The sequence below is a fragment of the Vibrio halioticoli NBRC 102217 genome (assembly GCF_000496695.1).
Lineage (GTDB): Bacteria > Pseudomonadota > Gammaproteobacteria > Enterobacterales > Vibrionaceae > Vibrio > Vibrio halioticoli.
The window spans coordinates 1-46,227 of record NZ_BAUJ01000043.1 but is presented as its reverse complement, the minus strand read 5'-3'; the positions used below and the strand labels follow the sequence as shown (position 1 = coordinate 46,227).

The window sequence follows — 46,227 nt, the reverse complement described above, 5'->3', positions numbered from 1 at the left end:
CATTTCATTAATACCATTCTAGGTAATACCAATTCCGTTAATTAACTTATCAAGTTTAACCAGTCTCTAAAGCAGAGTGAGATGACTCTGCTTTTATCTTCACAAAACCGATTCCACGCTCTACGATTCCACGCTCTACATAGTGTCTCTACAATATCGTCATAATTTTCGAAGCACCTATTTGCTACTTCATTTTGACGCAGCCAACTCCATACCTGTTCTATAGGGTTAAGTTCGGGAGAATAGGGTGGGATATGAATGATGGTGAGGTTCTCAAACTCATCTGCAAGATAGCTCTGGTGCCAACTCGCTTGATCCATGATCACAACAGCATGCTTGCCAGCGGGTGTGGCTTGAGAAATTAATCTGAGTTGCTCTTTCATTGCTTCCATATTGCTCAGGGGAGCCACTATTGCTTCGGCTTCTCCTCTCGTGGCACATACTGCTCCGAAAAGGTATGCATACTCAAACTGCTGTTGTTGTACTACTCTAGGGCGCGTACCTTTCTCTGCCCATATTCGCGTTGTTGTATTGCGTTGACCAAATCTAGCTTCGTCTTGAAACCATATTTGAACATCTTTTAAGGCGACATGACCTGGGATCTTAAGGATCGTTTCGATTGGGAATTTTTTTAAAAGCTTCTTGAGCTTCAATTGACTGCTTAGGATGTTCGGAACGAGTAGTAATCCAACTCAAACCTATGTCATGTAATAACTGATAGAGCGCCGACTTTTTATATGATGTACTGAAATTGCTTTCTATATAGAGCCCAATGTCTTTTGCTTGAAGGCGACCGCCACTCTCATTTACGGCATGTTCGATAACATACTCTTTGAGTTGTGATTTTTGCTCGTCTGTTAGGCGATGAGGTCTACCAGTGTGTGGTTTCTCTTGAAGTCCTTCAAGACCATTGTTGAGATATGCTTTAACCCATTTATTGACGCTTACTCTGCTAACTTTAAGGTACTTAGCTATTTGAGTGCGACTTTTACCGTCAACAAAATGAGAAACGGCTAAATAACGCATTCTAAGTCGAGCGTTGGATGTGGAATTAATCAGACTCGGAAAATCATGCTTCATAAGGACTCCTTTAAGAGCCCATTATTAGATCATAAAATTAACGGAATTGGTATAAAGAGCAATTTCTTGATGTGACAAGTCGATGTCGGCTACGACTTGAGATGCGAGTTAATGGAGAGTGTGTTGTTGGTCCAAACAGCGAGCAGTGGCTTGAAGTTAAAGATACAGTTATAGGTTAATAGAGTTTAAATAGCCTAAACACTGCGTTGTATCAAAGCTGAGACTAAGCACTAAATCAGTACTTAGCCTCTATATTACTTACTCAGCCACACGCTTAATTCGGGAATGAATAAACAGCGCCAGCAGAATGATTGCGCCGCCTACCACTAAGCGGGTCATGTCTACATCGCGGTTCCAGATAGTAACGTTAACTATAAGTCCGGCAGGGATCAGGGCGTTATTCATTATGGCTAGATAGCCGGGGTCGACTTGGCTTGCGCCTCTGTTCCATAGAAAATAGCCTAAACCTGATGCGCCAATGCCAAGCCAAATTAATACGCCAATTTGTACTGGATCGGTCGGTAGCTCGGCTTTGCCCCATAGTAACCAAGCAATACTAACCACCACTAATGCGCCAATATAGAACCAACCAAAAATGTCTTTTTGTGGCATGTCTTCGCGGCTTTCTTTGAAGTATTTGTAGGCGACCTGTCCAAAGGCAAAACAGAGGTTAGAGCACTGCACCACAAAGAAGCCGATCACGTAGTCTTCGGTTAGGTTATCAAAACGGATTACCAAGGCACCGAGTACCGCTACAAGGGCGCTTAAAAGGTATAGAGGGTTGAATTGCTTCTTTAATGCGTCATATATCAAGGTGACGTAAATCGGCGTGAATACGGTGAACACTAATACTTCGGGTACGGTGAGGAGCAAGAAAGATTGGTAGTAAAAAATGTACATTAAGCCAAGCTGTACACCGCCAATGCCCATTAGTTGTAGTGCTTCTTTTTTCTTAACCGCTTTAAGGCGAATAAAAGGTAAAAATACGATAGCGGCTAACGCAATACGTATCCATACCGATACATAAGCATCTACGTGTCCTGCTAAGTAAACGCCAATTAAGCTAAATGATAACGACCAGATGATCGTGGTAACGATTAGATATATCAAAACTACCTCGTATATCGATAATGTAAATTTTCTTGTTTGCGTGGGCCGGTGATGGTCCAACTAAATTCAACTGCCTCGTCTTGCCATTGCACTGTGCCACTATAAAGATCGTCAGCGCAGACATGGGCGGCGTCACTGATCCATTGTTGGGTTTGTGCATGGTAGCTGAGGACAAACAGCTCAACCGCATTGTTGCGACCAAAGCGACTGTGCAGCAGTTTTATTTGATGTTCATTTAAGCGCTGCCAAATAAACTCATTTTGGGTATCGACGGTATAGCCATTTTGCTGAAGGGTAAATTGGCCTGCTTCTTTAAAATAGAGTGTCTGCTGATCTTCAAGCTCACAAGTTACATCACCACTACCTGCACCCGCCCAACCCATAACGGAATTAGCTCCCGGTTGTGATTGATAGTGGTAGTGATTAATTTTTTGCAGCTCTTGCCAAAGATCAAACATCTTGATTACTCATAATTAAAATCAGTTACTTACGTTCTATCTCAGTCTAAAAGACATAACTCATCGATTGAGTTTATTTTTGCTTGCCATAAATCGCTGTCCATAAAAAATCCGATAATCATGACTGAATATCGGATTTAAAGTAGATCAACTATTAGGTCTAAGCGATACCTTGGATAATGACGAATTTCTCTAGTAATTCGTCTTCCGTTTCGACTCGTAGTGGGTCGGTAATTATACACTTAGTAATAGGGCAAACAGACTGACACGTGGGAGTATCATAGTGACCTTTGCACTCAGTACATAGGTCAGGATCTATTTCATAGATTGAGTCGCCCATACTAATTGCGCTATTAGGGCACTCAGGCTCGCACATATCGCAATTAATGCATGTATCTTGTATCAGTAGTGCCATCGATTACTTACCTGATGGGTTACGAGTATCTTGACCTGGGTTTAGGTTACGCATCAATAGAGCGAACTCTAGATCCATATCTTCAGGTACAGGAATAAACACAAAGTGACCGTTACCTTTCGCATCATCAATGCTTTCTGATTTACGGTTTTCCATCACTTCTAGGTTAAATACTACGTTACCTTGTGGAGTCATTAGCTCTAAGCTGTCACCCACCATGAATTTGTTTTTTACTTCAACTTCAACAAGGTCGCCGCGACGTTTACCTGTGAATTCCCCCACAAATTGCTGAGAATCAGAAACAGAGTAACCGTATTCGTAGTTTTGGTAAGCATCGTGAGTGTGACGACGTAGGAAACCTTCTGTGTAACCACGGTGAGCAAGACTCTCTAGAGTGCCGAGTAGGTTTGGATCAAATGGCTTGCCTTCTACTGCATCGTCGATGGCTTTACGGTAAACCTGAGCGGTACGTGCACAGTAATAGAAAGACTTAGTACGGCCTTCAATTTTCAGTGAATGTACACCCATTTTAGTGAGGCGTTCTACGTGTTGAACAGCACGTAAATCTTTAGAGTTCATGATGTAAGTACCATGCTCATCTTCAAACGCTGCCATTTTTTCTTCTGGGCGATGAGATTCTGATAGCAAGATCACTTCATCCGTTGGTTTGCCAAGACCTAGCGTGTTGTCTGGACGCTCTTGGTTTTCGCTAGTTACCGCTTCTTGAATTTCTACGATTTGACCGGCATCGTCTTCAGTGGCTTTTTCTGCTTTGTATTCCCAACGACAAGCATTAGTACAAGTGCCTTGGTTAGGATCACGTTTATTCATGTAACCAGACAGTAAGCAGCGACCTGAGTACGCCATGCACAATGCGCCGTGAACAAAGATTTCGAGTTCAGTTTCTGGGCAGTGCTCGCGGATCTCTTCAATTTCTTCCAGTGAAAGCTCACGAGAAAGAATCACACGTTCAACGCCTTGAGTTGACCAGAATTTCACGGTCGCCCAGTTTACGGCGTTGGCTTGTACTGATAGGTGGATAGCAATATCAGGGAAAGCTTCGCGAACCATCATGATCAGACCAGGATCTGACATGATCAATGCGTCAGGGCCCATTTCTACAACCGGTTTAAGATCGCGAATAAAGGTTTTTAGCTTAGAGTTATGAGGCTGAATGTTACAAACTACATACAGTTTCTTGCCTTGGGCGTGAGCTTCGTCGATACCGATTTGTAGATTTTCGTGGTTGAATTCGTTGTTACGAACACGAAGGCTGTAGCGTGGTTGGCCTGCGTAAACCGCATCTGCACCATAGGCAAAGGCGTAACGCATGTTTTTAAGGCTACCGGCAGGAGAAAGTAATTCTGGTTTGAACATGTTTTTATACTCTATTCTGATTTCAAGTCAGGATCTCGCCACCATGTGTCGAGATATAAGGAGGGCGAATTTTACGGGATTGCCGTAATAATCGCCACTAAAAAAGTATCTATGTCACAAATTGTAGTGCCAAATGCACTTAATTTTTCTCTAAACCACCTAATTCGGTGTGCAGATTACCCACTAATGCTAATAATTCTCCGCTCATTAAAGAGAAATCCGCATCAAAACGAGCGGCTTTATCTTCGCGTGGAATATCTTCATTTTGGTCTTTTAGCTCTTCACCAAATTTTAGACGTTTTAAGCTTGCGTCATCAGCCAGTACAAATTCGATGCGATCTTGCCAGTTTAGCGCCAGCTTAGTGACAAATTTATTGGCTTCGATGTGATTTAAAATCTCTTCGCTTTGCAAGTCTTGTTGCTTACAACGAATGATGCCACCTTCTTCTAAAGGCGATTTTAGTTCGGCTTCATCTAAGATTTCAAAGCCTGTCGGTTGGCTTTCACCTTTAATCCACTCGGTTAAGGTTTGCTCAACAGCTTTTTCTGGAAGTGCAGGAACAACAGGTAAGCTACCGATAGTTTTTCTCAATAGCGCTAATGCATCTTCAGCTTTCTTAGAGCTAGCGGCATCTACAATGACCACGCCATCTTCAACAGAAACAAGCAAATAGGTCAACTGGCTACGAGTGAAAGCGCGTGGCAGTAAGTCCATTAATACTTCATCTTTAATGGTATCGCGCTCGGTTTTTTTCAGGCGACGATTTTCTTGTTGCTCAAGTAGATCCACTTTGTTGGCCACAGCGTCATTAATCACTGAGGCAGGTAGTAGCTTCTCTTCTTTTTTCGCACACAGCAAAATGCGATTTTGCGCGACGTGGCTCAGCAGTTGATCTTGACCAGGCATAGCGAATGACCAACCAAACTTTTGTTTATCTTGGCTACCACAAGGTTTGAATTGAAACTCTTGAAGTTGTTTTTCTAATGTTTCCGTTTCTATCTCTACTTCACGATTGAAGCGGTAGACTAGACAGTTCTTAAACCACATGTTGTGTCCCTGAATTGCGATGGGGAAAACCTAATGATAAATGAAGCCTTGTAATAGTGCCTAGTACAAATTTCGTGTTGTTCAATGAATTTATTATGATTTTTTGTTTTCAATCGCCACAAAACTGTCATAATTTAACTGGATAATATGCGGAGTTTACAAACAGTTGAGGTTATAAAACAAGATGTCTAAAAGAATCCTAGTAGTAGAGGATGAAGCTCCGATCCGTGAAATGCTTTGTTTTGTGCTGGAGCAAAAAGGTTATACGACAGTTGAAGCCGAAGACTATGACACCGCTGTCAGTATGCTTAAAGAACCTTTTCCAGATCTTATTCTTTTAGATTGGATGCTGCCCGGCGGTACCGGTATTAATTTCATCAAACATCTCAAACGTGATGAAATGACTCGCAATATACCGGTGGTTATGTTGACCGCTCGTGGTGAAGAAGAAGACAAAGTTAAAGGCCTTGAAGTAGGCGCTGATGATTACATCACTAAGCCGTTTTCACCGAAAGAGTTAATCGCTCGTCTTAAAGCTGTTATCCGTCGTGCATCTCCTACGTCAACGGAAGAAGCAATTGATGTACGTGGCTTACGCTTAGACCCTGTATCACACCGTGTTACCGCTAATGACCAACCCCTAGATATGGGGCCAACCGAATTTAAAATGTTGCATTTTTTCATGACTCACCAAGAGCGTGTGTACAGTCGTGAGCAGCTATTGAATCATGTTTGGGGTACAAACGTTTATGTAGAAGACAGAACAGTAGATGTTCATATTCGTCGCTTACGTAAAGCCCTAGAAGCAACTGAGCATCATAAACTAGTTCAAACTGTACGTGGTGCAGGTTACCGATTCTCGACTAAAGCCTAACCAGCAGGCTTATCGAACTCTGGAGTTTGCCGTTAGATGGTAGAAAAACTGACATGGAGAAGGCTGGCTTTAGAGCTGGCTTTTTTTTATACCCCTTGGGTATTACTAGGATGGTTTGTAGGTTACATGCCATGGATGCTTTTGATTGCAACTTTGTTGCAGTTAGGATGGCACCTGCATAATCAGATCCGATTCTCGCAATGGTTGTGGAACGACAAACGTCTTTCGCCACCATCAAGCTCTGGTAATTGGGAGCCGCTGTTCAACGGTATGTACCGATTGCAACAGCGCCAGCGTCGTAAGAGAAAAGAACTCACAGGCCTTATTCGCCGTTTTAGAAACGGTGCTGAATCACTGCCGGATGCGGTAGTGGTCTTTCGTGATGAAGGCAATATTGTTTGGTGTAACCGATTGGCTCAGCAATTGTTGGGCTTTCGTTGGCCTGAAGATAGTGAACTGCCAATTACTAATTTATTGCGCACTCCTGACTTTATAAAGTATCTCAACAGAAATGACTTCTCTGAGCCGTTAGAAATTCGTTCCCCGCTAAATGTCGAGCGTATTTTAGAGCTGCGTATTGTGCCGTATACCGATGGTGAACACCTGATGGTCGTCCGTGATGTTTCGCAGCTTAAAACTCTAGAAGGTATGCGTCGTAACTTCTTTGCCAACGTATCTCATGAGTTACGTACACCTATGACGGTGCTACAAGGCTACCTAGAAATGACGGCCGATCCCGATATGCTAATCGGACCTATGTGGCCACGAGCGCATGGCGTGATGACGGAACAACTTAACCGCATGAACAGTCTCGTTGATCAGCTACTGACTTTATCTAAGATTGAAGCGGCTCCTATGGGGGCGGGCGATGATATTGTTGATGTGCCGAAGATGCTACAAATCTTAGAAAAAGAAGCGCAAGCATTAAGTGGTAAGAATGAACATCAATTAGCCTTTGATGTCGATAGCTCACTTAAGATCATTGGTGATGAAGATCAAATGCGCAGCGCAATTTCCAACTTGGTTTATAACGCAGTCAAATACACACCAGCAGGTTCACATATTAATGTCACTTGGGCTGAGACGGCTCTAGGTGCGTCCTTGCAAGTTTCAGATACTGGTGATGGCATTGAGCCTCAACATCTACATAGGCTAACAGAGCGCTTCTACCGTGTTGATAAAGCCCGTTCTAGAGAAACCGGTGGCAGTGGGTTAGGCCTAGCAATCGTCAAACACACTTTGAGCCACCATGATTCACAATTGGAGATCCAAAGTGAGGTAGGTAAGGGAAGTCGATTCTCCTTCGTACTCCCTAAGCGCCTTATTTCTAGGGAGTTAATTGAACAGTGATAGCATCACGACTCGTTGTATTTGCCATGCTTGTGCTGTCGTGGACGGCGCAAGCTGTTCAATTGCCAGACTATCGTCATGTACAAGGGATTTCTGGTAACTTATCTTCTGCGGGCTCAGATTCTTTAGCGGGCATAGTAACAGCGTGGGCGGAAGAGTTTTCAGCGTTGTACCCGAGTGTGAATGTGCAAGTACAAGCGTCGGGCAGTTCGACTGCGGTGCCAGCTTTGACTGAAGGCACAGCTCAGTTTGGACCCATGAGTCGTGAAATGCAGCCCAGTGAAGTGGCCGCATTTGAACGCAACTATGGTTATTCTCCTACTGAGTTAGTCGTAGCTTTGGATGCACTAGGCGTGTTTGTTCATCAAGACAACCCGATTCAAGGGCTTAACTTTGTTGAATTGGATGCGATTTTTTCTGTGACTTATTTCTGTGGTACTAATCGGCATATCGAAACTTGGAGTGACCTTGGCATTTTGCAACCTTGGGGCAAGTTGAAGATCCAAAAATTTGGGCGTAACCCAGTTTCTGGAACCTATGGTGTATTTAAAAGTACCGTATTGTGTGGTGGTGACTTTGATAACTCAGTAAATGAAATGCTCGGCGGCACGTCAGTGGTGCAGGCTGTGGCATCGTCAGTCTCATCAATTGGTTATTCTGGTGTTGCCTCTAAAGCTATGGGCACTCGATTAGTCCCTATCGCTAAATATGACGAGGATTATGTACAACCGACGTCACAGAATATTATTTCAGGCAAATACCCTCTAAGTCGCAAGCTGTATGTGTATGTGAATAAGCAACCCAATAAACCCTTACCGATTAAACAGCGTGAATTTATACGGTTTATTTATTCTAAGCAGGGGCAACATGCCGTTGCTCGTGAAGGTTATATCCCAATTTCTGCGACATTTGCCAAGAAAGAGTTAGCCAAAGTTGGCTTAACGCTTAAATAGTGTTGGATTAGCTTGATGTATTTTTCATCACTTACCGAATGCCGCTTAGGTTAAGTGCTTGACTATGATTGCGGTAAGACTCAAAAGGTGTAGCATCTATCGTCGCTCAACTATCAAATGTGAATTTGATATTGGTATCACCAAGATAGCTGATACTTTAGCTACAGTCTCAAGATCAAAGAAGATCATATGAAATGAATAAGGCTACATCATTGTTAAGAGAGACCAATAGAACTCGTCTGCTCAAAGATAAACTGATTGCGGGATTAGTAAAAGCCAGTGGTTTAGGCATGTTGGTCGGTCTGCTCGGTATTCTTATCTACTTTTTCACCGAAACCATTCCAATTTTTAGCACGTCTAGTTACCAGCAAACTGAGTATCAACTACCCATTGATGGCCGCTCTTTTATCGATACTAAAATTGATAACACGGGTAATAACGGTATTGCGATCAATGACAAAGGTGAGGTGGTCTACTTCTCTTTAAATGATCAGTTTACCGTTCTTAATCAAGCTTTAATCCAGAAAGATCCGGTGGCGATTGCCACTAATACCCCGCGTCCTTGGGTTGCTATGATTGATGCTGGTGGTGATATCGAAGTAGCAATGCCTGAATATATCATTTCGCATTCCAAGAAAAACACAGTGTATACGCCTAACTTAAGAGTGAATGAAGAGCTGTCGGCTTTAGAGTTTGCTGATTCAGGTTTTAAGACCAAATATTTAGGCTTTACGGTAATACAAGAAGGGGCTGTGATTGCTAGGGCAAGTGACAGTAAAGTGGAAGTGCTTGATTATGTTGTTGGACCCAAAGAAGCGACCCACAGCATAAAATCACTGCCCGCAACCTTCGAGCATATCTCTGGCGTATTTGTAGCGAAAAATGGCTTATATATCGTGGTATTGGATGACGATGCTGTGTCTATTTTTTCCCGCCGCACACGAAGTGAGCCTTTTAGCTTATTCTCGCAAAATAAAGATAGGCTGAGAAATGGCTTTCATCGTGCATTTAGTTTCTTAAATGGCGATAAAGGAGCGATTGTTTCTAACTCACGTAATGAGCTCGAGTTTTGGTTCGTCACTTTCCAAAATGAGCGTCGTTTAAGATCGGCTCGAAAATACACCAGTAGCGGTGAGGTTGTTTCTGTTATTCCAGAGCATACGACCAAAGGTTTTTGGACGGTCGGCAAAGATGGCATGTACAGCTTATTTTACGCAACTAGACCAGCGGCAATTTTAAATATTGAAGGTAAAGCACCGCCGCTATTAAGCACTTTATCGCGTAACGATAAATACTTAGTCAATGTCTATAAAGATAAGATCACAAAGTTTGAGATTGAAGCAAGGCACCCTGAAATCTCACTCAAAGAACTGACGCAAAAGGTTCAATATGAGGGATATTCAACCCCTGATTATGTTTGGCAAACCTCATCAACTGAAGAGGATGTAGAGCCTAAATTTAGCTTAATTCCATTGGTATTTGGTACCTTAAAAGCCGCACTGTATGCGATGTTCTTTTCTATCCCAATTGCGGTGTTAGGCGCGGTGTATACCGCCTACTTTATGTCCACTAGAATGCGTAACACCATTAAGCCTGCGATTGAGTTAATGGAAGCTTTACCCACCTTGGTCATCGGTTTTGTCGCCGCGGTTTGGCTAGCACCTATTATGGAAAGGAACTTACTCGCCTTTATGTTGAGTATTCTAGTGATTCCATTTACGGCATTAGGCTGTGGAGGTGCTTGGGCATTGTTGCCTAATCGAGTGAAGTCGCAAGTACCAAAGGGGTTACACCTAGTGACCTTGTTGCCTGTTATTATTCTGGTGTGGGCAGGTTTATTTTATTTTGCGCCTTATCTAGAAAAAATCCTGTTTGAGCATGGGCTCATTTATTTCCTTGCGGATAAAGGCTGGGATTATCAGCAGCGCAATACCTTGGTGGTGGGCATTGCGATGGGGTTTGCGGTTATCCCGACGATTTTTACTATCTCAGAAGATGCGATTTATTCAGTGCCGAAACACCTCTCCAACGGTGCGTTGGCACTTGGTGCAACCGAATGGCAAACCCTAACACGAGTGGTGCTATTAACCGCTAGCCCAGGGATTATCTCCGCCATTATGTTGGGTTTAGGGCGAGCGATGGGCGAAACCATGATAGTGCTGACCGTAACCGGTAATACGCCAATTACTGACTGGAATGTCTTTGAAGGCCTGCGTTCATTAACGGCCACCATTGCCACCGAGTTGCCTGAATCTAAGGTTGGAAGTTCTCACTATCGCTTACTGTTTTTGTCAGCGTTAATTTTATTTTTGTTTACCTTTATTGTGAACAGTGTTGGCGAAAGTGTTCGCCAACGACTTCGCGATAAGTATCGATCTTTATAGGCAGGAATAATCGAGTGATTAATTGGTTCAGATCAGGAAAACCGTGGATTTGGCTAACATCAATGGCCGTAACGATCAGTATTTTATCTATGCTGGCGGTACTGCTGTTTATTGGTTGGAAAGGGATGGGGCATTTTTGGCCACACACGGTGTATGAGTGGAAGAATGAAACGGGCCAATCTTTAATTGGACAGGTGTATCAAAGGCAAGATGTGCCTTGGGAACAACTGTCGATTACTCAGCGTCAAGCGATTCCAAGCAAGTTACGCCAGCAGTTAGCGGAAGAAACCTTGCCTGAGCTTGAACGCTTAGTCATTAAAGTAGGCAATCGTGATGTGTATGGCCATGGGTTTGTTTCTCAATTTACTCACGCATGGTCTAAGCCTGTTGCTGAGCCAGATTTGTTGGTGATAGAAAGAAAACGCGGTGGGCAGTTTTTTGGGCGAGTTGTTGCCTCTGAAAGTGACGGGAAAACCGAAACGATTCAGTCATCACAACAGCTTGAACAATTGCTGAAACTCACCGAGTCTGAACATGAAAAGATTGAAACCCTGTTTGAGAATGCGGTGCAGCCTTTAACAAAAGGTATAGAAAGAAAGGAGTCGGTGCTAAATAGACTGTTGGAAGACGGGTCTAACGATCACCAGCGCATTGCCGAATTAGAATCAATAGAAGAGCAATTACGCGCCAATAGAACCCAAGCAGAATTGCACATAGAGCAGATCCGAGAGCATATTGAGCAGCATATGCTGGTGGTTAAAGATATGAATAATGATCTGCACCGCATTAGCTTTGGCACCATATTAGATGCTTGGTACCCTAATCAAATGACCTTAGTGGATAAGCTTGGACATTGGTTTAAACAAGGTGTGAATTTTCTGATTTCAGAGCCGAGAGAGTCTAACTCTGAGGGTGGAGTTTTTCCTGCCATATTTGGCACTATCTTATTAGTGATCTTAATGTCGGTAGCGGTAATGCCTTTGGGTGTTCTGGCAGGGTTGTATTTACATGAATACGCACATAAGCATTGGATAACCCGCTTAATGCGTATTACGGTGCAAAACTTGGCGGGTGTGCCGTCTATTGTGTATGGGGTATTTGGGCTAGGTTTCTTTGTTTATACCTTAGGTGGCAGTATTGATGAGATCTTTTACTCGGATAATTTGCCTGCGCCGACCTTTGGTACGCCCGGTTTATTATGGGCTTCTTTGACTTTAGCTATGCTGACGCTGCCTGTGGTGGTGGTGACCATCGAAGATGGCTTATCTCGCATACCAAAATCGGTCAGAGATGGTGCCTTTGCACTTGGCGCGACGAAATCGGAAACCATTTTTAAAGTCGTGTTGCCTATGGCAATGCCTGCGGTGTTAACCGCTTTGATTTTAGCGGTAGCACGAGCGGCCGGTGAAGTTGCGCCATTGATGCTGGTTGGGGTGGTGAAACTGGCTCCAAACTTACCCATTGATGGACAATTTCCTTATATGCACCTAGAGCGTAAGTTTATGCATTTAGGTTTTCATATTTATGATGCGGGTTTTCAGACAACCAATTTAGAAGGAGCAAAGTCGTTGGTGTACGCAACCTCTATGCTACTTGTGACCGTCATTGTCGGATTGAATTTAATCGCAATTCGCATCAGAAACTCTTTACGTAATAGCTACCGAAATTTAGGATTTGATGATCATGTATTCTAGCTCTGCAAACATAAATGTCTTGCGACCTCTTGATGTTGCTAACTTATCTGAAAAAAATACGGCAATAGAGATAGAAAATCTCAATCTTTATTATCGTAAAAAACAGGTATTGCATGATATTTCAATGCGCATACCAAAAGGTAAAGTAACGGCCTTCATTGGACCGTCGGGTTGTGGTAAATCCACCATTATGCGCTCAATCAATCGTATGAATGATTTGGTTGAGGGGTGTAAGGTTGAAGGGGCTATTCGACTATTAGGGCATGATATTTACGGTGAAGATGTGGATGTCTCAGCACTGAGACGACGCATTGGTATGGTGTTTCAAAAGCCAAATCCATTCCCTAAAACTGTGTATGAAAACGTTATTTTTGGGCTTAGGTTGCAAGGTATTCGCAACAGTCGAGTGCTTGATGATTGTTGTGAGCGAGCATTACGTGGTGCAGGATTATGGGACGAAGTAAAAAATCGTCTGCATGAAAGCGCGGTCAGTTTAGCCGCAGGTCAGCAGCAGCGTCTGGTGATTGCTAGAGCCATTGCCATTGAACCTGAAGTGCTACTGCTGGATGAACCGACTTCATCATTAGACCCGATTTCAACGTTAACCATTGAAGAGTTGATCAACGATTTAAAAACGAAATATACCGTGGTTATCGTGACACATAACATGCAACAGGCGGCAAGGGTCAGTGATTTTACCGCTTTTGTGCATATGGGGCGCATTGTCGAATATGCAGATACAGATACGGTATTTACTTCGCCAAAAGAGAAGAAAACGGAAGACTACATCACAGGTCGCATTGGTTAAGGCATTGGTTAAGGAGTATTAAGCTAAATGCACACAGGTCGCCATATATCAGGGCAATATAACGTAGAGCTTGAGGCTATTCGTAGTCATGTTTTAACCATGGGTGGTTTGGTTGAACAGCAATTAGCGTATGCGTTACGTTCTTTGGTTAAACAAGATTATCAATTGGCAAAGAAAGTGGTTGCCGAGGATCATAACGTAAATTCGATGGAAGTGGTCATTGATGAAGCTTGTACTCGAATTATTGCCAGACGTCAGCCGACGGCGGGTGATTTAAGGCTGGTTATGAGCATCATCAAAACCATTACCGAGCTCGAACGTATTGGCGATGTGGCTTCTCACCTTGCTCGCACCTCGTTAGAGAACAAAAGCTCTGATCCTCGTTATCAAAACTCATTAGAACCTCTGTGTCGCTTAGCGATAGGTATGTTGCATCAAGTGTTAGATGCCTTTGCTCGCCTCGATATTGACGCTGCTGCACACATCTATGATATGGATGATAGGGTGGATGAAGAGTATCAAAATATTATCCGCCAACTGACACAAAACATGATGGATGAACCGAACATGATCCCAACCATCTTACAAGTCATGTGGTCAGCACGAGCGATTGAACGAGTGGGAGACCGCTGTCAGAATATTTGTGAATACATTATTTACTGCGTCAAAGGGAAAGACGTTCGACACTCAGACAACCAAGAAATTGATAAATACAAAGGCAGTGAATCTGTTTAGCGAATATTGTCTAACGTCTGCTTCATGGCTTGAATGGCATTAAAATCCGTTACTGGGATCTGAAAATCATCGATAGTATTCGCGCCCATTTGCGCTTCATTTTGGATATGGAGCATGTGACTTGGGCGCACGCTTTTACCTGATAGGTGCAATTCATCAACGCCGCTTTGCTCAATAATGTACTGGGCATTGTGAGCATTAACGCCTGCGCCCGCCATGATGTTAATACGCCCTGCCGCTTGTTGATGCATGTTTGCTAGAGTAGCAACGCCTTGTTCTGCTGTGCTTTTTTGCCCTGAAGTTAGCACTCGCTCACATCCTAGCTTGATAACATCTTCCAGTGCCTGTGTGATGTTCTTACATTGGTCGATCGCTCGATGAAAGGTCACACCCATCCCCGTTGCCGCATCAACAAGTTTCTGACACGCTTCGTAATTCACCTCAGCTTGCGCCGTTAGAATGCCAATAACTACGCCATCTAGCTTGGCACGTTTAGCAGCTTTGATGTCTTCTAGCATGATTGCCACTTCGGCCTCAGAGAATAAGAAGTCTCCCTGACGCGGTCTAATCATGGCGTAAATAGGGATGCTAGCGTGTTGCTTGGCTTGTCGCATGAAGCCGTAGCTTGGGGTGAGTCCTCCCAAAGTTAAGGACGAGCATAGCTCGATACGAGTGGCTCCTGCTTTTATTGCAGTGCTGAGTGACTCAATGTTGTCGATACACACTTCAATTTGATACGGCATAAAAAAACCTGATTTATAGAGATCTAAAGTTATAGAAAAACAAAGGACTCCAAGAGTCCTTTGTGGTTTTACTTATTTATGTGGAAACGGAAGGGTTAATGTCCACCCTGCGTTTTTCCAATACAGCTGCTCTTGCTCTAAACCTAACAGAAGCAGGCTATTTTCAGTAAAGTATTCTGGCGCGGTGTGTGTCAAAATCCATTCGCCATCTTTAATGGTCAATTGCCATAAATTGGCTTTGGCATCGTTTCGAGACACATTGATGACAATGGCTAAGCGCAAAATCTTAATCAGGTCGAGAATGTTATTTTTCGCATACAGGCTAAACTCTTGCATCTCGTTCAGCTTTAACGCTTTACGTTGATAACGAGCTAAAGTGGCGATCAGTCGTTGTTGCTCACTATTAAAGCCCGGCATATTGGTGTGCTGTAATAGATAATGAGAGTGACGATGATAACCGCGATAACTCAAACTAAGGCCCACTTCATGTAGCAGTGCCGCCCAGTTAAGCAGTTTCACTAACTCACTGTTTTTCTCTAAATCGGTGTCGCTGATCACTTGTTTGAGGAAGTGCTTAGCATGCACTCTTACTCGGTTGGCTTGTTCAACATCGATTCGATGTTTTAGTGCCAGATTTTCTGCGGTGCGCATCCGAATATCAGAGTGAGTAAACTTTTTCTCCATTTCGTACATTACGCCCTCTCGCAAAGCGCCGGGAGAATAATGCAACTCATCAATATCTAGCGATTCTAATATCGCTTGTAAGATAGCAACGCCGGGAGCAAGAACAGACAATCGCTCTTCTAAAATCCCTTTTATAACAATCTTATCAACGCGTTTAAATTCACATAGGTGAGTGGTGAGTTTTTTAAGTCGTTTAGAGGTGATTATGCCATCTTCAAAACCAAGTGAAATCAGACATTCGCGGATAGCTTTCACTGTACCTGATGAGCCTAATGCTAGTTCCCAACCACGTTGTTTGTACTGCTTGGCTAAAAACTCAAGCTGACGTTGCGCGGCAAGGTTGGCCTCAGTAAAGTTGTTACTGGTGAGTTTGCCATCGCTAAAATAGCGATGAGCATAGCTAACACAGCCCATTTGTTGGCTGTTGACTAGTTCAGAGTCAAAGCCTTCACCAATGATGAGCTCGGTGCTTCCACCGCCGATATCGATAACTAATTTGTTCTTTGATACCGGCTGAGTATGCGCAACGCCAAGATAGATCAAACGTGCTTCTTCCTCCCCGGGAATCAATTCGATAGGGAAGGGAAGCACCTGCTGTGCTCGTTGAATAAACTGGTTGGCGTTTTTGGCAATACGTAAGGTATGGGTAGCAACCATTCGAACGTTATTGACTTTAAAGCCTTCCAGTCGTTCAGAAAACATAGCTAGGCAATCTAGCCCACGTTGCATGGATTCTTCAGATAAGAGGTTGTGCTCATCTAAGCCACTGGCGAGTTTCACTCGTTGCTTGTGGCGACTGACTATTTGTAAGTCTTGTCCAACAACCTTAGCAACTACCATATGGAAGCTGTTAGAGCCAAGGTCGATGGCGGCGATATCCTTTTCTAGAGCAGCTTCACTATTTTGTGTTGAGTTAGGCTGTTTCAATTGCTGGCTCACTCAGTTTTCTTACCTGTTTTTCGGTTTGCTTGATGTAATTGTAGGTCGCCACTTGAGATCTAACTTTACGGCGATTACCTCGTGCCACATAAGCATTCGACATCTCTTTATCGATCCATCGAGCTTTGACTGTGTCCGTGAATTGTAGCTCGATAATATCTTTAATTCTCTGTTTTAATTGAGGATCGTTAACTGGGGCTGCAACCTCAATGCGGTTTTCCATATTGCGAGTCATCCAGTCAGCAGAAGAGATATAGACTTTATTGTCACCATTATTTTCAGTAATAAGCACTCTTGGGTGCTCAAGGAATCGGTCAATCACACTGATAATTTGAATGTTGTCACTCACACCTTCAACCCCCGGCACTAGAGAACACATACCGCGGATAATCATACGCACAGGCACACCTGCAGTACTTGCTTGGTAGAGCTTGTTGATCAAACCTTTATCAACCAAGTTATTTACTTTTAAAGTAATGCCTGATTTACGGCCTTCGTTTGCGTGCTCAATTTCGCAGTCGATCAATTCGTACAGACGCTCACGAGAGTTTCTTGGTGACACAATCAGCTGTTTAAACTTCACTGGACGATAAGGGTTTTCAATGTAACCAAACACTTGGCGTACTTCATCGGTGATTTCTTGCTTAGCCGTTAGTAGTGAGAAATCGGTATAAATACGCGCGGTTTTTTCATGGAAGTTACCTGTACCAATATGCGCGTAACGTTTGATGGTTTCGCCTTCTCTACGGTTAATAAGCAATAACTTAGAGTGAATTTTAAGGCCCGGCGCGCCAAAAATAACGTGTACACCTGCGTCAGTAAGGCGTTTTGACCATAAGATATTGGCTTTTTCATCAAAGCGAGCTTGCAGTTCTACCACAACGGTGACGTTCTTACCGTTGTTGACAGCATCGATAAGCGAGTTCATCAGTCTTGAACCTTTCGCAACACGATAGATATTAATCTTTATGCTAATGACCTTAGGATCAAAAGAGGCTTCTCGAACAAGCTCAGAGATGTGATCAAAGGTGTGGTAAGGATAATGAAGAAGAATATCCTCGGCACGAATCGCATCAAAACTGTTACGATAGTTATCAAATACCGCTGCTTTTATTGGCGGAAGTGGTTTATTTTCTAAGTAATCACGCCCTACATTAGGGAAGCCAATAAAGTCTTTAAAGTTATGGTAACGACCACCCGGAATTAAACTGTCGTAGTTAGAGATTTCTAGTTTACGGCATAGAAACTCAAGCATTGCTGCTGGCATGGTTTTTTCATACACAAAACGTACCGGCATCGCAGAAAGACGTTGGCTAAGCCCTTCCGACATTTGTTCTAGTAGACTGTGCTCTACTTCGTAACTTAAGTCATATTCTGCATCACGAGTCATCTTCATTGAATAACAGTTGATTTCATCGTATTCAAAGAAATCACCAAAAATATCATCAAGACAGTGACGTATGACGTTGTCGAGAAGGATAATGGTTTTTCTGCGATTGCCTTTTTGCTCAGGAACCATCACAAATCGAGGTAAATGGTCGGTTGGGATTTCTAAAAGTGCATATTGAGAAACATTGTTCTTAACTAGGGAGACACAAAGGTAGGCACATTCATCTTTAAGGAAATCTAATACGTTGATTTCTTCGTGCATCACGATAGGTGTGATGTGAGGAAGCACCTCTTTGCGAAAGAACTTCTTGATCCATTGTTGCTGAGTTTGATCAATTTGAGATTCATTTACTAAGAAGATTCGACGGCGCGCCATTTCCAGAAGTAATTCGCCGTAAAGCTCATCAAACTTTTGATTAAGTTTCATGGCTTTACTTTGCATTTTACTGAGTAGACGTTTGGATTTGTCTTGGCGTTTGTGTTCTTGGTTGATCAAAATACGGCGTTTTACATCAGAGAAGCGCACTTTGTAGAACTCATCTAGGTTGTTTGAGAAGATACCTAGGAAGCGGATTCTTTCGATCAATGGAACTGATTTGTCAGCGGCTTCTTGCAGCACGCGCTCATTGAAAGAAAGCCAGCTAAGTTCTTTTTCTACATATAGTTTTTCTGTGCTCATCGCTATTCCGTTTTTCTAAATTACAATGCGGGGGAAATGTCAAACATTGGATGGCGAAAATATTATTACGGTAGGATTTCATTTGTGTGACAATTACCACATAAGCGGTAAAAAAATACGTATCACGGTGAAAAAGGAAGCGAGTGGAGTGAATAGCAAACAAAAAAAGCCGGTCAATACAAAGTATTGACCGGCTTAGAATTTTTATTGCTGTGGTAAGACTTAAATTATTTACCTAGGTCTTCAGCGTGCTCAGATAGGAATGCTGCAACGCCTGTTGGAGATGCGTCCATACCTGCTTTACCTTCTTCCCACTGTGCAGGACAAACTTCACCGTTCTTTTGGTGGAAGTTTAGAGCGTCAACCATGCGTAGCATTTCATCGATGTTACGGCCTAGTGGAAGGTCGTTAACTACTTGGTGGCGAACTAGGCCATCTTCGTCGATTAGGAAAGAACCACGGAAAGCAACGCCAGCTTCTGGATGCTCAACGTCGTATGCTTTGCAGATTTCATGTTTGATATCAGCAACTAGAGGATACTTAACTTGACCAATACCGCCATCATCGATAGCAGTGTTACGCCATGCGTTGTGAGAGAACTGAGAATCGATAGATACGCCGATTACTTCAACGCCTTTATCTTGGAAGTCTTGGAAACGGTTGTCGAACGCGATCAACTCTGAAGGACATACGAAAGTGAAGTCTAGTGGGTAGAAGAAAACTACCGCTTTCTTACCTTTAGTGAATTCTGCGAAGTTAAAGTTATCGACGATTTCACCGTTGCCTAGTACAGCTGATGCTGTGAAATCTGGTGCTTGACGGCCTACTAATACCATTTTGAGCTCCTAAATATGTAATTGTGCCTGAGTTTCAGGTCGGTTCCATGTTTTACGGGACAAACTATAATACAGAATATACTATTGAAAAAAGCGAATTAAATAGATTGAGTTAATCGATAAAAGCGATGTATCCAAATTGTTAACTTACTCTCAACGCAATGCTTCTAAATAGGTGATTTAAAATTTTTCATGAATAAATGGCCCAGCTTAAAACAACTGCACTATCTGATTACTTTGTATGAGACCCGTCACTTTGGTGAGGCTGCTCAGCGCTGTTTTGTCAGTCAATCCACGTTAAGTAAAGGTATTCAAAACCTTGAAAAACACTTTGGCTGTACCTTGTATGAGAAGCAAGATAAAAAAAGTGCCCTAGTGTTTACTCATGTGGGGGATTTGGTGGTCAAGCAAGGCCGCGAATTGCTGACCAAAAGCCAAGATCTCACAGCGCTTGGACAACTGGCTTGTGGCGGAGCAATGAAAGGGCAGTTACGACTAGGAGCCATTCCCACTATTGCGCCTTTTTTATTGAGTGGCTTGGTTCGAGAAGTGAATGAGAGTTTTCCTGATCTGACGCTTTTGCTACGAGAAGATACCACCGCTAATTTATTAACGGCCTTACAAAATGGTCAGTTAGATGTGTTGGTGTTAGCGCTTCCAGTAGACATTGGTAACTTAGCCAGCAAAGTGGTTGGTAGGGATCAATTTAAAATGGTGATCAGTGAGTCACAAGCAAACAGCATTAAGATACCGCTGCATTATAGTGATCTTCCGGATGAGTCAGTGTTTCTATTAGAGAGAGAGCACTGTTTGACCGATCATGCGGTATCAGCGTGTAATTTGACAGAAAAGAGCAAGATAAACCCTTTTACAGCCACCAGTTTGCACACTTTAGTACAGATGGTCGCAAATGGACTTGGCACAACCTTTATCCCTCAAATGGCGATAGATCATGGCTTGCTCGACAAGCATTCGTTGATAGTGATTGATCCTCCCGGGCGACAAGCTTATCGCGATATCGGTTTAGTTTGGCGACCAAGCAATACCCGCACCGAAACCTTTATGCAATTGGCTCAAGTGGTCAAAAAGCTGTTAGATAGGTAAATACTCGCACAATATCTAATGCTGATATCTCGGCTATTTTTCAGAAAGATCCACTATTTATTTGATCCTACAAAGTGTGTGGTCTTTACTGAAAAAGAGCAGTGGGGGGTTATCATGCAAAAACATCAGTTCGACCAATGGATTCATGCTGATATCGAGCGGCATATGGAAGTGCCAAAAGTGTTCGTTATTGGGTGTGCTGATCTGTCTACTTATCAACTGGCCGTTGAATTTAAACATAAACTTGAACCGATTCGTGAAGACGATAAACCTATGTCTTTCGCCTCATTAGAAGTGGTCAAAGAAGAGTTGATTAAGTTGGGATTAGACAGTGCTTATTTACGTTTGCACAACGCGTATGATGAGTTTGGCACTCTAGAGGGGCAACCTTACTATGATATTGAATTATCGCTAAAGAGTTACTGAACCTTGTTCTTTATTCACCCACGTTATTGAGCTCTAGCAATATAGAGTGGGTAAAGTTACTGCGAAGATAAAACCCTCTTGGTAGTGTTTTTATATGTTTACCGCTTGCTCCATAGGCATCGGTTAATGCACGGCTATTCGCCGCTTTAGGGCGGATTTGCATCACTTGTCCATGCTTGGCGCTTATCTCATTGATGCGACCCGTTGCGATCATTTCCATCAATTCTTCCCAATCTTCACGCAATAGATCTTCTTGAGTTGGCGTTGGTGTCCACAGTTTAGGAAAACCTACGTGGCGTTCACTCAGTGGCAGTTCTCTTTCTCCTTCCACAGGAACCCACAGTACCTTGCTTAGTTTTTGTCGAATATGGCTTTGTTGCCAAGTCAGGCCATGGATCCCGGTTAACGGAGCTACGCAAACAAAAGTGCTTTCTAGAGGTTTGCCTGTATAGCTAAGCGGGATGGTTTTTAGCTCAATACCAAGATGGGCAAAATCTTGCTCAGGGCGACTGCCTGCTTCTGCGCCAAGATGCCTTTCAATTAATTGTCCAACCCAGCCTTTATCACGACGAAGATCCTTTGGTACTGCAATACCCGCTTCTTCTGCCAGTTCTGAAAATGAGTATCCAGTCAGTGATTGTGCTCGATTGAGTAACTCTTGCTCGGTTTTAGGAGGTGCTATCTGCACAGGGCTCTCCTATTAATGAAAGATCTTAAAGTGGTAAAGATCATTTGAGGATATTGGAATGCGCAATTATAAACCAAATAGGGGCTTATTTAAAGGTTATCCACAGGCTGTGAAATAATATCTGTAATAACTCATTGTCATGTATAAATAAACAGGCTTTTAGGTCACGTTTTTTGCTTGTTTTAGCCTGTCAATTATGCGTGAATGCGTTGGTTGTGTGGATAAATGCATTTGTGGTTAATATTCACTCGATCTTCAAGGATCAAATAATGAACAGTTTTTTTAAATGTATTTTGAGAACGTTTGTTGCTTTTACTTGTTGTTTTTAAAGGGAATAATAAAAGTGTGACCTGTGTTGTTATCTTATCTATAAGATCGAAAAATAATCCAAATAGCGATTGTTTCAGTTTTTCTCACAAAGTTACTCACAGATATAGTGAATAAACTCAGTCTATTTCAATTGGTCTGTTGATAAACTCTGTTTTGATTGTATTTTATCCAAAGTAACTCCTCTGGCTTCATAGTTTCGCAACTTTTACTCAGGTTGCATTTGCTCAACTGGGGGATCTGTGGAAAAATCGACTCATATAAAATTTATCAGTAGAGGTTAGCCAGTGATCGATGGCGATGGTTACCGCTTAAATGTGGGAATCGTAATATGTAACAACCACGGTCAAGTGCTCTGGGCTAAACGATACGGACAACATTCATGGCAATTTCCACAAGGTGGAATAGACGACGGTGAAACCCCTGAACAGGCGATGTACCGAGAATTGTATGAAGAGGTCGGGTTAACCAAAGAAGATGTAAAAATTGTCACTACGAGTCGTCACTGGTTGCGTTATCGCTTGCCAAAACGATTAGTGCGTTGGGATTCCAAACCTGTCTGTATCGGACAAAAACAAAAATGGTTTCTATTGCAATTAACCTGCGATGAGTCGCAGATTAATATGCAAAGAGGACCAACTCCAGAATTTGATGGATGGCGCTGGGTAAGCTTTTGGTATCCAGTGAGACAAGTAGTCTCCTTTAAAAGAGATGTCTACCGTAGAGCAATGAAGGAATTTGCTTCATTTGCTATGCCGTTCAAAGATCGAAAGCAGAACCGAAAACGCAAAAACCGAAAAGGGTAGTAGGGCACTATAATGCTGAATCAACTAAGGGATATAGTTGAGCACGTATCTCGGGTCGAAGACATACATCAAGCACTTGAGGTGTTTGTTGAACGCACCTGTGATGCGATAAATAGCGAATGTTGCACTATCTATCTTTCTAATCATCAAAAGCAGCGCCTTGAGTTAATGGCAACCAAGGGGCTGACTTTTTCTGGTGAGCGCTTACATATTGGCTTTCAAGAAGGCTTAGTGGGCTTAGTTCATAGAACCGCTGAACCTTTAAATATTGCCAAAGCCTCACTGCATCCCGATTTTAAATATTTCCCTCAACTTGGCGAAGAGCTTTATCAAGCCTTTCTCGCGACACCAATTGTTCATCGCAAACGCATTTTAGGTGTTGTGGTGATTCAACAGAAGAAACCTCGTTTATTTAGTGATATCGAAGAATCTTTTTTAGTGACTCTTGCAGCGCAATTAGCGGTGTTGATTGTCAGTGAACAGCAACAAGGGAATTGGCTACTGCAAGAGCGCAGAGGTGCCGACAATATTGTGACTGGTTTATCGGCGTGTAATGGCATTGCGATTGGCCCGATTTGGCGAGGCAATGATGAGCCTTTGCTGAGCGACGTGTCACCGGCCTCTGCGGTGGATGTTGAAAAAGACAAAGAATGGCTATTAGTTGCGGTTGAAAGTGCTTTAAAGGAATTTCGTCGCCTCAGAAAACAGCTTGATAGCGATCTCAATAAAGATGCGTTGGCTATTTTTGATCTCTTTACTCACCTGCTAAATGATCCCAAATTAAGAGGGGATTTACTCTCTCAAATAGATAAAGGGGATACCGCAGACTGGGCACTGCGACAAGTGATTGAACGCTATTCAAATCATTTTGCTCGCATGAGTGATATCTACCTGCAGCAACGTTCGCAAGATGTGCGTGAGCTAGGTCAGCGTCTGTTGTACTTCCTCAATCACTCTCAGGTTCAGGAAATAAAACTAGAGAAGCCGGTGATCTTTGTGGTGAATGAACTCACTACAACTTTGCTCGCTTCTGTGCCACGAGAAATGTTATTAGGTGTGGTGTCGGTACAAGGTGGCGTGAACTCACATGCGGCCATTTTATCACGCGCATTAGGCATTCCCTCAGTCATCGGTCCAAACCTGAAAGGGATCGATGATGGCAAAGTGATTATCTTAGACGGATATAACGGTGAGGTGCTGATTCATCCGACCTATCAGGAGATGTCTGAGTACCAACAATTATTGAGCGAAGAGCAAGAAGTTCGTTCTATGGTTGAATCTGAAGTCTGTTTGCCAGCGATTACTTTAGATAAAGCGCCGATTACCATCTTGCTCAATACAGGATTAGGCGTTGATGTCAGTTATTTCTTAAATGATGTCATTGATGGTATTGGATTATACCGCACCGAAATCTCCTTCATTGTGAAACAAGCTTTCCCTTCTGAGGATGAGCAAGTGGAAACCTACCGAAAGGTACTGGCTTACTCACAAGATAAACCTGTGGTCATGCGTACCTTAGATGTCGGTGGTGATAAATCATTACCGTATTTTCCGATGGAAGAAGAAAATCCATTTTTAGGTTGGCGGGGAATTCGCTTTACCTTAGATCATCCTGATATCTTTTTAATCCAAGTACGAGCGATGATGAGAGCCAGTATTGGGCAGAAAAATGAAATGAATATTTTATTGCCTATGGTTTCGGGTGCGCCAGAATTAGATTCTTCTCTCTCTTTAATCGCGCAAGCCTATCATGAAGTTGCTTTGACTTATCCGCAGGTGAAAAAGCCTAAAGTAGGAATAATGCTCGAAGTACCGTCTATGATTTACCTATTACCGGCGATCGCGAAGCGAATTGACTTTGTTTCTGTTGGTACCAATGATCTCACTCAATACTTACTTGCTGTTGATCGTAATAATAGTCAGGTATCGGAACTGTACGAAGTGGTCCACCCTGCGGTGTTGCTCGCATTGAAGCAAATTCAAGTCGCGTGTGAAGATGCCAATCTACCAGTTTCAGTTTGTGGCGAATTAGCGGGGGACCCGATTGGGGTGCTGATGCTATTGGGATTAGGGTTTACAAAATTGAGTATGAGCTCTGCAAATGTCGCCAATATTAAATATGTTATTCGACAATCTAATTTAGAGGATCTAAAGGCCTTGGCTAATGTCGCGACCAGTCAATCTTACGCGTCAGAGGTACACAAGCTGGCCTTTGAATATCTTGAACATCGAGGCTTGGCCGGTTTTGTGCGTCCTGGAAAACATTAATGATTACCATTGAATTAATTGCAGTATTGGTGGTTATTGGTGCATTTGTTGGAGTATTAGCGGGTTTACTTGGTATCGGTGGCGGTTTAATTATCGTGCCTGCTTTACTTTTTTTACTGCCGATGTTTGGCATTAAAGCAGCCATTGCAATGCAAATGGCGTTGGCGACTTCTTTAGCCTGTATCATCCTTACCTCGGGCTCATCCGCCCTCAATCATTATCGGGCTAACAATGTCGATATGTTTGTAGCCAAATTTTTGATTCCCGGAGTCATTGTCGGTGGTTTTGGCGGCAGTTTTATTGCTGAGCGAGTGCCAAGTGATTACTTGCCCCCAATATTTGGCTGTATAGTTTTGTGTTTGTCGATTCGTATGTTTACATCTATCAAAGCCACGGCAGCTAAAGGCCACATTGGGGTGACAAATACCTTTATCTCTGGAGCTACGATCGGTACTATCTCAAGCCTTGCTGGTATTGGTGGCGGCTCGTTGTTGGTGCCATTTCTTAATCGGCGTGGGATAGAAATGCGTAAGGCGGTAGGCACGTCATCGTTTTGCAGTATGATATTGGCCGCTTCTGGAATGCTAGGTTTTGTCTTGCATGGTTCAGGCTCTGATGTACTGCCTGCGCACAGTGTAGGTTATGTTTATTTACCTGCGTTACTTGCTATTGCCTCTAGCTCAGTGCTAACCAGTAGGATTGGTGTTAGGTTAACCAATGTATTGCCAACACCAACACTCAAAAAAATATTTTCCGTATTGCTATTAGTGATAGCGATACGAATGCTTTTCTTTTAATGATTAACGCTAAGAAGACTTTATGAATCAAGGATTTCTCACTTACCCTCATATAGATCCTGTGCTACTTGCAATTGGTCCAATTTCAATTCGCTGGTATGGGTTGATGTACTTGATTGGCTTTGCTTTTGCTATGTGGTTGGCCAATCGTCGCGCTGACAAACCCAACAGTGGCTGGAATCGAGAACAAGTATCTGATTTATTATTCCTAGGTTTTCTTGGGGTAGTGGTAGGTGGACGTATCGGTTACGTCTTGTTCTACAACTTTGGTTTGTTCCTTGATAACCCACTATATCTATTTGAAGTGTGGACCGGAGGCATGTCCTTCCACGGTGGTCTGCTAGGCGTTATTTCTGCGATGGCTTATTACGCCTATCGCAACAAACGCACCTTCTTTGGTGTGGCTGATTTCATTGCGCCGCTGATCCCATTTGGTCTTGGGGTAGGTCGCATTGGTAACTTCATGAATGATGAGCTCTGGGGACGAGTAACCGACGTGCCATGGGCGGTGATGTTCCCATCCGGTGGATACCTACCAAGACACCCTTCTCAGCTTTATGAAGCCTTCCTAGAAGGCTTTGTATTACTGCTTATTTTGAACTTCTTTATCCGTAAACCTAGACCTGCCGGCGCAGTGTCAGGCTTATTCTTGATGGGGTACGGCACGTTCCGTTTCATTGTTGAATATTTCCGAGAACCTGATGCTCAGCTTGGATTGTTCGGTAACTGGATTTCTATGGGGCAGATTTTGTCATCGCCAATGATTCTTATTGGTGCGGCTATGATCTTCTGGGCATACAAATACAACGCTAAATCTTTGGATAACACCTCTGCTAACGTAGGTAAGGACAGTAAGTAATGAAACAATATCTAAACCTATGTCGTCGCATTGTTGATGAAGGCCATTGGATTGAAAATGAGCGTACGGGTAAACGTTGCCTTACGGTTATCAATGCTGATTTAACTTATGATGTTGCTAACAATGCATTTCCTTTAGTGACCACTCGCAAGAGTTTTTGGAAGGCGGCTGTTGCTGAATTAATTGGTTATATTCGTGGCTACGATAACGCAGAGCAGTTCCGCGCTATTGGCACTAAAACATGGGATGCCAACGCCAACCTTAACCAAGCTTGGTTAGACAATAAATACCGTAAAGGTGAAGACGACATGGGGCGCGTGTATGGCGTGCAAGGTCGTCAGTGGGCTAAACCTGATGGTGGACACATTGACCAATTACGTAAAATTGTTGATGACTTAACGAAAGGCGTGGACGACCGAGGAGAGATCCTTAACTTTTACAACCCAGGTGAATTCCACATGGGCTGTTTGCGTCCGTGCATGTACAGCCATCACTTTTCATTACTTGGTGATACTCTGTATTTAAACAGCACTCAGCGCTCTTGTGATGTCCCTCTAGGGCTGAACTTTAATATGGTTCAGGTGTATGCGTTTTTGGCTATCATGGCGCAAATCACGGGCAAGAAAGCCGGTGTGGCGTACCACAAAATAGTGAATGCGCATATTTATGAGGATCAACTGGAGTTGATGCGTGATGTACAATTGCATCGCGAACCTCTTAATGCACCTAAGTTCATCATTAACCCAGAGATCAAAACGTTAGAAGATTTAGAAACTTGGGTGACAATGGATGACTTCTCTGTAGAAGGGTATGAATCACATCCTGCCATCAAGTATCCATTCTCGGTGTAAAAAGAGCATAGATTTGATTTTATCTCTCTGAATTTAAAAAATTATTTCATATAGGGCTAATATTTAGGTATTAGCCCTTTTTTACGTCAATCACTCAGTGGATAGAGTTATTTGAATATGAAATATGGACGTTACATTCCTCTTGCTGTTAGTGCATTAGCTTGTTCTGAAACGGCACTCGCTAGCCTCATTGATCCAGATAAATACTTATCTGATATTTACTCAACGACCTTAGTCCTTACCGACAGTGAATTAATTACCATAGGTTTTGGCAATTTCGATCCCAATAAGATATTTGGCACCGATAATCCCGACTTTGGTGGCCAAGAAGCGATAGATACTCGTCGTAGAATCGCCGCGACCTCTCTACCCATTTCATTTTTATTTAAGGATGACAATAGCCTTTGGTTACATCGTTTAAAGCTACGTGCGGCCTATTTGGAGCTAAGTCGAGATATCTCCTATGAGCGATTCAGCGGGCTGGAGGATTGGGAGACGGATAAAAACAAGGATAAGGTGCTAGCAGGTTATGCTGAGTATTCGCTAGGTTATCAACTGTCTGAACAATGGCAGCTCTTTATGGGTTCAGGCTTGCACTTAATGCATTACAACAATGAGTTTACTGCAAATAGCCCTGCCAGTGAGTTTATCAGGGAAGAAGGTATTGCCTCGGTGATTAATGGCTCTTCCAATGTGTGGGTCGTTGAGCCACAGCTTGATGTTATTTATACCAAACAGCTTGGAGGGGGTGAGCTTCGTTTTAATAGTGAATACCATTATTTTTGGGGACGCAGCTTTGGTGGAAGCATAGGCACAGCCAATGCAACGCCTGAAGGCTGGCGCATTATGAACGGTTTACAATATAAATATCACCTCAGCCCGTGGGGAAACCGAAAGCAAGATCTGCTCTTTCGAGCTCGACGCATCGATGTTGGCGGAGATTTAAGAGATCCTTTAGATACCACACATTATGGGGAATACAGCGTGGGGTGGGTGATTGATACCAGTGACTATTCTTCATTGGTTTATAACGTAGGAATAGGGCTTAGCCTTAATTATGGCAGTTCTTTAAAAGGTGGCGCTTTAGTGTTTTTCTACAACGAGTAGTGGCCGTTGATACAAGTATAACCAAACAAAAAAACGGCTTACTTCTACTTAATATTAAGAGGAAGTAAGCCGTTTTTACTAGCTGAGTAATCTGCTGTTATGAAGTTAGTGCAATCACTGTACCTGGCATAAGAACAAACACTGCAATTAAGTATCCAGCAACAACCGCTTTATTCTTAATCGCCATTGTCGAAATCCAATCGGCACCTTTCAACGGTAGCTCGCGTAAGAATGGAATTCCGAAAATAAATACGGTTGCCGCAATGTTGAATAGTAAGTGCACTAATGCAATTTGCAGAGCAAATACTGCAAACTCACCTGTAACAGCTGTAGCGGCCAGCAGTGCGGTAATACACGTACCTATGTTAGCCCCTAGAGTAAACGGATAAACATCACGTACCTTTAATACGCCAGAGCCCACTAGAGGAACCATCAAACTGGTTGTTGTTGAAGAAGACTGAACCAGAACCGTCACTACAGAGCCAGAGAAAATACCGTGCAGTGGACCACGTCCAATTGCATTTTTAAGGATTTCACGAGCACGACCTACCATAAGGCTCTTCATCAGTTTACCCATGATGGTGATGGAGATAATGATGGTTGCGATACCCAAGATAATCATGCTTACGCCAGCAACAATCGGCCCAAAGGCTGTCAGAGGCTCTTGAATCATGCCTGTAAGAGGTTTAGTCAACGGCTTGATGAAGTTGAATGCACCCATGTTTAGGTCGCCTGTGCCCATTAGAGGCGCAACTAGCCAAGCCGAAAGCTTGCCGAAGATACCAAACATCATTTCAAGTGGTAAGAAGATAAGAACCGCGAGTAAGTTGAAGAAATCATGAACCGTGGCACTGGCAAATGCACGTTTGAATTCTTCTTTACAGCGTAGATGGCCAAGACTGACTAGAGTGTTGGTGACTGTGGTGCCGATATTCGCACCCATAACCATAGGGATTGCAATCCCTACAGGCAGTCCGCCGGCAACTAGACCAACAATGATCGAAGTTACTGTACTCGAAGATTGAATAAGAGCGGTAGCGACAAGGCCAATCATTAAACCTGCAACAGGGTGCGAGGCAAAATCAAATAGTGTCTTAGCATGTTCGCCAGAAGCCATTTTAAAGCCACTGCCAACCATAGAAACAGATACAAGAAGTAGGTACAGCATGAAAGCCAAGTTAGCCCAACGTAACCAGCGGGTTTTACCTACTGCTGTTGTTGAGATTGAAGATGCTTGGTTGTTCATTTGTTTTCTCCGAGCCTTTATCTAGGCTTTTAATCAACTGTTGGCGAGTTTAGATAACTTATATTTCAGTTATATTACAGTTCAGTAAAAAAACACTTTTTTGTATTTGTGTTCACGCAAGCGTTTGCGTAAGTGCGTTTTGCTTTTAAGTTGTTGTTTTTAATGTATTTTATTTTATTTTTAAATGGTGTAATAACATGTCTTTCAACAACTTTAGTGCTAAATATTGATCTGACCCAAATATTAATGTGACAAGATTGTCATCTTGCTTTAATTTTACTTCGGTATTATCGAAATTTAATGCTCTTTACCCTTAATTATTTAATGTAGATAAAGGATCGAATATGTCGCATCTCAATTACAATCATCTTTATTATTTTTGGATGGTCTGCAAACAAGGCTCGCTGACTAAAGCCGCTGATGCGCTATTTTTGACTCCGCAAACTGTTACTGGGCAAATAAAAGCATTAGAGCAACGTCTTAATGGCAAGTTAACGAAACGTAATGGTAGGAGTATTGAGCCAACCGAGTTGGGCCAGTTAGTGTTTAAGTATGCAGATAGAATGTATGACTTGAGTTATGAAATGCTCGATATCGTTAATTATAGTCAAAGAGCGAACTTGTTGTTTGAAGTGGGGGTAGCTGACGCCCTGTCAAAAAGCCTAGTCAGTCAAATTCTTTCCACAACGGTGCCTGAGGATGGCAACATCCACCTTAGATGTTACGAATCAACTCACGAAATGCTGTTAGAGCAGTTATCACAACACAAGCTGGATATGATTCTCTCTGATTGTCCAATCGATTCCTCACAAAACGCAGGCTTATACAGTAAAAAATTGGGTGAGTGTGGCATGAGCTTTTGTTCAGCAACTCCGCTAGATGAAGCCGAATTTTGGCCAAATTTGGAAAAATATCGCTTACTTATCCCCGGTTCAAGAACTTCTATGGGCCGAAAAGTGACCGAATGGTGTGATAGACAAGGCTTTCAACCGAGCATATTGGGCGAATTTGATGACTTTGCTTTAATGAAAGCGTTTGCTGAAACGCATCCAGAAACGGTATTCATTGCTCCAACTCGTTATCCATATAAAGGTAATCCGTCCGGAGTGCCTTTATTTCATCGCATCGCCGAAATTGAAGCATTAAAAGAAGAGTACTACGTCATATTTGCAGAGAGAATGATTCAGCATCCTGCAGTAAAAAGTGTCTGTGATGCTGATTTTTCTAAAATTTTTCATTAATTTCAAGAGTAGAGGTTTAACTTTGCTTTTGTCAGGCGTAGGCTTTATCTATTCGCTAAAATGTATGACTACAAATATCTTATGAATTTGAAAGCAATGGAAAAAAATTCTCCCAAAGCTGTGTTGCTGTTAAAAGCGATGGCGAATGAGAGACGTCTTTTTATTTTGTGTATGCTGCACGATAGAGAGTTGTCTGTAGGGGAGTTGTGCCAACAATTAGATCTTAGCCAGTCTGCATTATCTCAACATTTAGCGTGGCTAAGACGCGATGGCTTGGTGGCAACACGTAAAGAAGCACAAACAGTGTATTACTCGTTAAGCAGTACTGAAGTAAAACGTATGATTCATCTACTGCATGAGATGTATTGTTCTGAATAACCAGAGTCACTAGAGATAGTGAGGAGGGGTGTTTTTGACAAGCTCAAAAAAAAGAGACAAAAAAACCGGCAGAAGCCGGTTTTTTATTTCTGAATCGAAGTTCTAATTAAAGAGCTTTGATTGCAGCAGAGAAGCGTGCTTTATGACGTGCAGCTTTATTCTTATGAATAAGGCCTTTAGTCGCTGCGCGATCTAGGATCGGTGCAACAGCTGCTAGTTCAGCAGTTGCAGCTTCTTTATCACCAGCTTCGATAGCTGCGATAGTTTTTTTCATGTAAGTGCGCATCATAGAACGACGGCTAGCATTGTGCTGACGACGTTTCTCAGCCTGGATAGCGCGCTTCTTAGCAGATTTACTGTTTGCCAAGGGTCTAACTCCCAAAACTTGTTCGGTAACAATATAAGGTCGTGGAGAATGCCTTTTTGATAACCGAAAGTCAATTGATTTGTGCGAAAACTCATCTAAAACAATGTAATTTTGTTTAGATAGGTTAACACGGTTAAGATGGCGGGGATTCTAACAGCATTTTGATAGTAGATCTACACTCAACCTAAGTTACTTCAAGTAAACTGCTTTTATCAATGTGTTAGAGTCGATGTGTTAGAGTCTGATTCTGATAGGCTGTGCCTTTGCTAAGCGCACGCTAAAGACATAGTTTTATATAATTAAGGAATAAAAGTGAGTAAAGGCCTTCTCAAGTCAGGTGCTATTGTAAGCGCCATGACATTAGTTTCTCGTGTGTTGGGGTTGGTTCGGGACGTTGTTGTTGCCAACCTTATGGGGGCGGGAGCAAGTGCTGATGTGTTTTTCTTTGCCAACAAGATCCCTAATTTTTTAAGACGTTTATTTGCCGAAGGGGCATTTTCACAAGCCTTCGTTCCTGTACTTACCGAATATCACTCCAAAGGTGATATGGATGAAACTCGACAACTCATCGCCAAAGTATCCGGTACTTTAGGGGTTATCGTCAGCATAGTGACTGTGTGCGGTATCTTGGGCTCTGGTGTAGTGACGGCCATTTTTGGTACAGGTTGGTTTTTAGATTGGTTAAGGGGTGGTCCGTCGGCTGAAAAGTTTGAAATGGCCAGCCTGATGCTAAAAATCACTTTTCCTTATCTTTGGTTCATTACCTTTGTGGCACTGTCAGGTTCCATATTAAATACTTTAGGCAAGTTTGCGGTTTCGTCTTTTACGCCTGTATTTTTGAATGTGATGATCATTTTTGCCGCTACTATGATCGCGCCACGTTTAGCCAATCCAGAAATTGGTTTAGCCATCGGTGTTTTTCTGGGTGGTTTAGTGCAGTTCTTCTTCCAGTTACCTTTCTTAATTAAAGAAGGAGTATTGGTTAAGCCTAAATGGGGATGGCGAGATCCTGGTGTAGTCAGAATCCGCACTTTAATGATCCCTGCATTATTTGGGGTATCGGTCAGTCAAATAAACCTGTTATTAGATACCTTTATTGCCAGTTTCTTGCAAACCGGTTCTATCAGTTGGCTTTATTATTCGGATAGATTACTGGAATTCCCTCTAGGCTTGTTTGGCATTGCTATTGCTACAGTTATCTTGCCGGCTCTGTCACGCAAGCACGTTGATGCTCACAGCCAAGGTTTTGCCGCCACTATGGATTGGGGCATTCGTATGGTGTTATTGCTTGGGCTACCGGCCATGCTTGGCTTAATCGTGCTGGCAAAACCTATGTTGATGGTGCTCTTTATGCGCGGTGAGTTTGGCATTCATGAAGTATTGCAATCGTCATACTCTTTGATTGCTTACGCTTCTGGCTTATTGAACTTCATGTTGATTAAGGTACTGGCTCCGGGTTATTACTCTCGTCAAGATACCAAAACTCCTGTGCGCTACGGCATTATCGCAATGACCACCAATATGGTGTTTAACGTTATTTTTGCATGGCATTACGGTTATGTCGGTTTAGCAATGGCGACGGCGCTGTCTGCTCTTATTAATATGGGGCTGTTATATCGCGGTCTGCATAAAGCACAAGTGTATCGACTCACTCGTCAAACTGTGGTCTATATAGTGAAAGTGGCCTTGGCGGGTATCGCTATGGTGTTGGCGATCAGCTATCTACTCAAACCGATAGATGCTTGGCTGGCAATGTCTTTAACGCAAAGAGTGATTGAGTTGGTTAGTATGATTGGTGTCGGTGCATTAGCGTATTTAATCACCGCATTGGTGCTTGGAATACGTCTTAAACACTTGAAAGCCAACATGTAAAAGAATGCAAAATAAATCTACTCTTCGCGTTGCTAGCATATGTAAGAGTTTTCGGTATATAATTTGCCAGTTTAGGGATTTTAGACCCTGTAGACTAAGAAGGTTAGGTTTTAACGCGTTACATGCATCTTATCCGAGGTAGCCATAACATACGTCCCGAACATCAGGGATGTGTCTTGACCATAGGTAACTTTGATGGTGTCCATCTAGGGCATCAGACGGTCTTGAAGCAAGTACAACAAAAAGCTGAAGCGCTTGGTCTTCCGGCTGTGGTGATGACTTTTGAACCACAGCCTTTAGAGCTATTCTTGCAAAGCAAGGCGCCGGCTAGGCTGACTCGTTTGCGCGATAAATATGTGCAGTTGAGTAAGCTCAATCTTGAACGTCTTCTTTGTGTGAATTTTAGTCAACGCTTTGCGGGGCTTCCACCGGAGCAGTTTATTAAAGATCTGCTGGTGGATAAGCTTGGTGTTAAGTTTCTCGTGGTCGGTGATGACTTTCGCTTTGGACGTAAGCGACAAGGTGACTTTTCTATGCTGCAACAAGCAGGAAAAGAGTATGGATTTGAGGTTGTGAGTACTGAAAGTTTCTGTTTGAACACTGAAAGGGTCAGTAGCACAGCAATTCGTGAGGCTTTAGGGCAAGACGAACTAACACAAGCCAAATCCATGCTAGGGCGACATTACAGTATTAGTGGACGTGTTTCACACGGTCGTAAGCTAGGAAGAACCATAGGTTTTCCTACCGCTAACATCCCATTAAAACGAGCTGTGTCACCAGTCTCTGGCGTTTATGTCGTTGAAGCTAACATTGATGGAAAAATGGTTGGTGGCGTCGCCAATGTCGGTCAAAGACCTACGGTAAACGGCGTACGACAACAACTTGAAGTTCATTTTTTTGAACTAGCAAAAGATTTATACGGCAAACAATTAGAAGTTTGCTTATTACACAAGTTGCGAGAAGAAGTGAAGTTTCCTTCCTTCGAAGCACTTAAAACTCAAATAGAATTAGATGCTGAGGCAGCTCGGGTGTGGTTGCAGCAGCACAGGGAATCATTGACTTAACTACGGATGTTGCGTTTAACCGCGTAATAGAAAGTACGACAAGTGTATGTTTACCAAAATATCTAACTTCGCCCAATATTACGGAAATAAGAATCGATGACTGACTATAAAGATACCCTGAACCTCCCAGAAACAGGGTTTCCAATGCGCGGTAATCTGGCGAACCGTGAACCAGAAATGCTTAAGCGTTGGTATAAAGAAGATCTTTACGGTGCTATCCGTGAAGCTAAAAAAGGCAACAAGCCTTTTGTTTTGCACGATGGCCCTCCATACGCAAATGGTGACATCCACATTGGTCACGCGCTAAATAAGATTCTTAAAGACATTATTATTAAATCTAAGACCCTTTCTGGCTATGACGCGCCGTATATCCCTGGTTGGGATTGTCACGGTCTTCCAATCGAATTGATGGTTGAGAAGAAAAAAGGCAAGCCGGGTCATAAGATCTCTGCGGCTGAATTCCGTGAAGAGTGTCGTAAATACGCTGCCGGTCAAGTTGAAGGTCAAAAAGAGAGCTTCAAGCGTCTTGGTATTATGGGCGAGTGGGACAAACCTTATCGCACAATGGATTTTGGTACAGAAGCCAACATCATTCGTGCACTAGGCAAAATTGCTGATAAAGGCCACCTACTAAAAGGCTTTAAACCTGTTCACTGGTGTACTGACTGTGGAAGTGCATTGGCGGAAGCAGAAGTTGAATACAAAAACAAAGTTTCACCATCAATTGATGTGAAATTTAAAGCGGCTGACGAAGCTGCGGTATTGAGCAAATTCTCACTGACTGGCGACAACGCTGGTGAAGGTGATATCTCAGTAGTTATCTGGACAACAACTCCTTGGACACTGCCAGCAAACCGCGCGGTTTGTTTACGTGATGATCTAGAGTATGTTCTTGTTCAAATTGAAGGTGAGCAACCACAACGTTTGATCCTTGCCTCTGATCTTGCAAAAGAAGTGATGGATCGTGTTGGCGTTGAAAACTACCACAACCTTGGCTTCGCGACAGGTGCCGATTTAGAACTGCTTAACTTCCAACATCCGTTCTATGACTTTACTGTACCGGCTGTATTGGGCGACCACGTAACCACTGAGTCTGGTACTGGTATCGTTCACACCGCACCTGGTCACGGTCAAGAAGATTTCGTGGTAGGCCAAAAATACGACTTAGAAATTGCTAACCCAGTAGGTTCTAATGGTGTGTATCTACCTGATACTGAACTGTTTGCAGGTCAACATGTATTTAAAGCTAATGATGTAGTGGTAGAAACGCTAAAAGAAAAAGGCGCTCTATTACACCATCACGCTTATGAGCACAGCTACCCACATTGCTGGCGTCACAAAACACCGATTATTTTCCGCGCGACTCCACAGTGGTTTATCTCTATGGATCAAGCAGGTCTGCGTGCTAATGCATTGCAAGCAATTAAAGGTGTTGAGTGGATGCCTGAGTGGGGTCAAAGCCGCATTGAAGGTATGGTTGAAGGTCGCCCTGAGTGGTGTATCTCTCGTCAACGTACTTGGGGCGTGCCAATCACTTTGTTTGTACACAAAGAGACAGCTGAGCTGCACCCTAATACTCAAGAGATCATTGAAAAAGTTGCTAAGCTAGTTGAAGAAAAAGGCATTCAAGCATGGTGGGATGTTGATGCAGCTGAGCTACTAGGCGAAGAAGACGCGGCTAACTACGAGAAAACACTCGATACACTTGATGTATGGTTTGATTCTGGTGTAACGCACTACTCGGTTGTTGATGCTCGTGAAGAGTTCCACGGCGCAAGTGCTGATCTGTACCTAGAAGGTTCTGACCAACACCGTGGCTGGTTCCAATCATCGCTTATCTCATCCATTGCAATGAAAGATAAAGCACCGTACAAGCAAGTACTTACACACGGCTTCGTAGTCGATGGACAAGGCCGTAAAATGTCCAAGTCTATCGGTAACGTAGTGGCGCCTAAAGACGTGACTAATAAGCTGGGTGCTGACATCTTGCGTCTATGGGTATCTTCTACCGATTACACTGGCGAAGTTGCCGTATCGGATGAAATCCTAAAACGCAGTGCTGACGCATACCGTCGTATTCGTAACACCGCTCGTTTCTTCCTAGCAAACCTAAACGGCTTCAACCCAGAAACTGATTTAGTGCCTGCTGACGAAATGGTGGCATTGGATCGCTGGGCTGTAGGTCGTGCACAAGAAGCGCAACAAGAAATTGTGAAAGCATACGAAGAGTACAACACGCATGCGGTTACTCAGCGCTTAATGCAATTCTGTTCAATCGAAATGGGTTCTTTCTACTTAGACGTGATTAAAGATCGTCAGTACACAGCGAAGCAGGGCAGCCATGCTCAACGCAGCTGTCAAACTGCGCTTTACTACATCGTAGAAGGTCTGGTTCGTTGGATGGCACCTATCATGTCTTTCACCGCTGATGAAATCTGGAACCAAATGCCGGGTAAACGCGATACTTTCGTCTTTACTGGTGAATGGTTCGATGGTCTGTTTGGCCTAGCTGAAGGCGAAGAACTGAATAACGAATTCTGGAGTGAAATTCAGCATGTTCGTGCTTCAGTGAACAAACTGCTTGAAGAAGCTCGTAAAGAGAAGTTAATCGGTGGTGCACTACAAGCTGAAGTGACGCTTTATGCTGATGATGCTCTAGCAGCTAAGCTAAATAAACTGGGTGATGAGCTGCGTTTCATTATGCTGACTTCTCGCGCGGACGTGGTGGCTCTATCAGAGAAACCAGCCACAGCTCACGAGACTGAAATTGACGGTTTGTATGTTCAAGTTAACGCAACTGAGCTAGAAAAATGTGACCGTTGTTGGCACCACACTGCAGATGTAGGCACTATTGAAGGCCATGAAACTATCTGCGGTCGTTGTGTGTCTAACGTAGAAGGCGAAGGCGAGGTTCGTAAGTTTGCCTAATATGAATCTGTTCAAGCAGACTGGGTTACGCTGGCTATGGCTAGCGGCCCTAATTTTTATTGTTGATATAGCAATAAAATTAGTGGTCATGAACAGCATGGGGTATGGCTGGGCAAACCGTATTGAGGTTTTGCCTTTCTTTAACTTGCTCTATGTACATAACTACGGTGCAGCGTTTAGCTTCCTTGGTGATCAAAGCGGTTGGCAACGATGGCTCTTTACTGGTATTGCAATTGCAGTATGCGGTATGTTGACTTTTTGGATGCGCAAACTGCCGAAAACTGAAAAGTGGAACAACATTGCTTATGCCCTCATTATTGGTGGTGCACTAGGTAATGTGTTCGACCGTGTTATTCATGGCTTTGTCGTGGACTATCTTGATTTCTTTGTTGGTAATTACCATTGGCCAGCATTTAACCTAGCAGACAGTGCAATTTGTATTGGCGCCGCAATGGTTATTTTAGATAGCTTTATTAATAATAAATCCAATTCTGTTGAATCTGCACAGAAGTAATTGTGGTAAAACCAGTGTTCGATAAGTGAACACTTAGCGGTGGTTGGTGTAATTTTTGCTTGTCACCGCTACAAGGTTTCGCTACTATTGCGTCCGCCCTATAAAGGGCGCGCTAGCTTTGTTGTAATCTAATGAAAATCACGATTATGACGCGCTGGCTCAACAATTTGGAACATAGGTGGAAAGATGTTTGAAACAACTCTACTTGTGATTTACCTGTTGGCTGCGCTTGGTGTGATTGGCCTAGTTCTGATTCAACAAGGTAAAGGCGCAGATATGGGAGCCTCATTCGGTGCAGGTGCATCAAATACAGTATTTGGTGCTGGCGGCTCTGGTAACTTTTTAACCCGAATGACTGCATTTTTTGCATTTATTTTTATCGTTGTTTGTCTGATTCTTGGTCGTATGTCTACACATAAAGCCGATTCACAATGGGTTGCACCTGCAGAAGGTCAAACCATTCAGAAAACTGACGACGTAGTGAAGGAAGTTCCAACCCAAAAGGGTGAAGAAATTCCTGAATAAGTTGTAATGCTTATTTGCCGAGATGGTGAAATTGGTAGACACGCCAGCATGAGGTGCTGGTGCCTTTGGTGTGAGGGTTCGAGTCCCTCTCTCGGCACCATATATTGTTTGAAAATCAATCTATTGAACGTATAATGTTCGATAGTCGGACGCGGGGTGGAGCAGCTTGGTAGCTCGTCGGGCTCATAACCCGAAGGTCGTTGGTTCAAATCCAGCCCCCGCAACCAATTTGCCACTGGTATTCTTATCGATTTAATTCGATGTTAAACGCCAGTGAGTGAGTCTGAATTTCAAACATCATAACTGAATTTTTTCGGTTATGAGCTAAGCTTTCCTTAGCTTAGTGATATCAGGGTCCAGCAGCATAAAACCCCGACACTATCGGGGTTTTTTGTTATCTGCGGTTTATCACTGCGGATGTGTGCTTGGTAAATGAAATGGGCTTTATGCCCTTTTTTTGTTTCTGGAGTGGTTGAATAATGACTGGTTTAGAAAGACAACTAACTGAGATGCTTGAAGCGCCAGTAGAGGCTTTAGGTTATGAGTTAGTTGGACTTGAGTTTATTCGCGCGGGCGAATATTCGACATTACGCATTTTTATCGACAGTGAGAACGGTATTAATGTTGACGATTGTGCTGAAGTAAGCCACCAAGTGAGTGCAGTAATGGATGTAGAAGATCCAATTTCTGTTGCTTATAACCTTGAAGTGTCTTCACCAGGACTTGAGCGACCGCTTTTCAAAGCCGCACACTATGAGCAGTTTGTGGGCCAAGAGGTCAGTATTGTATTGAAGATGGGTATTGAGAATCGCCGCAAATGGAAAGGCGTTATCAAAGGTGTTGATGGTGAGTTAGTCACTGTTGAGACTGACAACCAAGACAACGAGTTTGCTATTAGCAACATCTCAAAAGCCAATCTGATCCCTAAGTTTTAAGTCTATTTAAAGAGGCTATAAGAATGAATAAAGAAATTTTAGCTGTAGTTGAAGCGGTTTCAAACGAAAAAGCTGTTCCTCGTGAGCGTATTTTTGAAGCGCTAGAAATTGCCCTTGCAACTGCAACAAAGAAAAAGTACGAGATGGAAATCGAAGTACGTGTTGAAATCGATCGCAAGAGCGGTGACTTCGAAACTTTCCGTCGTTGGGAAGTGGTTGCTGAAGTTGAAAATCCAACATTGGAAATGTCAATTGAAGCGGCACAGTTTGACGATGAAACTCTAGATATAGGCGGTTTCGTTGAAGACGAAATCGATTCGGTTAAATTTGACCGTATTACTGTACAAACTGCCAAACAAGTTATCGTACAGAAAGTTCGCGAAGCAGAGCGTGAGCAAATCGTTGAGCAGTTTATTGACAACGAAGGTGAGCTAATCACTGGTGTTGTTAAGAAAGTAAATCGTGAAACAGTGGTTTTAGATCTGGGTAATAACGCTGAAGGTGTTATTCTTCGTGATGACCAGCTTCCTCGTGAGAACTTCCGTCCGGGTGACCGTGTACGTGGCCTTCTTTATTCTGTTCGCCCTGAAGCGCGTGGTTTCCAGCTATTCATTACTCGCTCTAAGCCTGAAATGCTAACTGAGCTATTCCGCATCGAAGTGCCAGAAATCGCTGAAGATATCATTGAGCTTAAAGCAGCAGCTCGCGATCCTGGTTCTCGTGCGAAAATCGCAGTGAAAACAAACGATCGCCGCATCGACCCTGTAGGTGCATGTGTAGGTATGCGTGGCGCACGTGTACAAGCTGTCTCTGGCGAGTTAGGTAACGAGCGTATTGATATCATCCTGTACGATGATAACCCTGCACAATTTGTTATCAACGCAATGGCTCCTGCTGATGTAGCATCTATCATCGTTGATGAAGATACGCACTCTATGGATATCGCTGTTGAAGCTGATAACCTAGCGCAAGCTATTGGCCGTAGTGGTCAAAACGTACGTTTAGCATCACAACTGACAGGTTGGGAGCTGAACGTAATGACTGTAGAAGATCTACAGAAAAAGCACGAAGCAGAATCAACTGAAGCAATTGAAAGCTTCAAAAAGCATCTAGATCTAGAGCAAGATTTTGCAGAAATGCTAGTAGAAGAAGGCTTCTCTACTCTTGAAGAAGTGGCATACGTGCCAATGAACGAGTTGTTAGAAATTGATGGCCTTGATGAAGACCTAGTTGAAGAATTACGTAGTCGAGCTAAAAATGCACTTACTACTCTTGCCCTAGCGCAAGAAGAGACATTTGAAGGCTTACAGCCAGCTGATGATTTATTAGCATTAGAAGGCTTAGAGCGCGAAATGGCGTTCAAACTAGCGGCTAAAGGTGTTGTGACGCTAGAAGATCTTGCTGACCAAGGCACAGATGATATTGAAGGAATCGACGATTTAACAGAAGAACGTGCTGGTGAACTTATCATGGCTGCACGTAACATTTGTTGGTTCGGTGACGAAGAATAATCCGGCACGGAGGTAGCGGCATGACAAAACTTACAGTTAAAGCCCTGAGTGAAGAAATTGGTACGCCGGTTGAGCGCTTAATTGAACAATTAACAGATGCGGGTTTTAAAAAGAACCCTAACGACAATGTATCTGACGAAGAAAAGCAGACATTGTTGTCACACCTGAAAAAAGAACATGGTGATACGTCTGGCGAGTCTGAACCAACCCGCCTAACTTTACAACGTAAGAAACGTAGCACACTAAGTGTTGCAGCAGGCGGCGGTAAGAGCAAGGATGTAACCGTAGAAGTACGTAAAAAGCGTACCTACGTGAAACGTAGCTCTGTTGAAGAGCAAGCTCGTCTTGAAGCTGAGGAAAAGGCACGCCTAGAAGCAGAAGCTGCAGCGAAACAGGAAGCGGAAGAAAAAGCGAAACGTGATGCTGAAGAAAAAGCACAACGTGAAGCGGAAGCAAAAGCAAAACGCGAAGCTGAAGAAGCTGCCAAGCGTGAAGCTGCTGCTAAAGCAAAAGCTGAATCAAAAGAAGCTCCACAACCAGACTCTGAAGAGCGTAAAGTGAAAGATCAAGCAGCGAAAGATGCGGCTGACTTAAAACGTCGCCAAGAAGAAGAAGCCAAACGTAAAGCAGAACAAGAAGCGGAAAAACTTCTTGAAGAAGCTCGTAAGCTTGCAGAAGAAAATGCAGAACGTTGGGCAAAAGAAGAACAAAGCAAGAAAACTGAAACCACAGATTATCACGTAACAACTTCAACTTACGCTCGTGAAGCTGAAGATGCTGCTGACCGTCGTGCAGATGGTGGTGCTCGCAAGAAGAAGAAGAAAAAACCAGCTGATGCTAACGCTAATGCAAACGCTCGCGGTGGTCGTAACCAACGCGGTCGTGGTCGTAAAGGCAAGCTAGCTAAACCTACTTCTATGCAGCAAGGCTTTGATAAAACAGCCACTGTTGCTAAAGCAGACGTTGTTATCGGCGAAACGGTTGTTGTTTCTGAACTGGCAAGCAAAATGTCAGTGAAAGCAACTGAAGTTATCAAAGTAATGATGAAGATGGGTGCAATGGCAACCATCAACCAAGTTATCGACCAAGAAACTGCAGCTCTAGTTGCAGAAGAAATGGGCCACAAAGTGGTTCTTCGTAAAGAGAACGAACTTGAAGAAGCGGTACTGTCTGATCGTGATAGCTCACATGAAGCTGTGCCTCGTGCTCCTGTTGTGACTATCATGGGTCACGTTGACCACGGTAAAACATCAACACTGGATTACATTCGTAAAGCGCACGTTGCTGACGCTGAAGCGGGTGGTATTACTCAGCATATCGGTGCTTACCACGTTGAAACTGACAACGGTATGATCACTTTCCTTGATACTCCTGGACACGCCGCGTTTACCGCAATGCGTGCTCGTGGTGCTCAAGCGACAGATATCGTAGTACTAGTCGTAGCGGCAGACGATGGCGTAATGCCACAAACAATCGAAGCTATCCAGCACGCGAAAGCCGCTGGCGTACCATTGATTGTTGCTGTGAACAAGATCGATAAAGAGGGTGCAAACCCAGACAACGTTAAGAATGAGCTAGCTCAATACGATGTTATCCCTGAAGAGTGGGGCGGTGAGAACATGTTTGTTCACATCTCTGCGAAACAAGGTACTAACATTGACGGTCTACTAGAAACTATCCTCCTACAATCTGAAGTTCTTGAACTTACAGCGGTAGCAGAAGGTATGGCATCTGGTGTCGTTGTTGAATCTCGCCTTGATAAAGGTCGTGGTCCTGTTGCAACTGTTCTGGTTCGTTCTGGTACTCTTCACAAAGGTGATATCCTTCTTTGTGGTCAAGAATACGGCCGTGTTCGTGCAATGCGCGATGAAAACGGTAAAGAAATCACAGAAGCGGGTCCTTCTATCCCTGTAGAAATCATCGGTCTATCTGGTGTTCCAGCGTCAGGTGATGAAGCAACAGTAGTACGTGATGAGCGTAAAGCGCGTGAAGTTGCGAACTACCGTCAAGGTAAATTCCGTGAAGTTAAACTGGCTCGTCAGCAGAAATCTAAACTAGAGAACATGTTCTCTAACATGACAGCTGGTGAAGTTGCTGAGCTTAACGTTGTGCTTAAAGCTGGCGTACAGGGTTCTGTTGAAGCTATCGCTGATTCACTACGTAAACTGTCTACTGACGAAGTTAAAGTTAACATCGTAGGTTCAGGCGTAGGTGGTATCACTGAAACTGACGCAGTACTTGCAGCAGCATCTAACGCTATCATTCTTGGCTTTAACGTTCGTGCTGATGCCTCTGCACGTCGCGCTATCGAGAATGAAAACCTAGACCTTCGTTACTACTCAATCATTTACCAATTGATTGACGAAGTGAAACAAGCGATGGGCGGTATGCTTGCTCCTGAATTCAAGCAAGAGATCATTGGTCTTGCTGAAGTTCGTGACGTATTTAAGTCTCCTAAACTTGGCGCTATCGCAGGTTGTATGGTTACTGAAGGCGTGATTAAGCGTAGCAACCCAATCCGCGTACTTCGTGAAAACGTTGTAATCTACGAAGGCGAGCTAGAATCTCTACGCCGCTTCAAAGATGACGTACAAGAAGTTAAGAATGGCTACGAATGTGGTATCGGCGTTAAGAACTACAATGATGTTCGCGTTGGTGACCAAATCGAAGTATTCGAAATTGTTGAAATCCAGCGTACGCTAGACTAATCAACATGTTGACTAAAATCACCTTCGAATCTAGCTTTGAAGGTGATGGTTGTTGAATACACCATGAGGGGCTTATGCCCCTCATTATTTTTTCTAAAGTGAGAAAAGAAATGTCAAAAGAATTTAGCCGCACACAACGTGTGTCGCAACAACTGCAAAAAGAACTGGCTGTTCTACTACAGCGTGAAGTTCGTGATTCTCGTATCGGAATGGTGACCATTTCTGATGTGGAAGTGTCTCGTGATTTAGCCGTTGCAAAAGTATTTGTAACCTTCTTCTGTGTGGGCGATCAAACTCCTGAATCTAGCCTAGAAGCGCTTAAAGAGCACGAAGTTGAAATCCGCATGATGCTAGGTAAGCGCATTCGCCTTCGCCTAACTCCAGAAGTTCGCTTTGTGTATGACAACACGCTTGTTGAAGGTATGCGCATGTCTAACCTTGTCAGTGAAGTTGTGTCTAAAGATGAGCAGAAAAAAGCACAGTCAGGTCGCGAGGACGAAGAGTAATGGCAAGACGTCGTAAAGGTCGTCCAGTCAACGGCGTCGTTCTGCTGGATAAGCCTACGGGCATCTCTTCTAATAGCGCATTGCAACGAGTAAAGCGTATCTTTTTTGCTGAAAAAGCAGGTCATACTGGTGCGCTTGATCCTCTAGCAACCGGTATGCTGCCTATTTGTTTAGGTGAAGCGACCAAGTTTTCGCAGTTTTTATTAGATTCTGATAAACGCTATCGCACCATCGCAAAACTGGGTCTGCGTACCAACACCTCTGATTCAGACGGTGAAGTGGTTGAGACTCGCCCTGTTGCGGTGACCAAAGAGCAAATCCTTGACGCTATCGCCTCTTTCCGTGGCACAACCGATCAAGTGCCATCCATGTTCTCTGCCTTAAAATATCAAGGCAAACCTTTATACGAATACGCTCGCGCAGGTGTGGAAGTACCGCGTGAATCTCGTCGCATTACTGTGTTTGAGATTGAGCTTATCCGTTTTGAGGGTGACGAAGTAGAATTAGAAGTACACTGTTCTAAAGGTACTTATATTCGTACAATCGTTGATGATCTTGGCGAAATGCTCGGTTGTGGAGCGCATGTGAGCTATCTTCGTCGTACTGGCGTCGCAAAATACCCGTACGAAAAAATGGTGACATTAGAACAACTGCAAGAGTTGCTCGATAAAGCCAATGCCGAAGAGATCGCACCTAAAGAATTGCTCGATGAGTTGTTACTCCCAATGGATACCGCGGTAGAAGACTTACCGGAAGTGAACTTGCTTCCTGAGTTGACCGATATGGTTCAGCATGGTCAGCCTGTGCAGGTGTTTGGCGCGCCAACCGAAGGTATTGTACGCATGACTTCGGGTGAAGAAAGAACCTTTATCGGCATTGCCGACATCGATGATGATGGCCGCATTGCTCCTAAGCGTTTAGTGGTCTTTAGAGACGAAGAGCTGAATTGATACCAAGGATAAAGTAGACGTTGAGCTTTCATTAACTTGGCTCTTGCTTTACGGATATCTTATCCGTATAATTCGCGCTTCGCGTAGCGGCTGAATCAGAGATTGGCGCTACAACTTTTAAACTTACTCTTATCAGGAGAGAATTATGTCTCTGAATGCAGAAACTAAAGCAGCAATCGTTGCAGAATACGCACAAGCTGAAGGCGATACAGGTTCACCAGAAGTTCAAGTAGCTCTACTTACAGCTTCTATCAACCACCTTCAAGGTCACTTTGCTAACCACAAACACGATCACCACAGCCGTCGTGGTCTTCTACGTATGGTTTCTCGTCGTCGTAAGCTTCTAGATTACCTTAAAGGTAAAAACCTAGCTCGCTACCAAGACCTAATCAAACGTCTAGGCCTACGTCGCTAATTAAGCGACTGCGCTAAGCAGTTTGAATGAAAAGGAGCCTATGGCTCCTTTTTTTGTATTTAAAATGGCTGAAAAAAGCCAAAAACCTATCCCAATCTATGGGATTACATAGCTTTTTCTTCTCTAGATTACAAAATCTAACCCAAGTAGTTTATACTACGCCTCGTTATTTGTTTTTTCACAAATAATACCAATCACACTAAGTAAGTGATCAGATCTAGCGCAGGAAAAGTGCTCGAGAACAAGGCAGAATTTTTTGATAAGTCGTTATTCTACAA

Annotated in this window: 41 protein-coding genes and 2 tRNA genes; 30 read left to right on the top strand and 13 right to left on the bottom strand. The window is 43.3% G+C overall.

Going from position 1 to position 46,227, the window contains the following annotated elements; genetic code table 11:
* Positions 1-41: 41 nt before the first annotated feature.
* The 6 genes from VHA01S_RS18170 to rdgC form a co-directional block, all read right to left on the bottom strand.
* Positions 42-1,080, bottom strand: a protein-coding gene (locus VHA01S_RS18170; protein WP_162890996.1) for an IS630 family transposase whose coding sequence is annotated in 2 segments (ribosomal slippage) — positions 42-627 and positions 626-1,080 — 1,041 coding nt in all. Because the reading frame shifts where the segments join, the coding sequence is not laid out codon by codon here.
* 258 nt (positions 1,081-1,338) lie between these two features.
* Entirely contained in the window at positions 1,339-2,190 is an 852-nt protein-coding gene (locus tag VHA01S_RS12755) for a DMT family transporter (protein WP_023404777.1), read from the bottom strand.
* Between the two features lie 2 nt (positions 2,191-2,192).
* The gene (locus VHA01S_RS12750; protein ID WP_023404776.1) at positions 2,193-2,648 is read right to left on the bottom strand and encodes a DUF6314 family protein; all 456 of its coding nucleotides are present in this window, start codon (positions 2,646-2,648) and stop codon (positions 2,193-2,195) included.
* 160 nt (positions 2,649-2,808) lie between these two features.
* A complete protein-coding gene (locus VHA01S_RS12745; RefSeq protein WP_023404775.1) occupies positions 2,809-3,063 on the bottom strand; it encodes a YfhL family 4Fe-4S dicluster ferredoxin in 255 nt (84 codons plus the stop codon).
* Between the two features lie 3 nt (positions 3,064-3,066).
* On the bottom strand, positions 3,067-4,440 hold the full coding sequence (gene trhP, locus VHA01S_RS12740) for a prephenate-dependent tRNA uridine(34) hydroxylase TrhP (protein ID WP_023404774.1): 1,374 nt from the start codon (positions 4,438-4,440) through the stop codon (positions 3,067-3,069).
* 139 nt (positions 4,441-4,579) lie between these two features.
* Positions 4,580-5,488: a recombination-associated protein RdgC gene (rdgC, locus tag VHA01S_RS12735; RefSeq protein WP_023404773.1), complete on the bottom strand. Its 909-nt coding sequence runs from the start codon at positions 5,486-5,488 to the stop codon at positions 4,580-4,582.
* Positions 5,489-5,672: 184 nt separating this feature from the next.
* Between rdgC and phoB the strand changes: the two genes are divergently transcribed.
* The 7 genes from phoB (at position 5,673) to phoU (ending at position 14,286) form a co-directional block, all read left to right on the top strand.
* Entirely contained in the window at positions 5,673-6,362 is a 690-nt protein-coding gene (gene phoB, locus VHA01S_RS12730) for a phosphate regulon transcriptional regulator PhoB (protein ID WP_023404772.1), read from the top strand.
* Positions 6,363-6,398: 36 nt separating this feature from the next.
* Positions 6,399-7,712: a phosphate regulon sensor histidine kinase PhoR gene (gene phoR, locus VHA01S_RS12725; RefSeq protein ID WP_023404771.1), complete on the top strand. Its 1,314-nt coding sequence runs from the start codon at positions 6,399-6,401 to the stop codon at positions 7,710-7,712.
* Between the two features lie 26 nt (positions 7,713-7,738).
* Positions 7,739-8,665, top strand: coding sequence for a PstS family phosphate ABC transporter substrate-binding protein (locus tag VHA01S_RS12720; protein ID WP_052029620.1), 927 nt, complete (start codon positions 7,739-7,741; stop codon positions 8,663-8,665).
* Between the two features lie 194 nt (positions 8,666-8,859).
* A complete protein-coding gene (locus VHA01S_RS12715) occupies positions 8,860-11,049 on the top strand; it encodes an ABC transporter permease subunit (protein WP_023404769.1) in 2,190 nt (729 codons plus the stop codon).
* Positions 11,046-12,743: a phosphate ABC transporter permease PstA gene (gene pstA, locus VHA01S_RS12710; RefSeq protein ID WP_498026924.1), complete on the top strand. Its 1,698-nt coding sequence runs from the start codon at positions 11,046-11,048 to the stop codon at positions 12,741-12,743. Before VHA01S_RS12715 ends, pstA begins: the two co-directional genes overlap by 4 nt.
* Positions 12,733-13,551 (top strand): phosphate ABC transporter ATP-binding protein PstB, encoded by an 819-nt coding sequence (gene pstB, locus VHA01S_RS12705; protein ID WP_023404767.1) that lies wholly within the window; start codon positions 12,733-12,735, stop codon positions 13,549-13,551. The genes pstA and pstB overlap by 11 nt, the downstream gene beginning before the upstream one ends.
* A 27-nt stretch (positions 13,552-13,578) precedes the next feature.
* Positions 13,579-14,286, top strand: a complete 708-nt coding sequence (gene phoU, locus VHA01S_RS12700; RefSeq protein ID WP_023404766.1) for a phosphate signaling complex protein PhoU — start codon at positions 13,579-13,581, stop codon at positions 14,284-14,286.
* Here the strand turns inward: phoU and VHA01S_RS12695 are convergent.
* The 4 genes from VHA01S_RS12695 to VHA01S_RS12680 form a co-directional block, all read right to left on the bottom strand.
* On the bottom strand, positions 14,283-15,029 hold the full coding sequence (locus VHA01S_RS12695; protein ID WP_023404765.1) for a copper homeostasis protein CutC: 747 nt from the start codon (positions 15,027-15,029) through the stop codon (positions 14,283-14,285). The genes phoU and VHA01S_RS12695 overlap by 4 nt on opposite strands.
* 72 nt (positions 15,030-15,101) lie before the next feature.
* Positions 15,102-16,652 carry an exopolyphosphatase gene (ppx, locus tag VHA01S_RS12690; RefSeq protein ID WP_039970868.1) on the bottom strand — a complete coding sequence of 517 codons (1,551 nt, stop codon included), beginning with the start codon at positions 16,650-16,652 and terminating at the stop codon, positions 15,102-15,104.
* Complete coding sequence (ppk1, locus tag VHA01S_RS12685; RefSeq protein WP_023404763.1) at positions 16,627-18,720, bottom strand: polyphosphate kinase 1; 2,094 nt, start codon at positions 18,718-18,720, stop codon at positions 16,627-16,629. The genes ppx and ppk1 overlap by 26 nt, the downstream gene beginning before the upstream one ends.
* 227 nt (positions 18,721-18,947) lie before the next feature.
* Positions 18,948-19,556 carry a peroxiredoxin C gene (locus VHA01S_RS12680; RefSeq protein WP_023404762.1) on the bottom strand — a complete coding sequence of 203 codons (609 nt, stop codon included), beginning with the start codon at positions 19,554-19,556 and terminating at the stop codon, positions 18,948-18,950.
* A gap of 192 nt (positions 19,557-19,748) precedes the next feature.
* Here VHA01S_RS12680 and VHA01S_RS12675 point away from each other — a divergent pair, with 192 nt between their 5' ends.
* Together VHA01S_RS12675 and VHA01S_RS12670 are read left to right on the top strand one after the other, a co-directional pair.
* A complete protein-coding gene (locus VHA01S_RS12675) occupies positions 19,749-20,660 on the top strand; it encodes a hydrogen peroxide-inducible genes activator (RefSeq protein ID WP_023404761.1) in 912 nt (303 codons plus the stop codon).
* A gap of 114 nt (positions 20,661-20,774) precedes the next feature.
* Complete coding sequence (locus tag VHA01S_RS12670) at positions 20,775-21,086, top strand: DUF6482 family protein (protein ID WP_039970880.1); 312 nt, start codon at positions 20,775-20,777, stop codon at positions 21,084-21,086.
* Positions 21,087-21,096: 10 nt separating this feature from the next.
* Here the strand turns inward: VHA01S_RS12670 and mutH are convergent, their stop codons facing one another.
* Complete coding sequence (gene mutH / locus VHA01S_RS12665; protein ID WP_023404759.1) at positions 21,097-21,774, bottom strand: DNA mismatch repair endonuclease MutH; 678 nt, start codon at positions 21,772-21,774, stop codon at positions 21,097-21,099.
* A 614-nt stretch (positions 21,775-22,388) separates the two neighbouring features.
* On the opposite strand from mutH, the gene rppH reads away from it, so the two are divergent.
* The 6 genes from rppH (at position 22,389) to VHA01S_RS12635 (ending at position 28,789) form a co-directional block, all read left to right on the top strand.
* A complete protein-coding gene (gene rppH / locus VHA01S_RS12660; RefSeq protein WP_023404758.1) occupies positions 22,389-22,907 on the top strand; it encodes an RNA pyrophosphohydrolase in 519 nt (172 codons plus the stop codon).
* Between the two features lie 12 nt (positions 22,908-22,919).
* Positions 22,920-25,175 (top strand): phosphoenolpyruvate--protein phosphotransferase, encoded by a 2,256-nt coding sequence (gene ptsP, locus VHA01S_RS12655; protein WP_023404757.1) that lies wholly within the window; start codon positions 22,920-22,922, stop codon positions 25,173-25,175.
* A 2-nt stretch (positions 25,176-25,177) separates the two neighbouring features.
* A complete protein-coding gene (locus VHA01S_RS12650; protein WP_039970877.1) occupies positions 25,178-25,972 on the top strand; it encodes a sulfite exporter TauE/SafE family protein in 795 nt (264 codons plus the stop codon).
* A 22-nt stretch (positions 25,973-25,994) separates the two neighbouring features.
* On the top strand, positions 25,995-26,831 hold the full coding sequence (gene lgt, locus VHA01S_RS12645; protein WP_023404755.1) for a prolipoprotein diacylglyceryl transferase: 837 nt from the start codon (positions 25,995-25,997) through the stop codon (positions 26,829-26,831).
* Positions 26,831-27,682 (top strand): thymidylate synthase, encoded by an 852-nt coding sequence (locus VHA01S_RS12640; RefSeq protein ID WP_021714867.1) that lies wholly within the window; start codon positions 26,831-26,833, stop codon positions 27,680-27,682. Before lgt ends, VHA01S_RS12640 begins: the two co-directional genes overlap by 1 nt.
* A 117-nt stretch (positions 27,683-27,799) precedes the next feature.
* Entirely contained in the window at positions 27,800-28,789 is a 990-nt protein-coding gene (locus VHA01S_RS12635) for a Solitary outer membrane autotransporter beta-barrel domain (RefSeq protein ID WP_023404754.1), read from the top strand.
* A 97-nt stretch (positions 28,790-28,886) separates the two neighbouring features.
* On the opposite strand, the gene VHA01S_RS12630 is transcribed toward VHA01S_RS12635, so the two are convergent.
* Positions 28,887-30,035, bottom strand: a complete 1,149-nt coding sequence (locus VHA01S_RS12630; protein WP_023404753.1) for a Na/Pi symporter — start codon at positions 30,033-30,035, stop codon at positions 28,887-28,889.
* A gap of 344 nt (positions 30,036-30,379) precedes the next feature.
* On the opposite strand from VHA01S_RS12630, the gene nhaR reads away from it, so the two are divergent.
* Complete coding sequence (gene nhaR, locus VHA01S_RS12625) at positions 30,380-31,276, top strand: transcriptional activator NhaR (RefSeq protein ID WP_023404752.1); 897 nt, start codon at positions 30,380-30,382, stop codon at positions 31,274-31,276.
* Between the two features lie 81 nt (positions 31,277-31,357).
* Positions 31,358-31,654: an ArsR/SmtB family transcription factor gene (locus VHA01S_RS12620; protein ID WP_023404751.1), complete on the top strand. Its 297-nt coding sequence runs from the start codon at positions 31,358-31,360 to the stop codon at positions 31,652-31,654.
* A gap of 106 nt (positions 31,655-31,760) precedes the next feature.
* Here the strand turns inward: VHA01S_RS12620 and rpsT are convergent, their stop codons facing one another.
* The gene (rpsT, locus tag VHA01S_RS12615; RefSeq protein ID WP_021714872.1) at positions 31,761-32,021 is read right to left on the bottom strand and encodes a 30S ribosomal protein S20; all 261 of its coding nucleotides are present in this window, start codon (positions 32,019-32,021) and stop codon (positions 31,761-31,763) included.
* A gap of 312 nt (positions 32,022-32,333) precedes the next feature.
* Between rpsT and murJ the strand changes: the two genes are divergently transcribed.
* The 13 genes from murJ (at position 32,334) to rpsO (ending at position 45,949) form a co-directional block, all read left to right on the top strand.
* Positions 32,334-33,893 carry a murein biosynthesis integral membrane protein MurJ gene (gene murJ, locus VHA01S_RS12610; RefSeq protein WP_023404750.1) on the top strand — a complete coding sequence of 520 codons (1,560 nt, stop codon included), beginning with the start codon at positions 32,334-32,336 and terminating at the stop codon, positions 33,891-33,893.
* A gap of 122 nt (positions 33,894-34,015) precedes the next feature.
* Complete coding sequence (gene ribF / locus VHA01S_RS12605) at positions 34,016-34,957, top strand: bifunctional riboflavin kinase/FAD synthetase (protein WP_023404749.1); 942 nt, start codon at positions 34,016-34,018, stop codon at positions 34,955-34,957.
* Between the two features lie 96 nt (positions 34,958-35,053).
* A complete protein-coding gene (gene ileS / locus VHA01S_RS12600) occupies positions 35,054-37,885 on the top strand; it encodes an isoleucine--tRNA ligase (RefSeq protein WP_023404748.1) in 2,832 nt (943 codons plus the stop codon).
* Position 37,886: 1 nt separating this feature from the next.
* Positions 37,887-38,399, top strand: a complete 513-nt coding sequence (gene lspA / locus VHA01S_RS12595; protein WP_039970865.1) for a signal peptidase II — start codon at positions 37,887-37,889, stop codon at positions 38,397-38,399.
* 186 nt (positions 38,400-38,585) lie between these two features.
* On the top strand, positions 38,586-38,924 hold the full coding sequence (gene secG / locus VHA01S_RS12590; protein ID WP_023404746.1) for a preprotein translocase subunit SecG: 339 nt from the start codon (positions 38,586-38,588) through the stop codon (positions 38,922-38,924).
* Positions 38,925-38,940: 16 nt separating this feature from the next.
* Positions 38,941-39,024, top strand: a tRNA-Leu gene (locus VHA01S_RS12585).
* Positions 39,025-39,074: 50 nt separating this feature from the next.
* Positions 39,075-39,151 (top strand) — tRNA-Met (locus VHA01S_RS12580).
* A gap of 252 nt (positions 39,152-39,403) precedes the next feature.
* The gene (rimP, locus tag VHA01S_RS12575; RefSeq protein WP_021714878.1) at positions 39,404-39,859 is read left to right on the top strand and encodes a ribosome maturation factor RimP; all 456 of its coding nucleotides are present in this window, start codon (positions 39,404-39,406) and stop codon (positions 39,857-39,859) included.
* Between the two features lie 23 nt (positions 39,860-39,882).
* A complete protein-coding gene (nusA, locus tag VHA01S_RS12570) occupies positions 39,883-41,370 on the top strand; it encodes a transcription termination factor NusA (RefSeq protein ID WP_023404745.1) in 1,488 nt (495 codons plus the stop codon).
* Positions 41,371-41,390: 20 nt separating this feature from the next.
* Positions 41,391-44,078, top strand: a complete 2,688-nt coding sequence (gene infB / locus VHA01S_RS12565; protein WP_023404744.1) for a translation initiation factor IF-2 — start codon at positions 41,391-41,393, stop codon at positions 44,076-44,078.
* 110 nt (positions 44,079-44,188) lie between these two features.
* Positions 44,189-44,584, top strand: coding sequence for a 30S ribosome-binding factor RbfA (gene rbfA, locus VHA01S_RS12560; RefSeq protein ID WP_039970871.1), 396 nt, complete (start codon positions 44,189-44,191; stop codon positions 44,582-44,584).
* Positions 44,584-45,534, top strand: coding sequence for a tRNA pseudouridine(55) synthase TruB (truB, locus tag VHA01S_RS12555; protein ID WP_023404743.1), 951 nt, complete (start codon positions 44,584-44,586; stop codon positions 45,532-45,534). The genes rbfA and truB overlap by 1 nt, the downstream gene beginning before the upstream one ends.
* A gap of 145 nt (positions 45,535-45,679) precedes the next feature.
* Positions 45,680-45,949, top strand: a complete 270-nt coding sequence (rpsO, locus tag VHA01S_RS12550) for a 30S ribosomal protein S15 (protein ID WP_021714883.1) — start codon at positions 45,680-45,682, stop codon at positions 45,947-45,949.
* Positions 45,950-46,227: the final 278 nt, after the last annotated feature.

Excerpts from the sequence above, each read along its gene's own strand:
- VHA01S_RS12720 (WP_052029620.1), top strand. The coding sequence starts at position 7,739 with ATGCTTGTGCTGTCGTGGACGGCGCAAGCTGTTCAATTGCCAGACTAT.
- nhaR (WP_023404752.1), top strand. The coding sequence starts at position 30,380 with ATGTCGCATCTCAATTACAATCATCTTTATTATTTTTGGATGGTCTGC.
- VHA01S_RS12670 (WP_039970880.1), top strand. The coding sequence starts at position 20,775 with ATGCAAAAACATCAGTTCGACCAATGGATTCATGCTGATATCGAGCGG.
- phoR (WP_023404771.1), top strand. The coding sequence starts at position 6,399 with ATGGTAGAAAAACTGACATGGAGAAGGCTGGCTTTAGAGCTGGCTTTT.
- VHA01S_RS12715 (WP_023404769.1), top strand. The coding sequence starts at position 8,860 with ATGAATAAGGCTACATCATTGTTAAGAGAGACCAATAGAACTCGTCTG.
- truB (WP_023404743.1), top strand. The coding sequence starts at position 44,584 with ATGGCAAGACGTCGTAAAGGTCGTCCAGTCAACGGCGTCGTTCTGCTG.
- trhP (WP_023404774.1), bottom strand. The coding sequence starts at position 4,440 with ATGTTCAAACCAGAATTACTTTCTCCTGCCGGTAGCCTTAAAAACATG.
- phoU (WP_023404766.1), top strand. The coding sequence starts at position 13,579 with ATGCACACAGGTCGCCATATATCAGGGCAATATAACGTAGAGCTTGAG.
- pstB (WP_023404767.1), top strand. The coding sequence starts at position 12,733 with ATGTATTCTAGCTCTGCAAACATAAATGTCTTGCGACCTCTTGATGTT.
- ribF (WP_023404749.1), top strand. The coding sequence starts at position 34,016 with ATGCATCTTATCCGAGGTAGCCATAACATACGTCCCGAACATCAGGGA.
- lspA (WP_039970865.1), top strand. The coding sequence starts at position 37,887 with ATGAATCTGTTCAAGCAGACTGGGTTACGCTGGCTATGGCTAGCGGCC.
- secG (WP_023404746.1), top strand. The coding sequence starts at position 38,586 with ATGTTTGAAACAACTCTACTTGTGATTTACCTGTTGGCTGCGCTTGGT.
- rpsO (WP_021714883.1), top strand. The coding sequence starts at position 45,680 with ATGTCTCTGAATGCAGAAACTAAAGCAGCAATCGTTGCAGAATACGCA.
- VHA01S_RS12675 (WP_023404761.1), top strand. The coding sequence starts at position 19,749 with ATGAATAAATGGCCCAGCTTAAAACAACTGCACTATCTGATTACTTTG.
- rimP (WP_021714878.1), top strand. The coding sequence starts at position 39,404 with ATGACTGGTTTAGAAAGACAACTAACTGAGATGCTTGAAGCGCCAGTA.
- ptsP (WP_023404757.1), top strand. The coding sequence starts at position 22,920 with ATGCTGAATCAACTAAGGGATATAGTTGAGCACGTATCTCGGGTCGAA.
- infB (WP_023404744.1), top strand. The coding sequence starts at position 41,391 with ATGACAAAACTTACAGTTAAAGCCCTGAGTGAAGAAATTGGTACGCCG.
- ppk1 (WP_023404763.1), bottom strand. The coding sequence starts at position 18,720 with ATGAGCACAGAAAAACTATATGTAGAAAAAGAACTTAGCTGGCTTTCT.
- phoB (WP_023404772.1), top strand. The coding sequence starts at position 5,673 with ATGTCTAAAAGAATCCTAGTAGTAGAGGATGAAGCTCCGATCCGTGAA.
- VHA01S_RS12640 (WP_021714867.1), top strand. The coding sequence starts at position 26,831 with ATGAAACAATATCTAAACCTATGTCGTCGCATTGTTGATGAAGGCCAT.
- rbfA (WP_039970871.1), top strand. The coding sequence starts at position 44,189 with ATGTCAAAAGAATTTAGCCGCACACAACGTGTGTCGCAACAACTGCAA.
- VHA01S_RS12750 (WP_023404776.1), bottom strand. The coding sequence starts at position 2,648 with ATGTTTGATCTTTGGCAAGAGCTGCAAAAAATTAATCACTACCACTAT.
- VHA01S_RS12630 (WP_023404753.1), bottom strand. The coding sequence starts at position 30,035 with ATGAACAACCAAGCATCTTCAATCTCAACAACAGCAGTAGGTAAAACC.
- VHA01S_RS12620 (WP_023404751.1), top strand. The coding sequence starts at position 31,358 with ATGAATTTGAAAGCAATGGAAAAAAATTCTCCCAAAGCTGTGTTGCTG.
- VHA01S_RS12745 (WP_023404775.1), bottom strand. The coding sequence starts at position 3,063 with ATGGCACTACTGATACAAGATACATGCATTAATTGCGATATGTGCGAG.
- VHA01S_RS12695 (WP_023404765.1), bottom strand. The coding sequence starts at position 15,029 with ATGCCGTATCAAATTGAAGTGTGTATCGACAACATTGAGTCACTCAGC.
- VHA01S_RS12680 (WP_023404762.1), bottom strand. The coding sequence starts at position 19,556 with ATGGTATTAGTAGGCCGTCAAGCACCAGATTTCACAGCATCAGCTGTA.
- nusA (WP_023404745.1), top strand. The coding sequence starts at position 39,883 with ATGAATAAAGAAATTTTAGCTGTAGTTGAAGCGGTTTCAAACGAAAAA.
- rdgC (WP_023404773.1), bottom strand. The coding sequence starts at position 5,488 with ATGTGGTTTAAGAACTGTCTAGTCTACCGCTTCAATCGTGAAGTAGAG.
- ileS (WP_023404748.1), top strand. The coding sequence starts at position 35,054 with ATGACTGACTATAAAGATACCCTGAACCTCCCAGAAACAGGGTTTCCA.
- lgt (WP_023404755.1), top strand. The coding sequence starts at position 25,995 with ATGAATCAAGGATTTCTCACTTACCCTCATATAGATCCTGTGCTACTT.
- VHA01S_RS12635 (WP_023404754.1), top strand. The coding sequence starts at position 27,800 with ATGAAATATGGACGTTACATTCCTCTTGCTGTTAGTGCATTAGCTTGT.